The sequence below is a fragment of the Mesorhizobium sp. B2-2-3 genome (genome assembly GCF_006442405.1).
GTDB lineage: Bacteria > Pseudomonadota > Alphaproteobacteria > Rhizobiales > Rhizobiaceae > Mesorhizobium.
On the sequence record NZ_VFWC01000018.1, the window covers coordinates 1 to 56,063 of the forward strand.

A 56,063-nucleotide genomic window follows, 5' to 3' on the forward strand; every position below is an offset into this window, starting at 1 on the left:
ACCAAAAGCCACGTAAGCCTTTGATTTGGCTGGTCGGAGTGGCAGGATTTGAACCTGCGACCCCCTCGTCCCGAACGAGGTGCGCTACCAGGCTGCGCTACACTCCGTGACCAGACGCGGGCTTATAGCCGCCGCATCTGGTTCCTGCAAGCGTCAATGGCAGCACTTCTGTCGCATTTCGCCAGCTTTCTTCGCGAGCCTGTTTCAGCGCCTCGAATAAACGCCGCTTAAAGGCTTCCGTGGTAGGGCACTCCTCGGCAAACGTTTGCGCGATTTGTGTTTCCAGCCGCCCGGAGATTTCCAGTCTTGACCCTCAGGATCGTTGGCGAAGCACGGCCCAACAGTTTCGGATTGCCGGAGCTTGTCGTGGTGGTGGAGAGCCCGGTATCGTCGCAGCGGCGCCGGCAGACGTTCGACGCGGTGCTGCGCCGTAGTCCGGAAGTCGGCGCCTACAACCAGATCTTTTGACAAGGGCATCATGAGCCAGCGCATCGTCAGTTTCGTCATGAGCGGCGGCGTCGGCTCGCGGCTCTGGCCGCTGTCGCGCGAGGACAATCCCAAGCAGTTCCACGACCTTTCGGGCGACGGCTCGATGCTGGCAAAGACCTTGCGCCGGCTGGCGTCACGGCCCAGCGGCGATACGCCCATCTTCATGATCGCTTCCGAACGCCATGCCGAGCGCGTCCATGCCGATCTCGCCGGCATAAACCTTGCCGGCGGTGGGCCGCTGTTCGAACCTACCGGCCGCAACACCGCCGCGGCGGTGGCGCTGGCAAGCCTGCGCACGCTCGCCGAATTCGGTGACGAACTGGTGCTGGTGGTGCCGTCCGATCACGAGATTTCGACCGCGCGGCAATTCTGGCAGAGCGTCGAGGCGGGCACCGCCGCTGCCAGCGCCGGGCGGCTGGTGGTGTTCGGCCTCAAGCCGACACAGCCGGAGACCGGCTATGGCTACATCGAAGTCGCCGCCGAAAGAGCGGGCGTGTTCGATGTCTCGCGCTTCGTCGAAAAGCCGGACCTTGCCACCGCCCAGGCCTATCTCGAAGCCGGCAATTTCCACTGGAACACCGGCATCTTCCTGTTTCGCGCCGGCGCCATGCGCGATGCTTTCGCAGCTTTCGAGCCGAAGATCTGGCAGGCGACCGAAGCTGCCTACAAGGCTGCGACATCGGACCTTTCCGGCTTCTACATGCCGCTGGACCTCTACGGCGCCATTCCTTCGGTCTCGATCGACTATGCCATCATGGAGCGGGCAAAGGACATCGCCATGGTGCCGGCCAGCTTTCGCTGGAACGATCTCGGCTCCTGGCAGTCGCTGCTCGATGTCGGGCCTGCCGATAGCCAAGGCAATGTCATCGCCGGCGACGTCGTCGCCATCGATTGCGAGAATTCCTACATTCGCAGCGATGGCCGGCTGCTGTCGGCCATCGGCATGAGAGATGTCGCCATCGTCTCGACATCGGACGCGACCTTCGTCGCCCCGGTCAGCCACAGCCAGCACGTCAAGAAGATCGTCGGGCAGCTCGAAAAATCCGGCCGGCTGGAAACCCGTTTCACGCCTGCCCGCGACCGGGTCATCGAAAGCGGCGCCTGGCGCCGTCGCGTCCACCACTGGCTGTTTCAGGAGACGCTTCCGCTGTGGTCGACATCAGGCGTCGACGAACGCTATGGCGGATTCCACGAGGCTCTTGGCTTCGACGCCACGCCGCTGATGAAGCCCAAGCGCATGCGCACGCAGGCCCGCCAGGTCTACGCCTTTGCGGTCGCCAAGCAACGCGGCTGGGACGGCCCGGCCGACCGGCTCATCGCCCACGGCATCGACTTCATGGCCGGAAGCGGCCGAACGGCAAGGGGCGGCTGGGTGCGTACTCTCGACATCGACGGTTCGGTCGCCGACCCGGTCGAGGACGCCTACGATCATTCCTGCGTGCTTCTGGCGCTGGCGCATGCCCACATGTCGGGCCATCCGGATGCGCTGCGGCTCGGCGAAGAGACCTTCGCCTTCCTCGATGCCCATCTCGAGGATAGCCGCATGACCGGCTTTCTCGAAACCTCGGACGGGCAGGGCGAGCGGCGCTCCAATCCGCACATGCATTTTTTGGAAGCCTTCCTCGCCTGGCACGAGGCGACAGGCGAGCGCGCTTATCTGCGCCGCGCGGCACGCATCATCGACCTGTTCCGCAACCACTTCTTCGATCCCGAAAGCTGGACGCTGGGTGAATATTTCGACGCCGGCTGGAGGCCCGTGGCGGGCGAGAAGGGTACCTGGACCGAGCCCGGCCATCATTTCGAATGGGCCGCGCTGCTTGTCGATTTCGCCGCTCTTAGCGGCCAGGCCGAACTGAGTGGCTTCGCCAGGAAACTCTATGCCTCGGCCATCGCCAATGGCCTCAACCGCGCCACAGGCCTTGCGTATGGCGCCGTCTCCCGGCAGGGTCTGCCGCTGGACCTGGTCTCGCGTAGTTGGCCACAGGCCGAAGCGGTCAAGGCGGCGATTGCGTTGGACGGTTCTGGCGGACCCGATCTCAAGCCGGAGATCGAGGAACGCGTAGGCCGGCTGTTCCGCTGGCACATCGACCCGGCGCCGCTGGGTCTGTGGATCGACCGCGTCGACGAGCGCGGCCGCTCGCGGGCATCAGATGTGCCGGCCAGCATTTTTTATCATCTCGTGTGCGCGCTCACGCAGTATCTGGATGGGACTGCCGAGAAGGGCGGCTGAGAAAGAGGCGCTGTCCCGACGACATTTTGCTCAATAAGGGCTGACCACATCCCCGGTCTCGACATAAACCGCCTTCATCTGCGAATAGAGCGCCAGCGCGGCCAGTGAATTTTCTCGCCCAATGCCGGATTGCTTGACACCGCCGAAGGGGATTTCGACCGGGGTCAGGTTGTAGGCGTTGATCCAGCACGTGCCGGCCCGCAGCTCGGCGATGACGCGGTGGGCGCGCGACAGGTCGCGCGTGAACACGCCGGCCGCGAGACCGAACTCAGTGTCGTTGGCGCGCTCGACCACCTCGTCCTCGCCGTCGAATTTCAGCACGCTCATGACAGGCCCAAAGATTTCTTCGCGCGCGATGCGCATGCTGTCGCTCACCCCGGTGAACACCGTCGGCTCGACGAAGAAGCCGCCTTCAAAACCTTGCAGCGAAGGCACGTTGCCGCCGCAGGCGAGCGTGGCGCCTTCTTGCTTGCCCGCCGCGATGTACGAGACGACCTTCTCCTGCTGTGCCTTGCTGACCAGCGGGCCCATCTGGGTTTCGGCATCGAGTGGGTCGCCGATGCGGATCTTCTTGGTTCGCTCGACGAGCCGGTCGACGAAGCGGTCATGGATGCCCTTCTGGACGAAGACGCGCGTGCCGTTGGAGCAGATCTGCCCCGTCGAATAGAAATTGCCGAGCATGGCGCCGCCGACGGCATTCTCGAGATCGGCGTCGTCGAAGACGATCAGCGGCGACTTGCCGCCGAGTTCCATCGTCGCGTGCTTCATGTTCGAGCCGGCGAGCGACAGCACCTTGCGGCCGGTCGGCACCGAGCCGGTCACCGACACCTTGGCCACGACATCGTGGCTGACTAGGCTGGCGCCGACATCGCCATAGCCTTGCACGACGTTGAACAGCCCGTCGGGCAGGCCTGCCTCGCTGTAGATCTCGGCCAGGGCCAATGCCGACAATGGCGTGTTTTCCGATGGTTTGAACACCATGGCGTTGCCCATGGCGAGCGCGGGCGCGGATTTCCAGCCGGCGATCTGGATTGGATAGTTCCAGGCGCCTATGCCGACGCAAACGCCGAGCGCCTCGCGCCGCGTGTAGGCGAAGGCCCCGCCCAAATCGACAGCCTCGCCATTGTAAGCTGCAACCGCGCCGCCGAAATATTCCAGGCAATCCGCGGCCGATGGCGCATCCGCCACCAGCGTTTCCTGAATCGCCTTACCGGTGTCGAGCGTCTCGAGGCGGGCAAGATCGGCGTTGCGGGCGCGCAAGATGTCGGCGGCGCGGCGCAGGATGCGGCCGCGCTCCACCGGCTTCAGCCGCGCCCAAGCCGGTTGCGCGGCACGCGCAGCCTCGATGGCGAGTTCCAGCACGTTCGGCGTCGCCGAGCGCAGCAGGGCGATGGTCTCGCCGGTTGCCGGATAGATGACCGGCAGTGGCGCGCCTTGCTCGTCGTCTATGTAGCGTCCGTTGACATAGTGCGATGCCGTTGGCTGGGCGCGCATGGGCTTCTCCAAATCGTCTTAGCGGCATGCCGATCGTGCGGTTGCACGATCATGCTCTATCTGTCGGACGCCTGCCAGCGGGGATTGATCCATGGTTCCTGGTTGGAAGGCGCCAGCGGCGTGCGGCCGAGAATGTGGTCGGAAGCCTTCTCGCCAGTCATGATCGACGGCGCGTTGAGGTTGCCGTTGGTGACGCGCGGGAAGATAGAGGAATCGGCTACCCGCAGGCCCTCGACGCCGATCACGCGGCATTCCGGATCGACGACGCTCGTGACCTCGTCGGCGCGGCCCATCCGGCAGGTGCCGCAGGGATGATAGGCGCTTTCGGCGTGATCCCTGATGAAGATGTCGAGGTCGTCGTCCGATTGCACGTGGCTGCCGGGCGAAATTTCCTGGCCGCGGAAGCCGTCGAAGGCCTTCTGGCCGAAAATCTCGCGCGTCAGCCTGATGCAGTGGCGGAACTCGCTCCAGTCGTCGGGATGCGACATGTAGTTGAAGTGGATCACCGGTTTCGAATTCGGATCCGGCGAGCGCAGCGTCACCGAGCCGCGCGACTTCGAGCGCATTGGCCCGACATGCGCCTGAAAACCATGCGACTTCGCCGCCGCCTTGCCGTCATAGCGCACCGCCGCCGGGATGAAGTGGTACTGGATATCAGGATAGTCGACGCCGGCGCGCGAGCGCACGAAGGCAGCCGCCTCGAAATGATTGGTGGCGCCAAGGCCGGTCTTGAAGAACAGCCACTGCGCCCCGATCATCGCCTTGGAGAACGGATTGAGCACCGAATTCAGCGTGATCGGCTTTGTCGATTCCTGCTGGATATAGAGTTCCAGATGGTCCTGCAGGTTGCGGCCGACGCCGGGTCTATCGGCTACCACCGCGATGCCGTTTTCCCTGAGATGCTCTGCAGGCCCGATTCCCGACAGCATCAGGATTTTCGGCGAGTTGATCGACGATGCCGCGACGATCACCTCACGTCGCGCCTTAACGACCTGAATCTGTTTGCGAGCTTCGATCTCGACGCCGATGGCGCGTTGATTCTCGATGATCACCCGTCGCGCAAAGCCCTTGACCAGGCTTACGTTTTTGCGCCCGAGCGCCGGCTTCAGATAGGCTGATGCCGCCGACCAGCGGCGGCCGCCGAAAATGGTCTGCTCCATCGGGCCGAACCCCTCTTGCCTGGAGCCGTTATAGTCGTCGGTCAGTTCGAAGCCGGCTTGGCGGCCCGCCTCGACGAAGGCGCCATAGAGCGGGTTTTTCCGCGTGCCGCGCCGCACGTGCAGCGGCCCGCCACGGCCCCGCCAGCCGTCCTCGCCGCCCTCCGCATCTTCCATGCGCTTGAAATAGGGAAGCACGTCTGCAAAACCCCAGCCGGCGGCTCCCTGTTCGGCCCAGTGGTCGAAGTCGCGGGCGTGGCCGCGCACATAGACCATGCCGTTGATCGAGGACGAGCCTCCGATCACCTTGCCGCGCGGCGTTGCCAGCACGCGGCCGCCGAGATGCGGCTCGGGCTCGCTGGCGAAGCCCCAGTCGTAGAGGCTCATGTTGAGCGGGATCGACAGCGCCGATGGCATCTGGATCAGCGGCCCGACATCGGAGCCGCCGAATTCGATAACGATGACCGAGTGCTTGCCATCCTCCGACAAGCGATAGGCCATGGCCGAGCCGGCGGAGCCGGAGCCGATGATGACGAAATCCGCTTCAAGCATTGTTCATATGCGCCCATCGTTCACATGTGTGATGAAATCGGCGAGCGAGACATTGCCGCCGGTAGCCACCACAAGGACGGTCTTGCCGGCCACATCCACCTTGCCGCCGAGCAGTGCCGCCAGCGAGGCAGCTCCGGACGGCTCAAGCACCAGCTTCATCCGCTCGAAGGCGATTTTCATTGCCCGCCGCACCAAGGCGTCGTCGACAGTGATGCCGCGAACGCCGGCGGTTCTGACCGCCGCGAACGGCGCGTCGCCGGGCCGCCGCGACATCAGCCCGTCACAGATCGAATTCGGGGCGAGCGGCATGGTCTCGATGCTGCCATGCGCCAACGAGGCGCCCATGCCGTTGAAACCTTCGGGTTCGACGCCGATGATTTCCGTGGCCGGCGACAGATAGTGGAAAGCGAGCGAAACGCCGCCGATCAGGCCGCCGCCGCCGACCGAGCAGAACAGCACGTCCGCCTTCGCGCCCTTGGCAGAAAGCTGCTCCAGTGCCTCCAGCCCGGCACCTGCCTGGCCGGCCACGATTTCCGGATCGTCGAAGGGATGCAGCAATGTCAGCCCTTCGGTCTCGGCGATCTCGCGCGCCTTGGCGGCAGCGACTTCCTCACGCGCGCGCTCGCCGTGATCGGTAAGTACCACGCGCGCGCCGTAGCCTGCTGTGGCGTCGCGCTTGGCGGCCGGCGCGTCGATCGGCATGACGATGGTGACGGGAATGCCGAGCGCCTGGCCCGCAGCCGCCAGTCCTTGCGCGAAATTGCCGGAAGAATAAGCGACGACGCCCTTCTTGGCTTCGTCGGGCGACAGCCGCTTCAGCCGCCAATAGGCGCCCCGAACCTTGAACGATCCCGCCCATTGCAGCGATTCCGCCTTGACGAAGACGCGAGCGGCGCCGGTTTCCCTGGCGAGCGCCGCCGATTCCAGCAGCGGCGTGATCTGCGTCGCCTTGGCGGTGACCGCATAGGCTTGCTTCAGGTGGTCGAGTGAGGGGACAAGCGTAGTCATCATTCGCCTCGCGGATACCGCTTGCTCTCTTCGAGATTGTCGAGGTTCATGTGGTTGCGCATGTAGCGCTCGGACGCTTTCTGCAGCGGCTGGAAATCCCAAGGGTAGTAGGCGCCGTTGCGCAGCGCCCGATAGACGACCCAGCGGCGCGCCTGGCTTTCGCGCACCGCAGCGTCGAAGGCGGCCATGTTCCAGCGCGCCCGCACCTTGTCCATGAACGCCGCGACCAGCGGTTCGTTGGCCGGATCTGCCGCGAGGTTTTCCCGCTCCAGCGGATCGGATTGGAGATCGAACAGTTGCGGCGCATCGAGCTCGCAATGGACGAACTTGTATCGGCCCTCGCGGATAGCCACCAGAGGCGCGTATGAACCCTCAGCCGCATATTCCATCAGCACAGGCGCGCTGCGCCGCTCACCGTCGATCAGAGGCAGCAGCGATTGGCCATCGGTCCATGGCGCGACGGCATCGATGTCGATGCCGGCGAGGTCGCAAAGCGTCGGCGTCACGTCGAGATTGGAAACCGGCGCTTCGATCAGCCCGGCCGCAACGCCCCTGCCGGCAATCATCAGCGGCACCCGCGCCGAGCCCTCGAAGAAGCTCATCTTGAACCATAGGCCGCGCTCGCCGAGCATGTCGCCATGGTCGGAGCAGAACAGGATGGTGGTGTCGTCAAGCATGCGCGTTCGCTTGAGGACGTCCAGGAGCTCGCCGAGCTTGTCGTCGACATAGGAAATATTGGCGAAATAGCCACGCCGCGAACGGCGCACCTGCTCAGGGGTGATCTGGAACGACGGATAATCGCTGGCGACATACAGCCGCTGCGAATGCGTATCCTGTTCGTCATACGCAATGAAATTGGTTTCCGGGTCGAGCGCCTGGCAATTTTCGTAGAGATCCCAGTACTGCTTGCGCGCGACATAGGGGTCGTGCGGATGTGACAGCGAAACGGTCAGGCACCAGGGCCGGCGCTCCTCATCATCCTGCTCCCGCGAAAGCTGGTAGAGCTTCTGCGTGGCGAGGAACACGACCTCGTCGTCATATTCCATCTGGTTGGTGGTTTCCGCAATGCCGGCCCCGGTCACCGAACCCAGATTGTGATACCACCAGTCGATGCGCTCGCCGGGCTTACGATAATCCGGCGTCCAACCGAAATCGGCGGGGTAGATGTCCGTGGTCAGCCGTTCCTCGAAGCCGTGCAACTGGTCCGGCCCGACGAAGTGCATCTTGCCCGACAGGCAAGTATGGTAGCCGGCGGCGCGCAGATGATGAGCGAAGGTCGGGATCGACGAGGCGAACTCGGCGGCGTTGTCATAGACTCCGGTGCGCGACGGCAACTGGCCGCTCATGAACGAGGCACGGCCCGGCGCACAGAGCGGCGAGCCGGTGTAATTGTTGCGGAAGCGCGCCGAGCGGGCGGCCAACGTCTTCAGATGCGGCGCGTGCAGGAAGTCAGCCGGCCCGTCCGGAAAGAAAGTTCCGTTGAGCTGATCGACCATGACGATAAGGAAGTTAGGGTGCTTGCGTGTCACTGCGTCTGCCGTCCGCTGAGTTTCGTTTCGAGATAGTCCTCGACCAATGCGATCGCGGTCGCGGCATCGGGCACGCCGTCCTTGAGCGCGCGCCTGATATAGAGCCCGTCGATCATCGCCGCCGTCGCTTCGGCGACGCGGTCGGCCTCGGCTCGGGACAGGATGCCGGCCAGCCCGCTCATCAGGTTCGAATGCAGCCGCCGCGCATAAATCCTGAGCAGCCGGCGCAGCGCAGCCGATTTCTGCGCCTCGACATAGAAGGCGAGCCAGGCGGCGATCGTTTCGGCACGGAACTGGATCTCGGAGAAGTTGACGGCCACGACCGCCGAGACGCGTTCGCGTGGGGAACCGGTGGATTGAAGCGCGCGCCGCATGTCTGTGGTCAGTTCGGCCAGGATATGCCGCATCGTCGCGAACAGCAGCTCATCCTTGACGCCGAAATAGTGATGGGCCAGCGCCGACGACACGCCGGCGCGCCCGGCGATCTCCGACATCGTCACGTCAAGCGAGCCGCGCTCGCCGATCGCCGAGATCGTCGCGTCGATGAGCGCTTTGCGGCGCAGTGGTTCCATTCCGACTTTCGGCATGCTGTTCCATTGTTTCGGTGAAGATTATTTTTTATTGACGGGTCAATCAACAAAAATTCAGCCCAAACAACAACCGATTGTCGGCTCTGGCTCATCCCGCGGACTGGAAAACGGTTCATTATTGAACAATATTGAGTGCTCAGGCCGCGATATGACGTGTTAGGATCCGCGGCAAATGGAGGTTGCCATGACCGCATGCATCGTTGGCTGGGCGCATTCGCGCTTCGGCAAGCTTGAAGGCGAAACATTGGAGAGCCTGATCGTCAAAGTGGCAACCGAGGCGCTCGACCATGCCGGCATTGGCCCGGACGACGTCGACGAGATTGTGCTCGGACATTTCAACGCCGGCTTTTCCGCGCAGGATTTCACCGCCAGCCTTGTCCTCCAGGCCGACGACCGGCTGCGCTTCAAGCCGGCGACGCGCGTCGAGAACGCCTGCGCCACCGGTTCGGCCGCTGTCCGGCAAGGCGTCCGCGCCATCGATGCCAATGCCGCCCGCATCGTGCTGGTGATCGGCGCCGAGCAGATGACGACGACGCCCGGCCCCGAGATCGGCAGGAACCTGCTGAAAGCCTCCTATTTGCCCGAGGATGGCGACACACCGGCCGGCTTTGCCGGCGTCTTCGGCAAGATCGCACAAGCCTATTTCCAGCGCTATGGCGACCAGTCGGATGCGCTTGCCATGATCGCCGCCAAGAACCACAAGAACGGCGTCGACAATCCCTATGCGCAAATGCGTAAGGATTTCGGCTACGAGTTCTGCCGCCAGGAGAGCGAGAAGAACCCCTTCGTCGCTGGCCCGCTGAAGCGCACCGACTGCTCGCTGGTCTCCGACGGTGCCGCCGCTCTCGTCCTCACCGACACAGCGACGGCACTGAAGATGCGCCGCGCCGTCACCTTCCGCGCCAATGAGCACGTGCAGGATTTCCTGCCGATGTCGAAGCGCGACATCCTGACTTTCGAAGGCTGCGAGCAGGCCTGGAGCCGGGCGCTCAGGAATGCCGGCGTGACGCTTGATGATCTCTCCTTCGTCGAGACGCATGACTGCTTCACCATCGCCGAATTGATCGAATATGAAGCCATGGGCCTGGCGAAGCCTGGGGAGGGCGCGAGGCTGGCGCTGGACGGCACGACCGCAAAGGACGGGCGGCTGCCGGTCAACCCGTCCGGCGGCCTGAAGGCGAAGGGTCATCCGATCGGCGCCACCGGCGTGTCGATGCATGTGCTGAGCGCCATGCAGCTCGTCGGTGAGGCCGGCGGCATCCAGGTGCCCAACGCCAAGCTTGGCGGCATCTTCAACATGGGCGGCGCGGCGGTCGCCAACTACGTTTCCATTCTCGATCGGATTCGGTAAAAGCGACCCGCATCCGCGGGGGCAACATGACAAATCCGGTTCTGATCGAAGTTCTGCGTGGCGCCATCGTCGAGAGCGCGCACCGAGGCGCGGTCGCGGTTTTCGACGCCGATGGCAAGCCGGTTCTCGAGATCGGCGACACATCGAGGCCGGTGTTTCCGCGCTCCGCGGTCAAGGCGATCCAGGCGCTGCCGCTGGTCGAAAGCGGTGCTGCCGATGCCTACGGCTTCGGTAACCGCGAACTGGCGCTGGCCTGCGCCTCTCATTCGGGCGAACCGGCCCACGTCGAACTGGCGCGGTCGATGCTCGCGAGGGCCGGGCTGGACGGGTCGGCGCTTGAATGCGGCGCGCATTGGCCGTCGAGCCATGACGCGACGATCGCACTCGCCCGCGCCGGCGGTTCCCCGAACGCCCTGCACAACAATTGCTCCGGCAAGCATTCCGGCTTTCTTTGCACCTGCGTCCATTCAGGCATCGAGCCTCACGGCTATGTCAGGGCGGATCACGCCTTGCAGGAGATGGTGCGCGATGCCATGCAGGCGGTGACGGGAGCTCGCCACGGCGCCGACGAGCGCGCGACCGACGGCTGTTCGATCCCGACCTACGCGGTGCCGCTCAGGAGTTTTGCGCTTGGCTTTGCCCGCATGGTGACCGGCAGGGGCTTCGCGCCCGAGCGCGCCAGGGCGGCAAAGCGATTGTTGTCGGCTTGCATGGCCGAGCCGTTCTTCGTCGCCGGCACAGGCCGCGCCGATCTCGCGCTGATGCAGGCGGCGCCTGGCCGAATATTTGCGAAGGGCGGCGCCGAAGGGGTCCATTGCGCGGCGCTTCCCGAGCTTGGCCTCGGCATCGCACTCAAATGCGATGATGGTGCCGGCCGGGCCGCCGAATCCATGGTGGCCGCAATCATCGCCCGACTGCTGCGCGCGGACGAGGTTTTGGCGGCGAAGCTGCTCGAAATGGCGAATGCACCCATCGAAAGCCGGATAGGCGCCAAGGTCGGTGCGCTCAGGCCGACGGCGGCACTGGCCTGAGCCGGACGCTCTCAACTGACATGATTGCGCTCGACGGTCAGATGCGGAAAGCCGGTGTCGGCTGACGCGGCGAGATCGCCCGTGGCCGGGTCGGCCCAGCGCTGCCCGACAATGGCGCCATTGCGTGCGCCGTCGATGACATTGTCGGAGATGATGGCGGTTCCGGCACCGTCGACCACGCTGACGACGATGCCGGTGCCCGCTTTGCGGATGATGTTGCCGGTGGCCACGACGTTGCGCAGATACGGTCCCCAGCCGATCGACATGCCGTAGAGCGGCGCATTCTCGATGACGTTGTTGGACACGGTGGTGTCGGCCTCGACGCCGATGCCGACGCCGAATCCCGGCGGGTCGGCGGGGTAGGGGCCTGATGTCGACAGGTTGCGCACGATGTTGCCCGAGCAAACACCCATGCGTCCGCCTTCGTTGAAATTGACGATCGAGATGCCGTTGGCGGCACCATCGACGATGTTGTTGCTGATAACGGCGCCCTCGAACGAGAATTCGGAATAGACCGCCGTTTCGCCGGAACGCATGCAAGTGTTGCCCGATACTTGCAGATTGCTGGCGCTGTTGGCGCGGATGGCGGAGAATGCGCAGTCCGAAACAATATTGCCGGAGACGATCACGTTGGCGGCGCGGAAGGCATTGATGCCATTGCCGTTCTGGCCAGTGCCGCCGCCGCGCGCCGCGATGCGTTCGACCCGGTTGCCGGTGACGATGGTGCCGTCCTCCGCCGCTTGCCAGCGGTGCACGAGGATGCCGCCATTGGCGCAGTCGGAGACGGTGTTGCCTGTGATCGCCAGCCCTGCGGCCTCGACCGAATAGATGCCGGCGTCCGCCGCTCCGGATATTTCCGTGCGCTCGACCCGGCCCGCCGCGTGCTCGAGCGCCAGCCCGTTCTTGCCGCTGCCGGTTATCTGGCAATTATCGACGATGAGATGCGCCACGCGGCGCAGATCGAGCAGTCCTTGCGCGTAGTCGCCCATCGAGCGGTTTGAGCCGTCGAGGACCAGGCCGCTGAGCTCGATGTGATCGGCTTGTTCGGCCATGAACAGGTGGCCGTCGCCACCATAGACGATGCGCGTTGCGCCAGGCACGCCGGTAAGGCGCACCCGGCCGGGCAGCGTCAGGTTGGACACGACATAGGTGCCGGGCTGCAGGAAAACCGGCATGTCGCGATCGCTGGCCTCGCGCAGCAGCTTGGCGAAAGCCTTGCTCTGATCGTCAAAGGTGCCGGGTTGCACGCCAAGCTCGGTGGCGTTGATCGATCCGCGCATCGAGGCTTTCTCGACGCCGGGCAAGCTCGCGGCGGCTGCCTTGCCCAGCGAAAGCCCGAACACGGCAAAACCGGCTGTCCGGACAAGCAGCTTGCGTCTGTTCAACATCGGCACAGGTCCTGGCTTTTGCCCATCTAGTGGCAGGATTCGTGCCAGTCAGGCACCTGCGTCCCCGGCGAGGGCAATGACTTGTGAAGTCGTGAGGGCGGGCATAAGTTCAAGGAATGAGCAGAGCCTTTACCCGCGAGGAAGACAGCGAAAACGCCATCGCAGGCGTCGGCGAACGGCCGATCAGTCAACACCGCAACCTGGTGACGGAGCGTGGCCTGGCAATGATCGACGAGAATCTGGCCGATCTGCGCGACATATTGGCCAAAGCCGAGCGGCGGGGAGACCGCGAGCGCATCGCACTGGTATCTCGCGACCTGCGCTATTGGACCGCGCGGCGCGAAAGTGCCGAGCTTTCGGTGCCCGAGCCCGGGAGCGACGTCATCCGCTTCGGCATGGGCGCCACGCTCGAAGCCGACGACGGCAAGAAGGTGCACTGGAAGATCGTCGGCGAGGACGAGGCTGATCCATCGAAAGGCAGCATTTCCCATGTATCGCCAATGGCGATTGCTTTGTTTGGCAAGAAGGTCGGCGATGTCGCCACCGTCAATGGCAAGGAATGGGAAATCGTCAAGCTGAGCGCGGGCGGCTGAACCCCAACATCAGTCCTCGGTCTTCACGATGTGGTCGCGAAAGAACGCGACTGCACCCGCTTCATCGATCTCGCCGGCGGCGATAGCCATCACGAATTCATAAAGCGTGCCGTTGTCCGCCGTCAGGACCTGACCGTTGACGATCAGGAAGGCGCCGGCGGCGACAATAGCCGTGCGTTTGTTGCCGTCGACAAAGGCATGATTTCTGGCAATGCCGAAGACATAGGCTGCTGCAAGATCTGCAATCGACGGAGTGCCGTAATTAGCCTTGTTCTCGGCCCGGGCCAGTGCCGATTCAAGTGCATTTTCATCCCGCAAACCTTGTGCGCCGCCATGCCGGCGCAATTGTTCGGCATGCATCGCCTCCACCGCGCGGCGCGACAGGAACTCCCAGTTCATTCGGCGAGCTTCTGAAGCGCGACCTTGTACTTGTCCATGACCTTGCGAGCAGCTTCCATCTGCCGCTCGAAACTATCGTCGACCGGTTTGAGGACGATGTCCTTGTCTGTTTCGAGAACCTGAAGCTGATCACCGGCTTTGAGATTCAGGCGGTCGAGTAGCTCCTTGGGCAGGATCACACCTTCGGAATTGCCGATCTTGCGAATGGTGGTGTTCATGCTGGATTGCTCCTGTTGCAACGTCAATTATAACTCGACCGCCGCACCGTTGCAACAGATATTATAACTTACGAATGGGAGGAAGGCCCGGACACACTCGTTGCCGATAACTCAGGACGCCAGCAGCCGGTCGATCAGCCGCTCCGCTGCTTGCGGGATCACGGTACCGGGCGGGAAGATTTCCGCCGCACCCGCTTGCAGCACGGCATCATAGTCCTGCGGAGGGATCACGCCGCCGGCAACGATCAGCATGTCGCTGTGGCCGAGCCTCTTCAGCGCATCCCTGAGTTCCGGGATCAGCGTCAGATGTCCCGCCGCCAGCGACGACGCGCCGACAATGTGCACATCCTGCTCGTGGGCGAGCTTCGCGATCTCCTCCGGCGTCTGGAACATGGCGCCGACGGTGACGTCGAAGCCGAGGTCGGCAAAGGCTGTGGCGATCACCTTCTGGCCGCGGTCATGTCCGTCCTGTCCCATTTTGGCGACCAGGATGCGCGGCTTGCCGCCGGTCTTCTTTTCGAACGCGCCGATCTTCTCCTGCAGCCGGTCGACGGCCGGATTGTCGCCGAGCGCCTGGCGGTAGACGCCGGAAATCGTCTGCACCGACGCGATGTGGCGGCCAAAGACCTTTTCCAGCGCCAGCGAAATCTCCCCGACCGTCGCATTGGCGCGCGCGGCGTGGATGGCGAATTCGAGCAGGTTCTCGCCGCTCTCGGCCGCGCGGGAGAGCGCTGCGAGCGCATTCTCGAGCACCGCGACGTCGCGCGTGCCCTTCAGCCGCTGCAGCTTCGATAGCTGCCGGGCTCTTACCTCGGCATTGTCGATCTTCAAGACGTCGACTTCGATATCCGCACCGGGCCGGTGCGCGTTGACGCCGACCAGCACCTGCTCGCCTGAATCGATGCGCGCCTGGGTGCGGGCGGCCGCCTCTTCGATGCGCAGCTTGGGAATGCCCTTCTCGGTGGCCGCGGCCATGCCGCCGAGCGCCTCGACCTCCTCGATATGGGCAAGCGCACGCGCTGCCAGATCATGCGTCAGCCTCTCGAGATAAGCCGAACCGCCCCACGGATCGATGATGCGCGTGGTGCCGGATTCCTTTTGCAGGATCAGCTGCGTGTTGCGGGCGATACGGGCCGAATGATCCGTCGGCAGCGCCATGGCCTCGTCGAAGGAATTGGTGTGCAGCGATTGTGTATGGCCCTGTGTGGCGGCCATCGCCTCGATCATCGTGCGGATGATGTTGTTGTAGGGATCCTGCGCCGTCAGCGACCAGCCAGAAGTCTGGCAGTGGGTGCGCAAGGACAGCGAACGCTCGTCCTTCGGCGAAAAATTCTTCATCATCAGGCTTGACCACAGCAGCCGCGCCGCCCTGAGCTTGGCGACTTCCATGAAGAAGTTCATGCCAACAGCCCAGAAGAAGGACAGGCGCGGGGCGAAGCGGTCGATGTCGAGCCCGGCCGCGACGCCGGCGCGGGCATATTCGATTCCGTCGGCAATCGTATAGGCGAGCTCCAGGTCCGCCGTCGCGCCGGCCTCCTGCATATGGTAGCCGGAGATCGAGATCGAGTTGAATTTCGGCATGTGCCTGGATGTGTAGGAGAAGATGTCCGACACGATCCGCATCGAGGGCTTCGGCGGATAGATATAGGTGTTGCGGACCATGAACTCCTTCAGAATGTCGTTCTGAATGGTCCCTGCGAGATCCTTCTGCGCAACCCCTTGTTCCTCGGCCGCCACGATGTAGAGCGCCATGATCGGCAGCACCGCGCCGTTCATGGTCATCGACACCGTCATCTCGCCGAGCGGAATGCCGTCGAAGAGCTGGCGCATGTCGAGGATGGAATCGATGGCCACGCCCGCCATTCCGACATCGCCGGCCACCCGCGGATGATCGCTGTCATAGCCGCGGTGCGTGGCGAGATCGAAGGCGACCGACAGACCTTTCTGGCCGGCGGCAAGATTGCGCCTGTAGAAGGCGTTTGACTCTTCCGCCGTCGAGAAACCGGCATATTGCCGGATCGTCCACGGCTGCTGGACATACATGGTCGGATAGGGTCCGCGCACGAAGGGCGGCATGCCCGGATAGGTGTCGAGATGCGGCAGCCCCTTGAGATCGCCCTGATTGTACAGATGTTTGACGGCAAGGCCTTCCGGCGTCATCCGCTGGCCCTTGATCTCGACCGGCGCCCGCCGAGGCGGCGCCCAGCCGACCTGGCTGAAATCCGGAATCAAGAAGCGGCTCCGATCGCTTGATCGATGCGGACCGGAAACAGCGGCTCGCACATGACGATGCCTTCCGTGAAGGCAGATCGCCGCTCCGCGGCCAGCGTCTCGACCGCGCGCTCGGTTTTCTGCGGATAGAGCGTGGCGCCGACGATGGCGCGCTCGCGGGATCGGAAGGCGGCAGCACGCTGGGCGGCGGCGGTGCGAACACGTTCCTGTATGCGTCCGTCCTGAAGGCTGGACAGCACGCCGCCCTCGGCCTCGATCGCCTGCAACTCGGACCAGGCCGCTTCGCAGAGGCCAGCGGTGAGCGCTTCGACGCCACCGGAGCCGCAGGCGGGATCGGCGACCTGATCGATGTGGCTTTCATTGGCCATGATCAACTGCGCGTTACGGGCCACGCGGCGTGCGAAAGGCGCCGGCAGGCCATGCGCGACGGTGTGCGGCAGGATAGCGATCGAATCGGCTCCGCCCGCCGCCGCGGCGAAGCAGGCGATCGTCGTGCGCAGGATGTTGGTCTCCGGGTCCAATGCCGTCATCATCCGAAACGACGTCTCGGCGTGAATATTGGCCGTCGAAGTCGGGATCGAGCAGGCTTCTTGGACGCGAGCCCACAGCCTGCGCAAGGCCCTGACCTTGGCCATTGACAGGAACTGATCCTGGTCGGCGCTCAGCGCAAACCCGATATGGGGCGCTGCGTAGACGAGCGGTTGCCGCGCTTTCTCGAACATCCTGAGATAGGAGACGGCCGAAGCGAGCATGATGCCAAGCTCCTGCGCCTCCGTGGCGCCGGCATTGTGGAACACCCGCCCATCCGCCTCGAGCAGCACGCCGGGCACGCCCATTGAAAAGAAATGTGCCAGCGATTGCGGCATGGATTCCTGCAACGCCTCGATCGACATGCGCAACCGGCCGGTTCCGGCCAGGATCGCCGCCGGATCGATGCCGAAGGAGAGGTTGAGCTTTGCCGGATCGGAGCGGCGCTTGCCAAGGAACGCCACCAGCCAGTCGGCCATGGGGCGGCTCCATGGGTGGGCGTCGATCCGGATCTGGACGCGGTTTAACGGGATGCCGTCCAGAACCGTCTCCAGCGCCTGCGCCGTTCTCGGCAGGCCGTAGCCGAAGGCGTTCGGGGCACCTTCGAAGACGAGCGACAATCCCGTCGCGCCCTGCGCGACGTCCTCCAGCGCCTGGGCTTTGGCGCGACCAATGTCGGGATCGTCGATGCGCTGGCTGACGATCCACGGCGATCCGGGGTTGGCGCGCACGATCGGCTCGGCCGCCGCCGCGCGCTCATAAAGCGGTTCCACGCGGATGCCGTCATCGGTGTGCGAGACCAGTTTTTCCTCGAAAGATGCGCCGGCGAGCGCCTTTTCAGCCAGGGCCAGCCATCGCTGCCGGTCGGCATTCGGAACTTCGTTATCCCTGGTCAAGGCTCCGGCGCTCATCCACTGTCCTCGTCACTATGCGGCCGCATCAGCCTGGAGCACTTCAGTCTACGGGTCCCGGTGCGATACCGCAATGCAATGCGCTTCCAAGACTCGAATTCGATCCCTCGAGCGTACACCAGCCTTCGAGCACGAAGCATGAACGATTGCCAAACATGGGCAAAATCCGCAAGCTCCAAAAAAGGCCATTTTCGCCGATCGCCATTGTCGCTGTGCAAGGCCCCCACTATACCTTCGGGCGAAGGGCTGGTTTTATACACAGCAGTTGCGGAGACCGGACATATGGCTGACGACACCATTTTCATCGGCGCCAGCCGCAAGCCCGACGACAGCTATCAGCGTCCCGAAAACCTGCTTTTGCAATATGGCAACCGTCACGGCTTGGTGACCGGTGCCACCGGCACCGGCAAGACGGTCACCTTGCAAATATTGGCCGAGGGATTCTCCAATGCCGGCGTGCCGGTGTTCTGCGCCGACATCAAGGGCGATCTCTCCGGTATAGCCATGATCGGCACGGCGCAGGATTTCCTGGTCAAGCGCGCCGAGCAGGTCAAGCTCGACCCCTATGACTTCCAGGAATTCCCCGTCATCTTCTGGGATCTGTTCGGCGAACAGGGCCACCCCATCCGCGCCACCATCTCCGAGATGGGCCCGCTGCTCTTGTCGCGGTTGATGAATTTGTCCGAAGCCCAGGAAGGCATCATGAACATCGCCTTCCGCATCGCCGATGAGGAAGGCCTGCTGCTGCTCGACCTCAAGGACCTGCAGGCGCTGCTCGCCAATATCGCCGGGCGCGCCGAAGAGATCAGCGCCCGCTACGGCAATGTGACGAAACCCTCGGTCGGCGCCATCCAGCGCACGCTGCTGGTGCTGGAACAGCAGGGGGCGGCGAATTTCTTCGGCGAGCCGGCATTGCGCATCGCCGACATCATGCGCACCACCCGCGATGGCCGCGGCGCTATCAGCGTGCTGGCCGCCGACAAGCTGATGATGAATCCGCGGCTCTACGCGACGTTCCTGCTTTGGCTGATGTCGGAACTGTTCGAGGAACTGCCCGAAGTGGGCGATCCCGACAAGCCGAAGCTGGTCTTCTTCTTCGACGAGGCACATCTGCTTTTCGACGACGCGCCGAAGGTGCTGATCGACCGCGTCGAGCAGGTGGTGCGCCTGATCCGCTCGAAGGGCGTCGGCGTCTATTTCGTCACGCAGAACCCTTTGGATATTCCTGAGAAGGTCCTGGCCCAGCTCGGCAACCGCGTCCAGCACGCGCTGCGCGCCTACACGCCGCGCGAGCAGCAGGCGGTAAGGACCGCGGCCGAGACGTTCCGGCCAAATCCGGATTTCGATTGCGCGACCGTGATCACGCAACTGGGCACCGGCGAAGCGCTGGTTTCGATGCTGGAAGCCAAGGGCATCCCGTCCATGGTCCAACGCACGCTGATCCGTCCGCCATCGTCACGACTCGGGCCCATAACCCCGGCCGAGCGGCGGAAGCTGATCCAGGAAAGCCCGGTGATCGGTCAGTACGATGAGCGTGTCGATCGCGAATCGGCTTTCGAGATGCTGCAGAAGAAGGCCAAGGACGCGGCGGATGCCGAGGCACAGCAGGCCGACGCAGGCCGTTCACGCTGGACCATTCCGGGCTTCGGCAATGATGCTCCGCCGCCGCAGTCCGGCGGCAGACGCTCGCCTCAACCGCGCCCATCCAACCGCCAGACGGTGACGGAAGCCGCGATCAAGTCGGTGGTGCGCTCTGTCGGCTCGTCGGTCGGCCGCGCCATCGTGCGCGGGATACTCGGAAGTCTGTCGAGGGGCAGATAGGGAGCGCGATCGCGCAACGGTCACGCGGGGACAGGTTGATGTGGAGGGTGAAGGCGGCGAGTCGCCGCATTCACCCTCGCTCGATCAGAAAATCGCGTCGCTCACCGCTTTCACCGGGCCAAGCAGCACCGATCCGTCCGGCACGCCGGCATCGATCGGGATGGCTTTCTGATTCGCGGTCGCCACCATGGGCTGGCTGGCGTCGCTGGTCACGATGACCGGGGTCTTCGAAGGCACGCGATCATATAGGTCTATAATGTCCTGGTTCATCAGGCGCACGCAGCCCGACGACACCGACTTGCCGATCGAACGCCATTCCGGCGAGCCGTGCAGCCGGTAGAGCGTGTCGACGTTGCCCTGGAAGAGATAGAGCGCACGTGCACCGAGCGGGTTTTTCAGCCCGCCCGGCATACCGCCATTGTCAGCGCTGTATTGCCTCAGTTCCGGCTGCCGGGCGATCATCTCGTCCGGCGGCGTCCATTTCGGCCACTTCTGTTTCCACTGGACGACGGCATCGCCCGACCATTCGAAGCCGGCGCGGCCGAGGCCGACGCCGTAGCGGATCGCCTGGCCGCCCGGACGAACCAGATAGAGGAAGTGGCCGGTCGTATCGACGACGATGGTTCCCGGCTTCTGGCCGGTCGGGTCGGGCACGATCTGGCGCAGGAATTGCGGATCGATCCTGTCGACGGGAATGGCCGGCACTTCGAAACCGCCATCGCTGACGGCGGCGTACATCGTCACGTAGTCGGCGAGCGGCGGCTCGACATAGGCCGGTGGCGGTGGCTCGACTGGCCCGGACCCGGTGGTGGCGCATGCGGAAACCGCGATCGAGGCGGCGCCCAGGGCTGCGGCATTGAGAAAGCCGCGACGGCTCAGGCGATAGGATTCGATTTCGGCTGGGAACATGGTTGCCTTCTTTAAGTCTGAAATCGCAACAAAGCATGAATATGCCGACCGTTGCGAGGGTGCCTGATCAACACTTGGGCGCGATAGGCGGTTCCGAATCTGGCCTCAAGGTGGACAAACAAAGGCGAAGCTGTGACCGCGTCGCCACTGTGGCGCTACGGTCACAGGAGCGAAAACCAGGATTACTTTTGGGCCGCATGCGTTAGCCACCTGTGACAAGGGCATCGAGCGACGGCAGGATCAGGGCCGGTGGAAAATCCCGATACTCCTCCGGCTGGTTGGAGCGGTTGATCCACACGGTGCGGAAGCCGAACTTGGTCGCGCCGGCAATGTCCCAGCGGTTGGACGACTGGAAGGAGACCGCACCCGGATAGAGGCGCCAGCCTGTCGTGACCATGTCGTAGACCGACGGATCGGTCTTGAAGCGCCGTACCGCATCGACGGAATAGATATCGTCCAGCACCTGATCGAGCGCCGCGGATTTAACGGCTGCCTCCAGCATTTCCGGTGAACCGTTGGACAGGATTGCCAGCTTGGCGCCGGACGCCTTCAGCGCCTTCAGCACGGCGGGCACTTCCGCATAGCAGTCCAGCCGCCAATAGGCATCCAGCAATACCGCCTTGAGGCCGGGATCGGCAGAGGGCACCTTGTGCAACGCGAAATCAAGTGCCTGCTCGGTGAGTTGCCAAAAATCGGCATAGGCGCCCATCAACGTACGCACCCAGGAATATTCGAGTTGCTTGGCGCGCCAGATCTCGGACAGCAACTGGCCGTCCGGTCCGATGGCGTCGGCGTGGCGGCGCACGGCGGCATGAACATCGAACAGCGTGCCGTAGGCGTCGAAAACATAAGCGGCGTATTGCATGGCAACAGTTTTGAGGCGAGGCGGGGCAAGGTGCAAGTCTTGATTGCAGCGCGCCGTCCGTGGCCTCAACAAAACTCCCCGATGCTGGTTGACGACGCCGGCCAAAGCGTCATCCAATGCTGCAACACGAGATTGATCGGAACGGGACAAAGCAATGACACTGGCGGCTGCCGCACTTTCCGCGACATGGACTTTCGTCGACGGCGACTGGTACGAGGGCAATGTCGCCGTTTTGGGCCCGCGCAGCCACGCAATGTGGCTCGGCACCAGCGTGTTCGACGGCGCCCGCTGGTTCGAGGGCGTCGCTCCCGATCTTGAGCTTCATGCCGCGCGCGTGAATGCCTCGGCGATCGCGCTCGGTCTCAAGCCTTCGATGACGGCCGAGAAGATCGTCGGACTGACCTGGGACGGATTGAAGAAATTCGATGGCAAGACGGCTGTCTATATCAGGCCGATGTATTGGGCCGAGCACGGCGGCTATATGGGCGTGCCGGCCGATCCCGCCTCGACCCGTTTCTGCCTGTGCCTCTACGAATCGCCGATGATCTCGCCGACCGGCTTTTCCGTGACGGTTTCGCCGTTCCGGCGCCCGACTATCGAAACCATGCCGACCAACGCCAAGGCCGGCTGCCTCTATCCCAACAATGGCCGTGCCATCCTCGAAGCCAAGATGCGCGGCTTCGACAACGCCCTGGTGCTCGACATGCTGGGCAACGTCGCCGAGACCGGAACCTCGAACATCTTCCTGGTCAAGGACGGCCACGTCCTGACGCCGGCGCCGAACGGCACCTTCCTGTCCGGCATCACCCGCTCGCGCACGATGACGTTGCTTGGCGAGTACGGGTTCAAGACCACCGAAAAGGCGCTGTCGGTGCGTGAATTCCTCGAGGCGGATGAGATTTTTTCGACCGGCAACCATTCCAAGGTCATTCCGATCACGCGCATCGAGGACCGCAGCCTGCAGCCCGGGCCGGTGGCCAAGAAGGCGCGGGAGCTCTATTGGGATTGGGCGCATTCGACGTCGGCGGGCTGATCCGTCCAGACTTTTCGTCGCAATGCGCCCGGTTTCCGGAAACTGTGTGACAGTTCTCCGGAACCCGCTTAGAAAGAGCACTCGGCGCTTCACTTTTCGGAGTTGTCCGAACCCAATCCAGACCTATCTTAGTCCGGTATCGACACCGGATTTTCCTTGAGGGAGTACCTTCCATGGCTTTTGAATTGCCCGCTCTGCCTTACGACTATGAGGCCTTGCAGCCCTACATGTCGAAAGAGACGCTGGAATATCACCACGACAAGCACCACAAGGCCTATGTCGACAACGGCAACAAGCTTGCCGCCGAAGCCGGCCTTGGCGATCTGTCGGTAGAAGAGGTGGTCAAGCAGTCGTTCGGCAAGAATGCCGGCCTCTTCAACAATGCCGCCCAGCACTACAATCACATCCATTTCTGGAAGTGGATGAAAAAGGGCGGCGGCGGCAACAAGCTGCCGGGCGCGTTGCAGACGGCTTTCGACAGCGATCTGGGCGGCTACGACAAATTCAAGGCCGACTTCATCGCCGCCGGCACGACCCAGTTCGGTTCCGGCTGGGCCTGGGTTTCGGTCAAGGATGGCAAGCTGGCGATCTCGAAGACGCCGAACGGCGAGAATCCCCTCGTCCATGGCGCGGCGCCGATTCTCGGCGTCGATGTCTGGGAGCACTCCTATTACATCGACTATCGCAACGCCCGGCCGAAATATCTCGAGGCCTTCGTCGACAGCCTGATCAACTGGGATCATGTTCTCGAACTCTACGAAAAAGCGAAAGCCTGATCGAGATTCAGAAAGCCCCGGCACTCCCGGGGCTTTTCTTTTTGTGTGCCGAGATCCCACAGCAGTAAAGGTCTGGCAAAATCGTTGGGGGAAGGGAATATTCCTCCCTTCACGTCCGTTAACGTCCTGTCCCGAAATGCCTTCATCATGGAGCCAATTGAATGAGAAAGCTTGTCGTCGCCATCTCTATGCTCGCGTTCGCCGGTTCGGCGGCCTTTGCCGACCCGATCCTCGACCGCCAGGCCCTGATGAAGGAGCGCGGGAAGATCGTCGGCGGCCTGTCGAAAGTGGTCAAGGGTGAGGAGCCCTTTGATGCCGCCGCCGTACTGACTGCGCTGCAGGCGCTCCAGGCGAACGCGGAAAAATTCGACGCCGACGTCCTGTTCCCAGCGGGCAGCGACACGGGCGACACCACGGCGGCGCCGAAGATCTGGCAAGACATGGCCGGCTTCAAGGCGACGGAAGACAAGTATCTTGCCGACGTCAAGGCCGCGGTCGCCGCGGCCCCAGCCGACGTGGAGTCCCTGAAGACGCAAATCGGCGTCATCGGCTCCGACTGCGGCACCTGCCACAAGGGCTACAGGGTCAAGAAAGGCTGATCGCCGGCCATGGCATGGCTGAGGAAGTTTGTCGGCGCCGCACTCGTGCTCGGCGGCGTCGGCGCGGTTGCCGCGTGGACGCTTTCGGCGCCGGTGAAGCTCGATGCGGAAACTATGGCCAAGCTCGCGCCTGGTGACGCGGCCAGAGGCAAGCGCATTTTTGATGCCGGCGGCTGCACCTCCTGCCATGCAAAACCCGGTTCGAAAGGCGATGAGCGGCTCGAACTTGTCGGCGGCCTTGAACTCAAGACCCCGTTTGGCACGTTTGTGCCGCCCAACATTTCGCAAGACCCGAAGGACGGCATCGGCGCGTGGTCGGCCGAGGATCTCGCCAATGCCATGCTGAAGGGTGTCTCGCCGTCGGGCGAGCATTTCTATCCGGCATTTCCCTATACGTCCTACGCGCGCATGAAGCCCGCCGACATTGCCGATCTCAATGCCTTCCTGAAGACGCTGCCGGCGGTTGCCGGCCGAGCGCCGGCCAATTCATTGAGTTTCCCGTTCAACATCCGTCGCGGCATTGGCTTGTGGAAACGGCTCTATCTCAGCGAGCAGCCTGTTGTGTCCCTGCCCGAAGGCGCGCCTGGTCCTGTGATTGCCGGTCGCTACCTGGTCGAGGGACCGGGTCATTGCGGCGAATGTCACACACCGCGTGACCTTGCGAGGGGGACAAAGAAGAGCGAGTGGCTGGCTGGAGCCACAGCCGCCGAAGGCAGCGGCATCGTCCCCAATATCACCTCCGGGGAGGGCGGCATCGGCGACTGGTCGCAGGCCGATATCGCCAACTATCTCGAAACCGGCTTCACGCCCGATTTCGATTCCGTTGGCGGGGCCATGGTCGACGTGCAGAGGAACATGGCCGAACTGGCGCCCGAGGACCGCGCGGCGATCGCGGCCTATCTCAAGGCGGTTCCGCCGCATCCGAACGGCTATCCGGCGCGCAAAAAACCGGCGAGCTGACTACGGGTGGCGATCGCCCAGGAAGTCGAAGCCCGCCGCGAAGAAATGATTGTAGTTGCAGGTCAGTTCCTCGCCGGCCGCGATGTCGCGCAACGCAAAGCTTTCCTCCGGCGAGGATACGTCGCAATTCGGCTCGTCGGCGTGGTTCATGTAGCGTGCATCGTCGGCCTCGAAGACGATGTAGTTCGGATCTCGCCTGTCCGGATAGGCATAGCGATCGAGATAGCTCTTCACCGGTCCTGTCTGGCTCTCATAGGTCTCGACCTCGATGAGCCGGTCGAATCTCGGATCCAGCTTCCAGATCATCGTGCCGCGGGAAATGGGATTCTTGGCAAAGACACCAATGCCCTGGATGGGGGATTTGTCGAGATAGACGTCGACGAGCAGCATGGCAGGCCCTTGTGCGATTGTGGGCTGTCATGGCCCGGGACAAAACGCGCCTTGGGTAGCGCGCGGGCATCGCAATTGCGAGCGAAAACCAGCAACACGGAATTCAAAAACCAATGATTGCCCGGCTCGCCGAGAAGGCCGCGCCGGTCACCGTTTCGCGTCAGCGCTGCTGAAGCGCCAGCCGCACGCCCAGGCCGCAATAGATGCCGCCGACAATCTTGCCCTGCCATTTTAACACCGTGGGATTTCGACGCAGGAAAGTGCCAAGCCCGCCTGCGCTCACCGCGAAAACCACTGTGCTGAAGAGGCCCAGCAGAACAAAGATGATCCCCAATACCGCCAGCTGGAGCATTACCGATCCGTTTTCGGGCCGGACGAACTGTGGCAGGAACGCGAGGAAGAAAAGCGCCGTCTTGGGGTTGAGCATCTCAGTCAGTATGGCTTGCCGAAACGCTTTGCCCGCTGAGATTGGGAACCTGCCGGCGGCGAGATCGGCCGGCGTCTTTTCCATGATCGCGCGAATGCCGAGATAAACGAGATATGCCGCACCGAGATACTTCACGGCGCTGAACAACACCGCCGATGCGGCGACGATCGCCGAGATGCCGACCATGGCCGTGAAGGTGTGAAACACGTCGCCGGCCGCGATCCCTGCGCCGGTTGCGATGCCGGCTTTGGTTCCCGAACTCGTTGCCCGCGCGACCGTCAGCAGCGTGGCGGGGCCGGGAATAAACACAAAACCGAGCACCACGGCGACATAGGTGGTCAATGTGGCCAGGTCGATCATTGCTCGCATCCTCCTCGGCGTTCGTCGCCGATCAAGTCACGCCAGGGGCCGAAGGGCAATGACCGCTTCAGCCCTGCGGCCCTGTTGCCTTGCCTGTCACTTTCAAGGCGAATGAATATGTGTAGGCGATCTCCTCCAGCCGGGAAAACCGGCCGGACGCGCCGGCATGGCCCGATTCCATGTTGATCTTGAACAGGACCGGATTGTCGCCCGTCTTGCGCTCGCGCAGCCGCGCCACCCATTTGGCCGGTTCCCAATAGGTGACGCGCGGGTCGGTGAGACCGGCTAGCGCCAGGATCGGTGGATAGCAGAGCGCGGCGACATTGTCATAGGGCGAGTAGGCGGCGATCGTCCGGTAGTCGTCCGCCGACGCGATCGGATTGCCCCATTCAGGCCACTCCGGCGGGGTCAGCGGCAGGCTGGCGTCGAGCATGGTGGTGAGCACGTCGACGAAAGGCACCTCGGCAACGATGCCGCCGAAACAGTCCGGCGCCATGTTGGCGACCGCGCCCATCAGCATGCCGCCGGCGGATCCACCTTGCGCGACGATGCGGTCATGCACAGTGTAGCGTTCGGCGACCAGATGGCGTGCACAGGCGATGAAATCGGTGAAAGTGTTCATCTTGTGCGCCCGCTTGCCGTCATCGTACCAGCCATAGCCCTTGTCCTTGCCGCCGCGGACGTGGGCGATTGCAAAGACAAAGCCGCGGTCGACCAGCGAGAACCAGTTGGTGTTGAAGGCCGCCGGCACCGTGATGCCATAGGAACCGTAGCCGTAAAGCAGGCAAGGCGCGGAGCCGTCCAGCGGGGTATCGCGGCGGTACAAGAGCGAGACCGGCACCAATTCGCCATCAGCCGCGGGCGCCATCAGCCGACGCGTGACATAGCGCTCCGGGTCGTGGCCGGACGGCACCTCCTGGGTCTTGAGCAACACGCGCTCGCGGGTGCGCATGTTGTAGTCGAAGACCTGCGCCGGCGTCGTCATCGATGAATAGGTGAAGCGCATGATCTCGGTGTCGTATTCCAGGGATCCCGACAGGCCGAGCGAAAACGCCTCCTCGTCGAAGGAGATCAGGTGTTCCTCGCCGGTTGCACGGTCGCGCACGACGATGCGCGGCAGGCCCTCCTTGCGCTCCAGCCTGACCATATGGTTCTTGAAGCCGATCACCGACAGGATCAGCCGGCCGGCCTCGTGCGGAACCAGTTCCTGCCAGTTGGCGCGGATCGGATCGCTCGCCGGCGCCGTCATGATCTTGAAGTCCTTGGCCCCATCGGCGTTGGTCAGGATGAAGAAAATGTCGCCGCCTTCCTCCACCTCGTATTGAAGACCGGTCTCGCGCGCCGCCACCAGCTTCGGCTCGCCAAACGGCTCGCCCGCGCTCAGCAGCCGGTATTCCGATGTCTCGTGGTCGTTGATGGCAACCATGATCCATTCATTGGAGCGCGTGCCGCCGACATTCATGAAGAAGCCGGGATCATTTTCCTCATAGATCAGCCGGTCGCTTGCCGGATCCTGCCCAAGCGCATGGAACAGCACCTTGGAGGGACGGTGGTTGGGGTCGAGCCGGGTGTAGAAAAACCCGTCATTGGCGGCGTTCCACACCCCCGAACCGCCGGTGTCTGGAACCGTGTCCGCGAGTTCCTTGCCGTCGGAGAGGTCGCGCACCCGAAGCGTATAGAATTCGGAGCCCTTGTCGTCGAACGCCCATAAAAGCTTGCCATGGTCGGCCGAATGATCGACGCCGCCAAGCCGGAAATAGGCCTTGCCTTCGGCCTCGGCATCGCCGTCGAGCAGGATATGCTGCGCCCCGCCGTCCCGCGGCATGCGGAAATAGCGCGGCTGCTCGCCGCCGAGTTTGAAGGAGGAGCCATACGCGTAGGGTCCGTCCTTCATCGGCACGGAAGAATCGTCCTCCTTGATGCGACCCTTCATCTCCTTGAACAGCCGCTTCCGCAAATCGGCCGTGTCGGCCATCAGTTTCGACTGGTAGGCGTTCTCGGCTTCGAGATGGGCGCGGATGCCCGCATCGAGCAATGCGGGGTCCCTGAACATCTCCTGCCAATTGTCGGCCCGCAGCCAGGAATAGTCGTCCGTTCGCGTGATACCGTGATGCGTGTCGAAAACCGGCCGCTTCTCGGGCGTTGGCGGGGTGACATCCGGGAATGCAGAAGTTTTGGTCATTGCGTCTCGCTTTGGAAATGTCCTGAATGGCCAATGAACACGCCGATCAGCGCGGGTTCAAGAGCCGGGTCTTATTGCTGCGCCGGGCTCCAGAAAGCGGGCCGGGAGGAGAAATAATGTATATCTATGCTCGCACCGTCGCGGCTCTCGCCGTCGTTTCCGCAACTATGGCCATCGCCGGCCAATCTCATGCGACCGTATTCGCCGCTTGGCAAGTGGCCAACGTGCCGTTCGGCGACACGCTCAACGTGCGCAAATATCCCTCGGGCACGTCCAAGAAACAGGCCGCATATCCGAACGGCACCGTTTTGCAGATGACCGGACGATGCACTGGCGGGACGAACCTGCTCGACATCGCCAATCAGCCGGCATGGAAGCAGCAGCAGGCGGTTCGCTATCGCTGGTGCGAAGTCTGGCATGATCCGGCGAAGAACGGCGGTTTTGTCACCGGGTGGGCCTATGGCAAATACATCGCCCCGTATTGAGTGATCCGAGCTGGTCGGCTGCACGACGCGTGAGGGCCGGCAATGGCCGAGGTGGGGCAACCTATGGTTTTGTGAAAGGGGGTGAGCAACCAAGATTGCCGGCGCGATCGCCAAGCAAAGCGAAGCACTCGGAGATGCTTTGTGAGTTAGCGCGAATGTAACGGTTAGCTAACGCTGCGTCACCGGTCGCTGGTTTCGCCTGCGAAATATCGAAAAATTACATCGTGCACGAAAGATTGAAGCTGATCCGAAAATATTTGATCAACATCGTTCAATATAGTGCAAGGATCGAATTGACTTACTTGCTAGGTAGGTTCATTGATGCCCCCGCGACACGAATCGCAGAAGCTCTGTCTGCACAAAATTCGTGCAATGCCTTGCCTGTAAAAAAGGGCGCACTAAACTAACTCTCGTTGGGGCCTGAAGACCATGGATATTGTCGAAACACCTTCCAGAAACAGCGACGCGCTGATCGAGCTGACCGCCGACGTGGTGGCCGCCTATGTCAGCAACAATCCCGTGCCGGTCGGCGAACTGCCGAACCTCATCTCCGATGTCCATGCTGCTCTCGGGCGTGTGGGCGGAACCGCCGAACAGCCGCCCGCCGACAAGCAGAAGCCGGCAGTGAACCCGAAGCGCTCGGTTCATGACGACTACATCGTTTGCCTTGAAGACGGCAAAAAGTTCAAGTCGCTCAAGCGTCACCTGATGACCCACTATGATCTGACGCCGGATCAGTATCGCGAAAAGTGGAACCTCGACCCGAGCTACCCGATGGTTGCTCCGAACTACGCGGCCGCCCGCTCCCAGCTCGCCAAGAAGATGGGCCTCGGCCGCAAGCGCAAGGCCCGCTAAGCATTTGCTGCCAGGGGAGTACACTTGGTATCGCAGAATGCGGCTCAAACGATAGATAGAGCCGGACGGACAGTTCAACCGGATCGATATCGGCGCCTTCGGGCGCCGTTTTACTTTGCCGGCCGGGCCGGGACAGAGCTGGTAACAGTGCGCGGTACGATGCGATCGGCTGATCGCGGAGGCGGTATCAGGCCGTCTGCTCGAGCGCGGCCTCTGCGTCGCGCCTGATGCGCTTGACCATCGAGCGAAGGCCGTTGGCGCGCTGCGGCGACAGGTGCTCGTCCAGGCCGAGCGCCTTCAGCGTCGCTTCCGCATCGATTTTCTGGATTTCGCTGGCGGTCTTGCCGGAGAACAGCGCCAGCATGATCGCCACCAGCCCGCGTACGATATGGGCGTCCGAATCGCCCCTGAAGGTGATGACCGGATCGCCGCCCGGTCCCCGTTCGGTGGTCAGCCAGACCTGGCTGACGCAGCCCGGCACCTTGTTGGCGGCGGTGCGTTCCTCATCCGGGAATGGCGGCAGCGCCTCGCCGAGTTCGATGACATAACGATAGCGGTCCTCCCATTCGTCAAGGAATGAGAAGTCGTCGCGGATCGTCTGGATCGTGGTCGTCATGACAGGGATATAGTCATCCACCGTCGCCGCGTCACGGAAAAACAAGGACACCGCGGGCGTCGAGAGGCAGACTGCCCGCGGTGCGCCGTCGAAACGGCTTAATTCTTTACCGGCAGGTTGACCGTCTCGGGCAAGACGACTTCTTCGGGAACGCTGCCGGTCATTGTGGAGATGTCGGGGCCGGCGGACTTGTCGTCCAGCATGGCGGCCGCGATCTTGGCGGTCTCCTTGGCCCTTGCGGTGATGGTGTGCATTGCCGACTTGCCGGTCTCACAGACATCGGGCTTGCGTTCGCAAATACCGGCGATGTCGCCGACCGCGTCGCGGGCTGCGAACAGGGCCTGGATCGGTCCTACGCTTTCCTGGCCCGGCTCGCCGGGACCGACGCCCAGCGGCAGTGCCAGCAGCACCAGCGAAAACCAGAAAGCCATTCTCATCAGGAAGAACATGCTCGCCTCTTGTCGTGACCGGATCATGCAGCCATGAGCATGACCTCTTTTGTGGGCGGGATATTGGCACACAGGCGCAAAGGACGGCTTGCGGGTTAGCCGAGAATTTTCTTCAAATTTGAGGCAAATTCGAAACGAAGCGTTTTGCTGTCGATTTGTCTCAGATTGGAACCATTTTTCTTATCATCCATCAGCCATATATTCCTTTGTTTCTATTGCGTTTTCCACAAAATCAGGCGGTCGGTGCGCTGCGGCTGGCCACGCTGCGGGCGGCCCCTGCGGATAACCCTCCGTTTACTATGGTGGCATTTGCCCGCCTTTTCGGGCGCTCCCATCCCGATATTCGCCGTGGGCCGGGCCTTGGGTCGGCCCTGCCTTATCCATTCTTTAAAGGCTGGGTGCGAGTTTCAGAGTCAATCAAAACGATCTGCAAAAGCAGAGCTGTTCACGACGAGTGCGGGTGCGTTGAGTTGATGCCGATCAAGGCCAGATACGTTGAATTGCCTGGGGCAATGGCCGCCGGTTGTGAACGTATGGTCCATCCCTCCATTCTTGGGCTGGACGACCGCGAGCGTCAGCGTCGCTTTATCGGCGCCATGCTGGCCGCTCCGTTCTTTGCCGCCGGTGCCGCCGTCACGCTCGTCACGTCAGGCATGGGCGCAGCCGTCACCGTGGCCGCCATCTTCGCGGCCTTTGGTCTTTGCTGGTTCATCGCCTTGCTGGTGGCCGCGACCGGCAGGATGGATCTGGCCGGCCGGGCCGCGCTGGCGATCGCGGGACTTGCGCTCGCCGGTCTTGTTGCCGCTGCCGGCGGGCTGAGCTCTCCGGTCGCGATGCTTTTCGTGGCGCTGCCGTTCGAAGCCTGGTGGATCGGCGCCTCGCGCCGCGCGGCGCTGTGGGGAGCCGTCTGCGCCGTCGTCGCCATTCTGTTGCAGCCTGTGACGGCAACCGTCCTCCCGCACGCCGCGGTGCCGATCGCCGCGTGGCACTGGCTGCTGCCATTGGCCTGGGCGCTGACGCTGGTGCCGCGTATATCGGCGGTTCGCAACACGGCGGCTGCGGCCGACGTAGGGGACACCGGCGATCGTCTGGAAGACATGATCGACGCGGTGGTCCTGCGCGTCGCCCGCCATGGCGAGGTTATCGATGCCTCGGCAAAGGCGCGTACGCTGTTGAAGCTGCCCCCGCAACTGCTTTGCGGAACCGGGCTTTTCGATCGCGTGCATCTCTCGGATCGCGTCTCCTATCTCAGTGCCTTGGCCGACATGCGAGACGGGGCGCTGTCGCGCAGGCTGGAGTTGCGCGTCAGGCTGCCGCAGGACGGCAATGGACAGAATGGCAATGGCCCGGCAGACAACTATCGGCCGTTTTCGCTCGAACTGATGCGCGCTCAGGAGCAGGGCGACGTTTTCACGCTTGTGCTGCGCGAGAACGAAGAGGTCGCCCGCTTGCGCGAAGACCTCTGCGCCGCCACTGACGCCGCGGCCGCCGCCGAAGTGGCGAAAGGGCGCTTCCTGGCGGTGGTGAGCCACGAACTGCGCACGCCGCTCAATGCCATCATCGGATTCTCCGACATGCTGCTGCACGAGATGTTCGGCGCCTTCAAGGATCCACGGCAGAAGGAATATGTCGGCCTGGTGCGCGATTCCGGCCAGCATCTGCTTGCCGTCGTAACCTCCATTCTCGACGTGTCGCGGATCGAATCGGGCGTCTATGCGACCGAACCGGAGCCATTCCGCTTCATGGAAGCTGTCGACATGTGTCAGCAGATGATGCGGCTCCAGGCGCAGGCCAAGAACATCGATCTCAAGGCGCAGATCGCGCCGGACGCCGGCGAAATCAACGCCGACCGGCGCGCCGTGCAGCAGATCCTCATCAATCTCGTCTCGAATGCGATCAAGTTCACGCCCGATGGCGGCGATGTCGTCGTCGGCGCCAAGCGGATCGGTTCGCGCCTGCATTTCTGGGTGCGGGACACCGGCATCGGCATCGCCGAGGAAGATTTCGCCAATCTCGGCAAGCCGTTCATGCAGATCCAGAACGACTATACCCGTCGTTTCGAGGGGACCGGCCTTGGCCTGTCGCTGGTCAAGGGACTGGTGGCGCTGCACGAAGGCACCATGTCGATCGAAAGCATGCCGGGCGAGGGCACCACGGTCACCATCAGCCTGCCGGTGAACGGGCCGAAAGGGCGGCCGGCGGACAAGGCCGGGGTGCTGACGATGCCGCTGGCCAGGGCGAAAGGGGACGGAAATGGCGCGCTCCGCAAAACAGCCTAAGGCGGCCAAGCGCCGCAGCAACGCCTTCCAGGACGGAGCCGTCGCCATCGGCGGCATGATTTCGCGCAATCCCGTCCTGGTGGGAGGGTCGACGGCATTCCTGGTGACGCTGTTCTACGTTTCGGCGAATGCGCTGTGGTACCAGCCTTTTCCGCATGCCGGCGCCTTCTTCGCGACCCGCAGCATGCAGGGCGTTCCGCACGCGGCCGCTGACGAGCCGGAGACCACCTTCAACATCGTGCGGCCAGGTACCGCGCCGGCGCCGGTCAAGGGCGATCCGGTGGTGGAGCAGGTGCAGGGCATATTGAAGGATCTCGATTTCTACGCCGGCACGGTCGACGGCATTTCCGGACCCAACACGCGCAAGGCGATCCAGGCCTATCAGCAGAAGGTTGGGCTCAACACGTCCGGCGAGATCGACGCGCTGCTGCTCGATCAGCTGGGCGCGACCCCGAAAACCGCCGCCGTGCCGAAACCGCAACCGCGTCCCGAAGTGTCGCAGGCGGTTCCAGTGTCGCTGCAGACCGATACGGCTTCCCAAGCGCCGGATCCTCGCATTGTCAAGATACAGGCCGGGCTCAAGGCCTTCGGCAATGACGACATGCAGCTCGACGGCGTCGTCGGCGCCCGTACCAAGGCGGCCATCAAGGAATTCCAGTCGCTGTTCGGCCTGCCGCAGACCGGCGAGCCCGACGAACTGGTCTATGTCAAGATGCGCGAGATCGGCCTGACCAACTGACGGCGCAAACAACGGCTCGCCCAGCGGTGTAAATACCGATAGATAGCCCGCATGCTGTCCGGACTTTTCTCATGCGCGTGACCACGGATCTGTGGGTATCGGCCCTGTTGCGTCGGGTTTTCGGCGCGGGCGGATTTGCCGCCGTGGTCAAGCGCGGCGCGACCGAAGCCGGCGCCGTGTTCGTCCTGACGCGGAGCCGGCTTGGTGAAATCGCTCTCTATGGGCCGGCGCCACAGACGAGCTACGATTCGGCCAAGCCCGACGACCGTTTCTTTAGCCTTCTCGCCACCGCCGCCGATGCTTCGGTGCTGGACGCCAGGCTGGAACGCGAGAAGAAATTCGATCCCGACATCTGGGTGGTTGAGATCGAGGCCGGCGCTGTTCCTGTCGAGGAGCTTATTTCCGTGAAGATGTCCTGAGGCCAGGGAAGGCCGCTGCATCGTCACTGTTCGACGCCTCGCGGCTGGCGCTGTTGGTGGGGGCGGCGTCGCGAACCACATCGGACAGGGTCACGGCCTTCCATTCCCGCACCTTGTCCAGCGCCGCGTCGCGGTGCAGGAGCCGGTAGCGATCGAGGAAGGTGCGGATCGCCTGCGGATGCGGAAACTCGCGGGAGTAGACGGCAACCGTGATCAGGAATGCCCGGTCCTCGCTGAGGTCGAGCGAGCGCAGCGCCGTCAGCAGCGGCATGTAATTCTGGTTCGCCGTCAGCAACCTGGCCGTCGAGAAATCGATATCGAGCGCATCGGCGAGCGCGGTCTGGAAGAAGGCGGCGTTTCCGGTCAGCGCCGTCTCGCGCAATTTGGCATAGGTGTCGGCTCCGGTGAACGGATCGACCTGCGCCGCCTGCGCCTCCTCGCCGGCCCGCATCATGGAGCGCAGCCTGTGCCGCGCATTTTCGGCACCAACGCCCGGCGTCTGCTGCCTTGTCGCGCTGTCGGCGGCCGGCGCCTTCAAGGGAGCGGTTTGTGCCGGGGAGGCTTCCGCTTCCGGATCGCGTACCCGCACCAGCGTCGGCCTTTCCAGCGCCCTGATCAGATCGGCGATGGTCGGATTAAGGTTCTTGCGGCGCGCGATCGCGCGCGCATGCGGCAGCCCGTGCCGGCCGATCAGCGCAATGAGGTCGATGTCACTGACTGCGCGCGAGCGGATGAGCAAGGGGGCGGCGATGTCTACCGGCTCCTCGCACAGGCGCCGCACCAGCCCGGCCGGAGCATATTCGCATTCAGAGAGGGCCGCCGCCACGTAGCGGCGCGATTCGACGGACACGTTGTCGAACAGCGGCAGCGTCAGATCTTCGAGCTGGCCGATCTCCCGGCGGGACGGCCGCGTAAGCGAGCAGAACGCAGACACCGCTGCGCGGAACAGCCTTTCGGCCTTTCCCGATTCCGTCCCTACCGCGATTTGCCTGAAGTCCGAAGATGACACGAGGGATACGCCCGATACTCTATACACGCCTGACCATGCTCGACCGGAACCATGTCGGTTTCGCGATTGCCAAGAACAAAGATCAATTTAGCTGGGATCCGTTAGCGCTCCGTTAACCCTCTGCCGGCCTTAATGATATTTGGAGGCGTTGCGTTGTGCTCCGGGGCAACCGAGAGGAATACGCGAACCATGGGCATGGTACTGTCTTTCGTGCCGAGAACGGCACCAACCAATCGAGCAAAGCAAACCACCGAAATACCGGCGGCGGTGATCATCTTTCCCGGTATCCGCTATGAGCGGTCCACCGCGGGGGAAGCGCGGCCTGCCGGCCCTGACAAGCCGGGAACGCCACGCACGCCAGTGCCGCACCACTGAACGTTCTTGAGGCCGAGGCGGGAATCATCCCTGCGGCACCGCCCTTGATTGTTCTGATGCGGATTGTCCGGGCCGCGGTCTAAAAGTCCTGCAGCTCGCACGAACTCTGCTCCAGAAAGCGCGACACGATCGACTTCCAGCTGTCGTCCGGCACGAAGCTGCGGATGACGAATATGCCCTCGTCGATCGGCGCTTCGACGAAGATCGCTCCCTGAAGCTCCTCGGGAAGGTCCCTGCGCATGTCGATCATCTGCGCCGGCGTCAGCACCACGGCATCCAGCTTGCCCCCGGTCGCCGTGTGGTCGTTGAATGAATAGATGTTGTGGCCGTTGCGGTCATAGACAGACACCGACCAGAAGGGCACATTGCCCGGCGCCCTGATCCTCACCATTCCCTCATCGAGGTCGAACCGGCAAGCCGTCGCATAAAACAGCGGGTCGACCGATTTCACCACCGGCGCGCCGCCCGCCTCGGCATCGAGCCGGGTCATCCGGTAGAGATCCGACGCCATCGACAGCCGTGACCAGGCATCGCGTTCCGAGAATTCAGGCACCAGAAGCAGCACGACGATATGCACGATGCCGGCGCCGACGAGGCCGAGCAGGACGGCATGTAGAAGTCTGCGCGTCGCGGCATAGACACTACGCATCGCAGCTGACCTTGGTGATCTTGGGCAGCGACACATCCGACAGGCCGGTGCTGCTGGCGATCGGCGTGTCGTAGAATGTCAAAACGAAATACATCCTGCCGGAACCGTCGGTCAGCAGCCAATTGCCGGGCATCGGGTGATGGCCGACGGAAATGAGCACCGAATTGTCGGATTGGCGCAGCACGCCATAGGATTGAAGCGCCGCAACCCGCGATTTGCCGGTCTCGACCACGCTGAGCGATTGGTCGGCGGCATAGAGGGTCCAGAATCGGGCGGTCGGAAATCCGCCTTCGATCGTGTAGGTACATTCGCGCCTGAGTTCTCCGCCAGCTGCGTCGTCCTCGGCGACAAAGGACAGCCCTTCGGCGCGGCCGAGCGCGAGCACGCCCTCGCGCGCCACGCGGGCCTTGGAATAGGGGTCGGCTGCGGGTGTGCCGATATCGGGAAAGGCGGTCCACTGGCCGATCCTGATCGCCCCGACGCCGTCCTGCATTTTCAGCGCATACCAGACGCTGGCGCCGCCGCCGCCGATGGCTATGGCAAGCGAAAGCAGCGTCAGGAAGGCGTTCTTGAGCATGAAAGGCCGGGCGCATGAAGAATTGCCGCTCGGGGATATCGCGGCGCGGGGTCGTGTGGCAAGCCGCAGGACGCGGATTCGCAAGGTGTGGCTTTTCCATCTTCCCGAAGACAGAAGGGAAGAGGCGCCGCGATCACAGCGCCGACAGCGTTTCGGGCGGAGCAGATGCACCGAGCCTGCGCGCCGTTTCGAACAGGTGGGTCATGTCCCTGAGCGTCTGTGTCGTCCGGCTGGACAGCACCGGCGGCCGTTCGGCGGCGGCATCGGCCGCTGCCTGTTCCTCGCTCTTCTTCTGCGCTTCCGCGGCCTTGGCCGCGATCTCCTCGTCGACGAAGGGCTTGTCGATGCCGGGGATAGGCTTGAGGTCGATGTTCTGATGCGCATAGACCATGAGCCGCTGCCACACCATCGCCGGCAGCGAGCCGCCTGTCATGTTCTTGGTCGGCGTGAAATCGTCGTTGCCCAGCCAGACGGCCGCCGTGTAGTTGCCGGTGAAGCCGACGAACCAGGCATCGCGGTAGGATTGCGTCGTGCCGGTCTTGCCGGCGACGACGATGTTGGGGATCTGCGCGCGCCTGGCGGTACCCATCGCCGGTACCGCGACAAGCATGGTGTTCATCGATTTCAGCGCCTGCTCGGACAGCACGCGATGCGGCGGCGGCGCATCCTTGGCGAAATCGTAGACCACCTCGCCGGTGCGGGTGACGAGCTGCGTGATGCCATGCCTGGAGCCGACGAAGCCGTTCTGCGCGAACACGCTGTAGCCCGTCGCCTGGTCCATCACGGTCATGCCCGAGGTGCCGAGCACCATGGTCTTGTGCGCTTCGAGCGGCGATTCCACGCCGAATGATTCCGCCATCGCCTTGATCGGCCCGATGCCGAGATAGTCCTTGGCAAGCCGCACGGGCACCGTGTTGATCGACTTGGCCATGGCCACGATCAGCGGGACCTTGCCCGCCGACTCGCCACCGTAATTGTGCGGCGACCAGTTGCCCCAGCTGATCGGCCCGCCTGATACGATCGAATTCGGCGTAAAGCCGTGCTCCATCGCCGTTGCATAGACGTAGGGCTTAAAGGAGGAGCCGGTCTGGCGCAGTGCCTTGGTGGCGCGGTTGAATTGGCTGGCGCCATAGTCGCGGCCGCCGACGATCGCGCGCACCGCACCGTTGGTCTCGATGACCACCACGGCACCTTCGGTGACGTTGTACTCCTTGCCGAACTGGCGCAGGTGGAACTCCACCGACTCTTCCGCAGCCTTCTGGATGTTGGCGTCGAAGGTGGTGTGCGCCACCAGCGAGTGCTGCCCGGGCTTGGCGATCTTCTTCACCTCGTCGAAGGCCCAGTCGAGGAAATAATCGGGGCTCTTCTGTTCGCCGCGGTCGACGACATCGGCCGGATGCAGTCTTGCCTGCAGCACCTGGCCCTCGGTCATGAAGCCGGAATCGACGAGATTGGACAGCACCACATTGGCGCGCGCGCGCGCCGCCGGCAGGTTGATGTGCGGCGCGTATTTGGTCGGCGCCTTGAACAGGCCTGCAAGCATCGCCGCCTCGGCGAGATTGAGGTCCTTGACGCTCTTGCCGAAATAGAAGTCCGCCGCCGCCTCGATGCCGAATGTGCCGCCGCCCATATAGGCGCGGTCGAGATAGAGCTGCAAGATTTCCTTCTTCGACAGATTGGCTTCGAGCCACAGCGACAGGAAGGCTTCCTTGATCTTGCGCTCGAAGGTGCGCTCATTGGTCAGGAACAGGTTCTTGGCGAGCTGCTGCGTGATGCTGGAGCCGCCCTGGACGACGGAGTTTGCCCGCACATTTTCGAAGATTGCGCGCGACAGGCCAAGAACGTCGATGCCGTAATGGTCGAAGAAACGCCGGTCCTCGGTGGCAAGCACCGCCTTGATGACATGATCGGGCATTTCGTCGACCGGCACGGAATCGCGCTGGATGATGCCGCGTTGGCCGATCTCGTTGCCATAACGGTCGAGGAAGGTAACGGCGAAGTCGCCCTGGGCGCGCCAGTCGCCGGCCGTGTCCTGGAAGGCGGGAATAGCCAGCGCCAGCATGACGACGATGCCGCCGGCGCCAAGCGTGAAACCTTCGCTCAACAGCTCGACGATGCCACGGCGCCAGCCGTTGACGCGAAAGCGCCGCGAGAAAATCGTCGCGCCCTCCCAGAACTGGCGCGCCTTGAACCCGATCTCGTAGAGAGAGGAATCGATCCATGCGTCGAGCGCCAGCAGCCGAGCGGCGATCGCACCTCTTCTCTTGCGTGGTTCAGGACTGACCATTCAAAAACCCGGACGGCTATGGCACGGCCTGAAAACCAAGCGGGCAGTTTCAGGGCGACGCCGCCCTGACTATTCATCCATTTGCGGACGCCCACAAGGGTGGCGAGGACACACCTGCGGGGTTTGTTGATGGGGGCGGTTACAAACTGCCATTCACCCGCCTGACGCTGATCAGGCCGGCGAAGATGGGGGTTGCCGTTCCGGGCTCAGGCCGCCTCGCGCTTCAGCGCCTGCGCCATGCAGTGGATGCCGCCGCCGGTCTTGGAGATCTCGCTCATGTCGACGGCCGCCACCTCGAAGCCGCGCGCCTTGAGTTGACCGATCAGCGACTGGCTGGATGTCGGCGCGATCACCCTGTCCTTGCCCAGCGACATGAAGTTGCAACCGAGCGCCATCGTGTCCTGGAACGGCACGTCGATGATCTCGTGCCCTTTGCCCTTCAGCCAGTCGACGATCCCCGGCTCGGTGCAGGCGAGGCAGACGGCGGTGAGTTTTTCGGCGATCGGCACCACCATCAGGTCGATATGGACATAGTACTCGTCGATGAAGGCGATACGTGTTTCCCAGCCCTCCTTCTCGAACCACGCCTGTACCTGGCGGGCGCCTTCTTCCTGCGTGCGGGCCCCGCCGCAGCCGATCAGCACCACGCCGTCCTCGATGACGTTGAAATCGCCGCCCTCGAAGGTGCCTGCGGTGACCATGTCGTAGATCGGGATGCCGAGTTTTTCATAGGTGCGGATGGCGGCGTAATTCTCGCCGCGCCGCCACCAATTGGCCATGGCGGTGATGATGGCGCCGTACGGCGTCATTACGCTGGAATCGCGGGAGTAGACCTGCATCGGCAGCTCCGGCGTCGGCTCGTGCCAGTGGATGTTGACGCCGAAATGCTCGTAGGCCGCGACCAGATCCTTGTGTTGTGCCTGCGCGATCTGGATGTTGCAGGGCGCCTCGCGCAGGTGCTTGCGCGACAGGGAGCTGGTCGAGAGATGGCGCAGGAAATTGGGCGAGCCGAGCAGCACGTCGGTCAAGACGTCGGTCTCGTTGGCGAAACCCCATGATGTCAGCGGCTTGGTGCCGCCGGCCGGGTTGCGGCGCTGCAGCGAAAACGGCTCGGCGATGATGCGGTCATGAACGGTCATGCGGTTCTCCTCGTATGGGCGTTTGCGGTCATTGCTTGCTTGGTATCCACCAGTCGCGGCCGCGCGGCGTGGTGACATATTCCGGCCAGCGGAAGTTGATGGGCGGATCGTAGTCGCAGAGCGGGGCGATCCAGGTCGAACCGCCAATGCCGCCGCCGGTTCGGGTGACGAACTCGTCCATCGCCATGTCGCGCGCGGCCTTGTCTTCCAGCAGGCGAAGGGCGGATAGCGCGACGGTCTTCGCCGCGCAGATGACCATCGGGTCGATGGTCGCCGGGATGCCACCCAGCGCGTTCATCGCCCAAGCTGGAAAAACATGACCGTTTGCCGAACGCAGGGCAGGGCGGGCGACATAGAAACGCGCCGTCGGCGCGTGCCAGCTCATATCGGTGTAGTCGTCCGAGGTCGAGTTCACCTGCGACGGCGGCAGGTCGCGGCGCAGGATCGCCTCTGCCTCCTGTGGTGCAATCAGCCGCTCCAGCTCGTCGATGAAGGGGTTTTCGCTCGCCACCCCACCGGCATTGACCTGGATCTCGCGGGCGATCTTCTTCGCCGCCTCGTCCCAGCGGGGCGGGCCGACGCTCGCCAACGCCTCATAGGCGATCCCGGCCATGGCATGATTGGCCAGCCCCGGCCGCGACTTCGAAACCCAGTACCGTTCGTAGCGGCAGCCGCTGATCGCGGCGGCGGCCGAGGCGTTTCGGTCGAGCACGGCGGTGACCTGCTCGGCCATGGCGATGGTCGGAACACGGATCATGTACTGGATCTCGGCAAGGCCTGCCGGCAGATTGTCGGCGGTGGCCTGGCCCGCCGTCAGGATCGCCTCGCTGATCGACCAGCCGCCCTGGTGCGGCAGCATGGAATCGCGCAGCGCCTTGGAGGCTATGTACATCGTCATCAGCGCGTCGTTGGCGCCGGGCGCGCGAACCGCCGAATGTGCCTGCGGGATCGGGGCGCCGTCGCCGGCGGCGCGTGCCCAATTCTCGGGCTCATCGCAGATGAAGCGATAGATCATCGCGTAGGCAGCGCCGCAATGGGTGTCCCAGCGCGCAGTGTTGCAGAGCGGCAGCATGTAGAAGGGATGGAAGGAGATCATGCCGGCAAGGCCGTCATAATAGCCTTTGGCTGCATGGATCGGTTTCGAGCCGCGCACCTTCTCCGCCGGCTCGCCGGTGAAGCGCAGCGTGCCTGCAATGCCGTGGCGCTGCATGGCGGCCTTTGTGGCGAGCAGACCGCCCAGGCTGGCCATGCCCAGGCCCGAGTGCGGATCGGTATGGCCGCCGGCTTCGGAGCCGAGCCCTGGGCGGGGCCGCTTCACCGTGGCAGCGTCCTGGCAGTTGCCGGTCACGGCGTCATATTCGGCATACATGCCGATGGTCGGACCGTCTCCATTGGTCCAGTGGGCGCAGAAGGCCGTCGGCATGCCCGCGGAGCCTTCCTCGACCGCAAACCCCTCGCGCTTCAGCCGATCGACATACCAATCTGCCGACTGGTACTCGCGCCAGGCGGTCTCGCCGAAGTCGAAGATGGTGCGCGTCCAGGCCGACAGCAGCGGCTGGATGCCGTCGAGGCAGGCAAGAGCGGTTTCTTGCGCCGATGTCGTTACCGGTTTCTCCATACGCTAAAGAAAGCAGTGAAGCGGCTTGCCAAAAAGTGATATGTTTTCCCGGTTCGTGCAAATTCGGTTCACCTCTTGAGAATTCCATCGACGCAGGCGCTGCGCGCCCTCGACAGTTTCGCCCGTCATGGCAGCGTCTGGCGCGCCGCCGACGAATTGCACCTCACCCGCAGTGCGGTCAGCCATCAATTGCGCTTGCTCGAACGCGACCTCGGCTTCGATCTGCTGGAGCGCATCGGCAAGGGCGTGGCGCTGACGCCGCGCGGCCAGCGCTATGCCGCGGACGTGCGCAAGGCGCTGACCGTGCTCGGCGACGCGGTGGCGCAAAACGCCGGCACCGGGGTCGGCGGCTCCTTCGCAGTCTCATGCACACCAGGCTTCGCCTCGCTGTTCTTGTGCACCCATATCGGCGAGTTCCGGCAGATGTATCCTGATGTGGCGCTGAGCATACTGACGCCCCGACGGCTCGACGACGTCAGCAATCCGGACGCCGACGCCTTCATTGCCTTTGGCGTCGGCAACTGGCCGAACCGCGTGGTGGAACTGCTGTGCGATATCTCGTTCACGCCGCTCTGCAGCCCGACGCTACTCAACAAAGTGGGCGGCTTTTCCAAGCCCGCCGACGTCCTGCGCGCCAACCTGCTGCATCTTGGCGATACGGAGGACTGGGCGCGCTGGCTGGCGCTGGCCAAGGTCGAGAACCCCGACACCGAGAGCGGCATCTTCTTTTCCGACATGAACCTCGTTTTCTCGGCGGCGATTGCCGGCCAGGGCATCGCCATGGGGGACGAGCTGACCAGCCGCCGGGCGCTGAGTGAGGGCCGGCTGGTCAAGCCGTTCGAGACCTCGATCCCGTCGCCGCGTTCCTATTTCCTGGTTTCCGAGCACGCCAAGGCGGGTCACCCTGTGCTGGAGGCGTTTGGGGGATGGTTGAGGTCGAAGCTATCGGAGAACAGGTTGCGGACATATTGAGATCAACTGATCTCCCCCAGGAGAGGTGAATTTCGCGGCTCCAGCGTCGCCGGCATTCGCCATAGATGAATCAAATTTGCCGATCAGGCGAAAACTATTCGGTTGCGGTGAGCCTTCGCGCTGCCTACGATTTCCCCAGCCACCAAGGAAGAGGCAGGATGCAGCAACCCGGCCGGGCCGCAGAGATCAAGGCGAACGGGATCGGCAAGAGCTTCGGCTCGTTCCGTGCGCTGGACAATCTGACGCTCAATATCGGCCGCGGCGAGTTTTTGACGCTGCTCGGCCCCTCCGGCTCCGGCAAGACCACCTTCCTGATGATCCTGGCCGGCTTCCTGCAGCCCAGCGAGGGCCGCCTGTTCAGCGACGGCGTCGATATTACCGACCGGCCGGCCGAGCAGCGCGCCGCCGGCATGGTGTTCCAGGGCTATGCGCTCTTCCCGCATATGAGCGTCGAGCAAAACATCGCCTTTCCCCTCAAGGTTCGCAAGAAATCTGCCGCCGAGATCAAGCGTAGCGTCGGCGAGATGATAGAGCGCGTCGGTCTGCTCGGCCACGAGAAGAAGCTGCCGGCGCAGCTTTCCGGCGGCCAGCAACAACGCGTGGCGCTGGCCCGCGCGCTGGTGTTCGAGCCGGGCGTGCTTTTGCTCGACGAGCCGTTCTCGGCGCTGGACAAGAGCCTGCGCGGTCAGATGCAGGCCGAGATGAAGCGCCTGCACCAGGAGACCGGCACCACCTTCGTCTTCGTCACCCACGACCAGAGCGAGGCGCTGGCGCTGTCCTCGCGTGTCGCCATCTTCAACCATGGCAAATTGTTGCAGGTCGGAGCGCCTGATGAGGTCTATGACCGGCCCGCCAACCGCTTCGTCGCCGAGTTCCTGGGCGAGATCAATATGCTGCCGCTGAAGGGCGTGCGCGTCGCCGACCATGGCGCGACCGCGCTCTGCGAAGACCGGGCAATCAAGCTGCGCGGCAACGCCGAAGCAGTGGGTGGCAATGCCATCCTGGCGATCCGGCCAGAACATATGTCGATAGCGCGCGAGGCGGCGGCAGGCGAGAACGGCATTGCTGCCACCGCGATCGGATCGACCTATCTGGGCGCGGCGACCAAACTCGACCTTACGACACGCCAAGGTGCGAAAGTGACCGTTTCGGTGCCGAACGAGGTCGCGGCCGCGGCACTCAGCAAAGGCAATTCCGTCTGGCTGACCTGGCCGGCGGAAAAGGGTTTCCTCCTTCCGGACGGAGGGCAATGAGCGCCGGCGCGGCCTGAATTCGCCGCACCGGATTCCGGATTCGATCAACGAAAACAAAGGGGAACTAACATGAACGATACCAAGAAACAGGCCATCGAAACGCTCTCCGGAAGGACAAGGCGCGGTGAGATCTCGCGCCGGCAATTCACGCAACTTGCAGGCCTCGTGCTTGCCGGCACGCCGCTGCTGCTGCGCTCGACCAAGTCCTTCGCCGCCGCGAAGGAACTGGTGCTGGTCAACTGGGGCGGCGACGCCATCACGGCTTACGACGCCGCCTATGGCCAGGCTTTCACCAAGGACACCGGCATCACCGTCAAGATGGATGGCTCCGGCCCGACCGAAGGGGCCATCGCGGCACAATTTAAAAGCGGTGCGCCGACCTGGGATCTTGTCGACGTCGACCCGTTCTCGGCCATCACGCTTGGCGCGCAAGGCATGCTCGAGCCGATCGACTACACAATAGTCGACAAGAAGAAGATGCGGCCGGGCTTCGGCTGGGATTACGCCGCCTCGACCTATTTCTTCTCCTATGTGATCGCCTACGATTCGCAGAAATACGGCAGCAATGCCCCGACCGGCATGGCCGATTTCTTCGACGTGAAGAAATTCCCCGGCAAGCGCTCCCTCTACAAATGGGGCGTGTCGAGCTGGGAGGCGGCTCTTCTCGCCGACGGCATCGCGCCGGCGTCGCTCTATCCGCTCGACCTCAAGCGCGCGCATGACAAGATCGCCGCGTTCAAGGAGAACGTCGTCGCCTATTGGGGCGGCGGCGCGGAAAGCCAGAGCGTGTTGCTCAACGGCGAAGCCTCGATGGCGATCGTCTGGTCGACGCGAGCCTCGCTGATCGAGCAGGATTCGGGCGGTCAGATCAAGTTCATCTGGGACCAGGGCCTGATTTCGCCCGGCGCACTGGCCGTGTTGAAGAACAACCCCGGCGGCAAGGACGCGGCGATGAAGTTCATCGCCAGCGCGCAGGACCCTGCAAAGCAGCTTGTCATGTTCGACAAGCTCGGTCAGGGCCCGGCCAACCCGGCTGCCGACGCTCTGGTTCCCGCCGACAAGAAGCGCATCAACCCGGTCGATCCCGAGAACATGAAGAAGCAGATCCCGCTCGACATGGACTGGTACGCCAAGAATTACGGGGCGGCGCTGGACGAATATACCAAGATCATCTCCGCCTGACCGGCGCTGGGCTGACATGAGAGGCGTTCTCTCGGATAGGATGGGCGCGGCGCTGCTGATGGCGCCGCTGCTCCTGTTCCTTGGCCTCGCCTATGCCTGGCCGTTCCTCGGCGTGGTGAAGTGGAGCTTCACGCTGCCGACGCCGGGGCTTGGCCAGTACGGCGCGCTGATAACCGACCCGCTGGTACAGTCGGTGTTCGTCCGCACGCTGCGCATCGCGGCGATCGTCACCGTTGTATCGGTTGCCGCTGCCTACGCCATCACCGTGGTCTGGGTGCGCGGCAGCCCGGCGCAGCGGGTGCTGGCCGAATTCTGCATCCTGGTGCCGTTCTGGATATCGGTGCTGACGCGCGCCTTCGGCTGGGTGGCGCTTCTCTCCAACCGCGGCCTGATCAACACCTGGCTGCAGTCGATCGGCTTCATTGGCGAACCGCTGACGCTGGTGCGCAACGAATTCGGCGTCATCGTCGGCATGACGCACTTCCTCATTCCTTTCGCCGTCTTTCCGCTGGCGTCTTCCATGCGCAGCCTCGACGAGCGTGTGCTGCTCGCCGCGCGCGGGCTGGGTTCCAGCCGCATGCGCACCTTCTGGACGGTGTTCGTGCCGATGACGCGCTCCGGCATCATCGGCTCCGCGCTGATCGTCTTCGTCTTCTCGCTCGGCTTCTTCGTCACGCCGGCGATCCTTGGCGGTGGCCGCAGCGTCATGATCGCCGAACTGATCTATCTCCGCATCTTCCAGAGCCCGGACTGGGGGCTGGGTGCTGCCATCAGCGTGGTGCTGGTGTTGTTCGTCGGCATCCTGATGGCGCTGCTTTTCCGCTACGTCAGACCGAAGCAATTGGTGTAGCCTATGCCGACCTATCGCCCCGGTCCCGTCTCGCTTGCCCTCGCCGTCCTGGTGGCGCTGTTCCTGCTCCTGCCGCTGCTGGCCGTGATCCCGGTGTCGCTGACGCCGAGCCGCATGCTGGCGATGCCGACCGGCGAATTGTCGCTGCGCCACTACCGCTCGCTAATCGAGGATCCGCGCTGGCTCCAGTCCATCCTGCTCTCGATCAGGATCGGCATCGTCAGCAGTGTCATCTCGACGGTGCTGGCACTGTGCTTCAGCCTTGGCGTGTGGATGTTCCAGCCGCGCTTCACCGCGGCTCTGGTCGGCTTCGTGCTGTTGCCAATGGTGGTGCCGCCGGTGGTCTCGGCGGTGACGCTCTATTTCCTGCTCACCTCGATCTCCGGCGTCAGTTCCTTTTTCGGCTACGACACGTGGCTGGGTGTGGCCATGGCGCATTCGGTGATGACGGTGCCCTTCGCCACGGTGCTGATCCTGGTCTCCCTCAGCCAGCTTGACCGCCGTATCGACCTCGCAGCGCGTGGCCTTGGCGCCAGCGTTTGGGAGCGCGCCACGCGCATCATCATGCCCAACATCAAATTCGGCATCGTCACCGCGGCACTGCTGTCCTTCGTGCTCTCCTGGGAGGAAATCGGCGTCACGCTGTTCATCACCTCGGTCAACGCCATCACGCTGCCCAGGTTGATGTGGATGGGTCTGCGCGACAATATCGACCCGGCGATCGCGGCACTTTCAGTGATCCTGATCGTCATCACCGTGCTGGTGCTTGCAGTGCGCAGCGTTGTGGTGCGGCTGCGTGGAGGACAATGACCGGGGGCCTGTCTGCCTCAGGGGATTGTCACAGGGGTAAAACTGCTAGCAGAAGCGCACCGAGACCCGGCCGAACCTGCCCAAATCGCCGATGACTTCGTCGCCGGCCTCGACATTTATCGGCGTCACGCAGGTGCCGGTTATCACCACTTGCCCCGGCTGGAGCGTTATGCCCAGCCCCGACAGTTCGTTGACGATCCAGGTCAGCGCAACACGCGGATCGCCCAACACGGCTGCTCCTGATCCGATATGCTGCGACTTTCCAGAGACAGAAGCGGCCACCGGGTGCTTCGCGAAATCTACGTCACGCCAATCGTCTTCCGCCGCCTCGCCGATGACGAACAGATTGGCACAAGCATTGTCGGCGATGAGCTGCGGCGCGCCGACAGCGCAGAAATCGTCATAGCGGGAGTCCGGTATTTCGATCGCCGGATGCAAACTCGCCACGGCGTCCACTACATCACCGATTTCATAAGGCGCCGGGCGAGGCGGCAACTGACGGCCGAACCGGAAGGCGAATTCGATCTCGGCGACACGCATCTTGCTTGTCGCCAGGGAAACGGAGCCACCGACCTCGACCGCCTTCTCGGCGAGGAGGCGCCCGGCCATCGGGCCGTCGACGTTGATATGCCGCTGGCCGGCCAGGCTGGTTGCCGCGATCTTCCAGCCGAAGAGCGGAGCCACTGAGCGATCCATGACGTGCGACTGGATGGCGTAGCCTTCGGCCCGCGTCTTCGGCCGCAATTCCTCGGGTATGGCGTCGAGGCGGGTGCCCTTGTCCCAATGGCCTACCAGGAGGCGCGACGCGGCCCTGGCCTTTTCTGGATCGAGCATGATCAGCTCCTGAAATTAGGAAATGCGGCGCTGCCGGGCGTTGCTGATGCTTGCGGTTCGCAAAGGGTACCCGCTATTCATCGTCGCTGACGAGATTGGCGGGAAGTCGTATTTTCGAGATCATCGACATTCATCATCGTGACAACGAATCGGCAATCGTGTTCGTTCGGTAAATGGCTATATATGGCAAAGCGTCTGGAGTGCGGAAGAGCTTCTGGCGAGCAGGGTCGATGGCGCACCGGGTGAGGGAGAAACGATGACGGCGCCCGGCGATTTGCAACAGGCACTGTTTCTGAGGCTAAAAAGCGATCCGTCCCTGTCGGCTCTGCTGGGCGGCGCCGGACTGCGCGAACAACCAACCGACAACGTCGCCTTTCCCTACGTGACATGCGGCCAGACCTGCGCCTTTGACTGGGATACCGGCGCCGAGAACCGCGACGATCAACTTATTACGCTGCATGTCTGGTCGAAGGCCCATGGGGAAGCCGAAACGCGGGCTATCATGGATGCCATCGAGGCGCGCCTTGCCGACGCGGTGCTGGAGGTCGGTGCTCGCGGCCAGACACGCCTGTCGCTCGAATTCAGCGAGGCGCGGTATGACGAGGAACTGCTTGTCCATCACGGCCTGCTGCGTTTTCGGGCACTGACCCAGGAAAACGCCTGACGCGCGCTTTCAATATGAACGAAACGGAGTCTAGACTGGAACTTCATGGGTTTCATCGGGTTGGGCGGTGAAATCTCAATTTGTTTGTCTCGCATTGCAGGGGTGGCGAGCATGGTTTCAGCGGCGATCACCGTTCATTTCACGTTCAGCGCCGATGCGTTACAACGCTGGCCATGAGAACGCTTCGCTCCCATTTCCGAACCGCGACCCTGGCGCTCTGCGCCGGGCTGCTTGCGGTGCCGGCAAGCGTTGCGCCGGCAGCCGCGCAGGATGAATCGATTGTCGTGGCGGCGGCCGACTGCTACGCGATCGGCCAGCAGGTGGCCGAGCAGAATGGCGGGACGCTTGCCAAGGCCTCGCAGTCGACGCGAGGCGGGCAGCCGGTCTGCGTCATCGTCGTGCTCGTTCCGGGCAAGAACGGGCAGCGTCCGCGCCGCTCCGAGATCGTCGTCCCGCAGAACTGACCCCCGTCGTTTCCCAGGCCGGCGGAATCGGCCTATAGCTGAAGCAATCGGTCAACAGGCAGTGGTCTTCGCATGCGCGTACTGGTCGTCGAGGATGACAAGGATCTCAACCGGCAGATATCGGATGCGCTGGTCGACGCCGGCTATGTCGTCGACCGGGCATATGACGGCGAGGAGGGCCATTTTCTCGGTGACACCGAGCCCTACGACGCGGTCGTGCTCGACATCGGCCTGCCGCAGATGGACGGCATCAGCGTGGTCGAGCGCTGGCGGCGCGGCGGCCGCAAGATGCCGGTGCTGATCCTGACCGCCCGCGACCGCTGGAGCGACAAGGTCTCCGGCATCGACGCCGGCGCGGACGACTATGTCACCAAGCCGTTCCACATCGAGGAGGTCCTGGCGCGGGTCAGGGCGCTGATCCGCCGCGCCGCCGGCCACGCCTCATCCGAACTGACCTGCGGGCCGCTACGCCTCGACACCAAGGCCTCGAAGGCCGATGTCGCCGGCGTGCCGTTGAAGCTGACATCGCATGAGTTCCGCCTGCTTGCCTACCTGATGCATCACATGGGCGAGGTCGTCTCGCGGACCGAACTGGTAGAGCATCTCTACGACCAGGATTTCGACCGCGATTCCAACACGATCGAGGTGTTTGTCGGACGGCTCCGCAAGAAAATGGGCATCGACATGATCGAAACCGTGCGCGGCATGGGTTATCGCATGCGTGAGCCGGAGGCGTAAGGCGGAACCGCTCCCTACCAACCCAACCGTGAGCAAGCGGCTCTCGCTGCGCTTGTGGCCGCGCTCGCTGACGTTCCGCGTCATCGCCTTTTCCACGGTCTGGGCGATCCTGACCCTCATCGTCATTTTCACCCTCATTACCACGCTGTACCGCCAGGCCAGCGAGCGCGGTTTCGACAGCCTGCTTTCTGCGCATCTGTTCAACCTGATCGGCTCCATCGGCATTTCCGATACCGGCGCGCTCACCGGCGCTCCGGATCTCGGCGACCTCCGCTTCTCGGAACCGAATTCGGGCTGGTACTGGTCCGTCGAACCCGCTTCGGAAGGCGTGCACGGCAATCTCCACTCATCGTCGATGACCAGGACGATCCCGTCGCCCGATGTGGCGGACGTTCCCTTCAACGCCAATTTCCAGCGCAGCTACGCGGCGCAAGGCATCGATGGCGAGGAGTTGGTCGTGTTCGAGAGCGAATTCGTTCTCGATGCCAAGAACCGCGCCGCCCGCTTTCGCGTCATGGGCAACAAGACCGAACTGGAACAGGAGATCGCCACCTTCCAGCGCCGCCTCCTGACCTACCTTTCCCTGTTCGGCGTCGGCATGATCGCCATCAACGCTATCGCCATCCTGCTCGGCCTGCAACCGCTGCGAAGGGTCAGGGACGCGCTCGCCATGGTGCGCGAAGGCACCGCGCAAAGACTTGACGGCCAGTTTCCAGCCGAGATTGAACCGCTTGCCAACGAAACCAATGCCTTGATCGAGAACAACCGGCGTATCGTCGAGCGCTCGCGGACTCAGGTCGGCAATCTCGCCCATTCCCTGAAGACGCCGCTGGCGGTGCTGCTCAACGAGGGGCGGGCGCTTGGTGGCGCCAAGGGGCAACTGATCGCCGAACAGGCCGCTTCCATGCAGAAGCAGGTCGATCACTATCTCCAGCGCGCCCGCGTCGCGGCGCAGCGCGACAGCGTCGTCTACCGCACGCCGATAGCGCCGTTGGTGCAGCGCATGGTCAGGGTCTTGCAGAAGCTCAATCCGCGGACCAACCTGTCGTTGTCGCTGCCGCCGATCGAGATCGTCTTTGCCGGCGAGCGCGAGGACCTCGAGGAGTTGCTCGGCAATCTGCTCGAAAACGCGATGAAATGGGCGAAGAGCGCGGTTTCGGTTTCCGTCGTTCCCGTGGGCGACAAGGACGACAACATGTTCGAGATCGCCATCGAAGACGACGGACCGGGCATACCCGAGGAAAAAGCGCGCGAAGCGTTGAAACGCGGACGACGCCTGGACGAGACCAAGCCGGGCACGGGTCTCGGCTTGGCCATTGTCGCCGACCTCGTCAACGAGTATGGAGGCATACTGCTGCTCGAACGGTCCGGCATGGGCGGATTGAAGGCGGTAGTGCGATTGCGGAGCCTTCAGTGATGCCTTTCCCCGGCCGATCGACATTGACGGGCTGGGCATGTTATGGCGGCGCACCGATTGGCTCCGTAGCGGGCCCAACGGCCAAATTTCCGACAAATATCAACATTATAGGCTCGCCGACTTCTCCGATGACGCGGCCCCCGGCTCATCCATGACAGGCTCTAGCTCAAGAAAACCGGTTGTTGGCATGAAGATTCGCGTCGCGCTTGTTTCCGCATTGATGGCCGTTTCTGGCTGCACCACCTTGGGCGGCAAGGCTCCCACCATCGCTGCGACGCCGGCCTCGACGCCATCCGGCGGCGGCAAAGTCGCCACGACGATTATCTCTGCGATGGGCGGCGGCCTCATCGGCGGGTCGATCGGCAGCGGGCTTAGCGACGCCGAAAAGCGCAGCGCGCTCGAGGCTGAATACAAGGCGCTCGAATACACCACGAGCGGCCAGAAGGTGACGTGGAAGGGCACCCAGGCGTCTCGTTATGGCGAAGTGGTTCCGGCTCAGCCCTACCGCGTCGGCTCACAGGACTGCCGCCAGTACACGCAGACCGTCTTTACCGGCGGGGCAGGGGTCACGGCGCGTGGAACGGCTTGCCGCAACGCCGATGGCAGTTGGACGCCGCTCACCTGACAGGCTAGCCGGTCCATTTCGGACCCGGCCGGTTGATGTCGATGAAGGATATGCGGCGCGCCCGCCGTCAAAGCGTCGCAGTATGCTTGTGTTGGCAGGGCAAGGCTCTGACGTTATTGGAAGAACCATGCTGTTCTGGGTCATAGCCGCAATCCTAACGCTGGGCGCCAGCCTGGCGGTGCTGCTGCCGCTGGCCGGTGGCGCCAGAAGCGCGTCTTCGAGCGGCGAGCACGATCTGGAAGTTTATCGCGATCAACTGTCCGAACTCGACCGCGACGCCGCCCGTGGCCTGATCAAGCCTGCCGAAGCCGATGAGGCGCGCGCCGAGATCGCCCGGCGCATCCTTCGCCTCGACAATGCGGACCAGGCCGGCAGCGCATCCGTCGGACGCACATCCGTCGCGACGCGGCTTGTCGCCACCGCGGCCGTGCTGGCGGTGCCGCTGGTCAGTTGGGGCCTCTACATCAACATAGGCTCGCCCGATCTGCCCTCGCAGCCGCTCAGCGAGCGCCTGGCCAAGAATCCGGCCGACAGCTCGGTCGACGAACTTGTGGCTCGCGCCGAAGCCCATCTTGCCGCCAATCCGTCCGACGGCAGGGGATGGGACGTGCTGGCGCCGGTCTATCTGCGCATGCAGCGCTTTTCCGACGCGGTCGCCGCCTATCGCAACGCCATTCGCCTCGACGGCGACAGCGCCGTTCGCCGGGCCGGTCTCGGCGAGGCGATTGCCAGCGCCGCCGGCGGCATCGTTTCGGCGGATGCCCAGGAGGCTTTCGAAGCGGCCCTGAAGCTTGACCCGGCCAATGCCAAGGCCAGCTTCTACCTTGCCATGGCCTTGGCCCAGGAGGGTCGCAGCAAGGAGGCGGCCGCGGCCTGGCAGGCGATGCTGGGCACACTGCCGAAGGATTCGCCATGGCGCGGCGCGATCGAGCAGGCGCTGGCTAAGTCCGGTAGTTCCGGCGCCGACAATGCAGGCGTCGCTTCGAGCGAGCCGGCAAACGGACCGACCGCGGGCGATATCGATGCCGCTTCATCGATGTCGCCGCAGGACAGGGAAGCCATGATCAACACCATGGTCGCCGGGCTCGACGAGAAGCTGCGGCAGAATCCGCGCGACCCGGAAGGATGGATGCGGCTCGTTCGTTCATACATCGTGCTGGGCAAGGCCGACCAGGCGCGCGAGGCGTTGAGCCGAGCTATTGCCGTCTTTGGAGCCGACAGTGACGAAGCCAGGAAATTCACCGCTTTTGCCGCTTCGCTCGGCCTGACGGCGACGCAATAGGGCTGGACCGGACAATGACGCGCAAACAGAAACGATTGTCGGTGATCGCGGGCGGCCTGGCCTTCCTCGGCGCCGCCACCGGCCTGACATTCTACGCGCTCGGCCAGAAGGCGTCCTATTTCTACATGCCCGCCGATCTGGCCACGGCGACGGTGCAGCCGGGCCAGCGCATCAGGCTGGGCGGCCTGGTGGAAAAAGGCACGATCCAGCGCGGGCAGGGGGCGACAGTGGCGTTTTCGGTGACCGACACCCATAAATCGGTCAAGGTCACCTATACAGGCATCCTGCCTGACCTATTTCGCGAGGAGCAGGGGGTCATCACCGAGGGCACGTTCGGCCCGGATGGCGTTTTTGTGGCCGACAGCGTTCTGGCCAAGCACGACGAGCGCTACATGCCCAAGGAAGTGGCCGATGGGCTGAAGGCCAAGGGCGTTTGGCAGGAGAGCAAGAGTGAATAGGCAGGCTCGATATAGCCGGGTTGGCGATCATGGTTGAGACCGGACATTTCGCGCTGGTCCTGGCCTTCGCGCTGGCGCTGGTGCAGACGGTGGTGCCGCTGTTTGGCGCCCGCACCAACAATCAGCGCCTGATGGCGGTCGGCGCTCCCGTCGCGATCACCGGCTTTGCCCTGACGGCGCTGTCCTTCGCCGCACTGGTCAGCGCCTATGCGAGCTCCGATTTCTCGGTCGCCAGCGTCTGGGAAAATTCCCATTCGCTGCAGCCGATGATCTATAAGATCACTGGAACCTGGGGCAATCACGAAGGCTCGATGCTGCTCTGGGTGTTGATCCTGACCTTCTTCGGTGCGCTGGTCGCCGCCTTCGGCTCCAACCTGCCGGCGACGCTACGCGCCAACGTGCTTGCCGTGCAGGGTGCGATCGGCGCGACATTCTTCCTGTTTATCCTGGCAACGTCCAATCCCTTCGCCAGGCTTTCGCCGGCGCCCATCGAAGGGCGCGATCTCAATCCCATCCTGCAGGATCTCGGCCTCGCAGTGCACCCGCCACTGCTCTATCTCGGCTATGTCGGCTTTTCGATCTGTTTCTCGTTCTCGGTAGCCGCGCTCATCGACGGACGCATCGATGCGTCCTGGGCGCGATGGGTACGGCCGTGGACCCTGGTGGCCTGGATGTTCCTGACCGGCGGCATCGCCATGGGCTCGTACTGGGCTTATTACGAGCTCGGCTGGGGCGGCTTCTGGTTCTGGGATCCGGTCGAGAACGCCTCCTTCATGCCGTGGCTGGCGGGCACCGCGCTGCTCCATTCGGCCATCGTCATGGAAAAGCGTTCGGCACTGAAGATCTGGACGCTGCTGCTCGCCATCCTGACCTTTTCACTGTCGTTGCTCGGCACCTTCCTGGTGCGTTCGGGCGTCCTGACCTCGGTGCATGCCTTCGCCACCGATCCGACGCGCGGCATCTTCATCCTGTGCATACTGACGTTGTTCATCGGTGGATCATTGACGCTGTTTGCACTGCGTGCCTCGAGGCTGACGGCCGGCGGCCTCTTTCATCCGGTTTCGCGCGAAGGCGCGCTGGTGCTGAATAATTTGTTCCTGACCACGGCCACCGCCACCGTACTCGTCGGTACGCTCTATCCGTTGGCCGTCGAGGCCCTTTCGGCCGACAAGATTTCGGTCGGCGCGCCGTTCTTCGACCTCACCTTCGGACCGCTCATGGTGCCGTTGCTGGCCATGGTTCCGTTCGGGCCGCTGCTGGCCTGGAAGCGCGGCGACGTCTTCGCCGTCGCGCAGCGCCTGATGGCAGCTTTCGCGGCGGCGCTTCTGGCAACGCTGGTCACCGCCCTGTTCATCAACGGCGCTTCGGTATTCGCAGCCCTTGGCGTGGGTCTTGCCGTCTGGCTGATCCTCGGCGCTCTCACCGACCTCGCTGTCAAGGCGGGGTTCGGCAATGTGGCTGCGAGGGTCATGGTCAGGCGCCTGCTCGGCCTGCCGCGCTCGGTCTTCGGCACAGCGCTTGCCCACCTCGGTCTTGGCCTGACCACGCTTGGCATCGTCGGCACGCTTTGCTTCGGCACCGAGAAGATCCTGTCGATGCATGCCGGGCAAACCGTCGAATTGTCCGGCCACACTCTGCGTTTCGTCGGGCTCCATCCGGCGCAGGGACCGAATTACAGCGAGGATCGCGGTCGCTTCCAACTGATCGGCGTCGGCGGCAGTCCGGTTGGCGAAATCAGCTCGGCCAAGCGCTTCTATCCGGTACGCCAGACGACGACGACGGAATCAGGCATCAGGACGATGGGCCTTTCGCAGCTTTACATTTCGCTCGGCGACGAGGGCAATGACGGATCGGTCGTGGTGCGCCTGTGGTGGAAACCGCTGGTGACGCTGATCTGGGGCGGCGGCCTGGTCATGATGGTTGGTGCGGCCATGTCGCTGATGGACAGGCGCCTGCGCGTCGGCGCACCCTCGCGCCGCCGCAAGCAGGCCGGCGCCATGAGCCCCGCGGGCCTGCCATGAAGGCGAAGTTGTCCATCGCGTCGCTCGTGATGGTGCTGGCGCTGTCCTTTGCCGGCACGGCGCTGGCGGTGAAGCCCGACGAGATGCTTGCCGATCCGACGCTGGAAGCGAGGGCGCGAGCGCTGTCGGAAGGGCTGCGCTGCATGGTCTGCCAGAACCAGTCGATCGACGAATCCGATGCCGACCTTGCCCGTGACCTGCGCGTTCTGGTGCGCCAGCGCCTGGTCGCTGGCGATACCGACAAGCAGGTGATGGACTATGTGGTTTCGCGCTACGGCGAGTTCGTGCTGCTGAAGCCGCGCTTCGACCTGCGCAACGCTTTGCTTTGGGGCACGCCGGTGATCCTGCTTTTGGCCGGCGGCCTGTTCGTCGTGATCAGCGCGAGATCGCGTCGGACACTGGCGACAAAATCCCTCTCCGCCGACGAGCGGGCGGCACTGGAGGCGATCCTGCGCCGCGATTGAGCGCAGGCGGCGATCGTTCGCCAACATTACCAAAGTTTCATGCGTCGGAAATGGCGTCGTAATGTACGCCGCTCTAATTCTCTTCCTCAGGATGCCGACAAGGCGCGTCCCTTCGAAAAGAGGATACGAGACCCCATGAATATTGCTCCCAATTCATATTCCCGCACCCGCAAGCGTCTCCTGGCTGCCGTCGCTTCCGTCGCCGTTGCCGGCGCGATCGGCGTTGGTGCGTTGACCAGCGGAACCAGCCCCGTTCTGGCCGATGCCGTGCGCGTCGAGGCGCCGCAGGTCCCCAGCTTCGCCGATGTCGTCGAGCGCGTTTCGCCCGCCGTGGTCAGCGTCAAGGTCAAGGCCAAGGTCCAGCCCACCGCCGATGACGGCTCCGACGGCCAGGACGGTTTCGACAATTTGCCCAACAATCCGCAGCTGCGCCGCTTCTTCAAGGAATTCCGCGGCTTTGGCGATCAGGGCGGCCAGAACGACGATGGCCACCGCCGGTTCGGGCATCGTG

General features: G+C 63.5%; 54 protein-coding genes and 1 tRNA gene (1 of these 55 running past the window's edge). 30 read left to right on the top strand and 25 right to left on the bottom strand.

Annotated features, from left to right (window positions below; all coding sequences use genetic code 11):
- Positions 1 to 30 precede the first annotated feature (30 nt).
- A tRNA-Pro gene (locus FJ951_RS25715) sits at positions 31 to 107 on the bottom strand.
- Between the two features lie 199 nt (positions 108 to 306).
- On the opposite strand from FJ951_RS25715, the gene FJ951_RS28560 reads away from it, so the two are divergent.
- A complete protein-coding gene (locus FJ951_RS28560; protein WP_181167211.1) occupies positions 307 to 468 on the top strand; it encodes a hypothetical protein in 162 nt (53 codons plus the stop codon).
- Positions 469 to 478: 10 nt separating this feature from the next.
- Positions 479 to 2,719 (top strand): AGE family epimerase/isomerase, encoded by a 2,241-nt coding sequence (locus FJ951_RS25720; RefSeq protein ID WP_140517941.1) that lies wholly within the window; start codon positions 479 to 481, stop codon positions 2,717 to 2,719.
- Between the two features lie 30 nt (positions 2,720 to 2,749).
- On the opposite strand, the gene betB is transcribed toward FJ951_RS25720, so the two are convergent.
- Genes betB through betI form a run of 5 tightly spaced genes read right to left on the bottom strand, consistent with a single transcriptional unit; the run spans position 2,750 to position 9,046 of the window.
- A complete protein-coding gene (betB, locus tag FJ951_RS25725; RefSeq protein WP_140517942.1) occupies positions 2,750 to 4,213 on the bottom strand; it encodes a betaine-aldehyde dehydrogenase in 1,464 nt (487 codons plus the stop codon).
- 56 nt (positions 4,214 to 4,269) lie between these two features.
- The gene (gene betA, locus FJ951_RS25730) at positions 4,270 to 5,922 is read right to left on the bottom strand and encodes a choline dehydrogenase (protein WP_140517943.1); all 1,653 of its coding nucleotides are present in this window, start codon (positions 5,920 to 5,922) and stop codon (positions 4,270 to 4,272) included.
- Positions 5,923 to 5,925: 3 nt separating this feature from the next.
- Positions 5,926 to 6,933: a threonine/serine dehydratase gene (locus FJ951_RS25735; protein ID WP_140517944.1), complete on the bottom strand. Its 1,008-nt coding sequence runs from the start codon at positions 6,931 to 6,933 to the stop codon at positions 5,926 to 5,928.
- Positions 6,930 to 8,459, bottom strand: a complete 1,530-nt coding sequence (gene betC / locus FJ951_RS25740; protein ID WP_140517945.1) for a choline-sulfatase — start codon at positions 8,457 to 8,459, stop codon at positions 6,930 to 6,932. The genes FJ951_RS25735 and betC overlap by 4 nt, the downstream gene beginning before the upstream one ends.
- Positions 8,456 to 9,046 carry a transcriptional regulator BetI gene (gene betI, locus FJ951_RS25745; RefSeq protein ID WP_140494780.1) on the bottom strand — a complete coding sequence of 197 codons (591 nt, stop codon included), beginning with the start codon at positions 9,044 to 9,046 and terminating at the stop codon, positions 8,456 to 8,458. Before betI ends, betC begins: the two co-directional genes overlap by 4 nt.
- Before the next feature lie 187 nt (positions 9,047 to 9,233).
- Here betI and FJ951_RS25750 point away from each other — a divergent pair, with 187 nt between their 5' ends.
- Both FJ951_RS25750 and FJ951_RS25755 read left to right on the top strand, forming a co-directional pair.
- On the top strand, positions 9,234 to 10,400 hold the full coding sequence (locus tag FJ951_RS25750; protein WP_140517946.1) for an acetyl-CoA acetyltransferase: 1,167 nt from the start codon (positions 9,234 to 9,236) through the stop codon (positions 10,398 to 10,400).
- A 26-nt stretch (positions 10,401 to 10,426) separates the two neighbouring features.
- The gene (locus FJ951_RS25755; protein WP_140517947.1) at positions 10,427 to 11,431 is read left to right on the top strand and encodes an asparaginase; all 1,005 of its coding nucleotides are present in this window, start codon (positions 10,427 to 10,429) and stop codon (positions 11,429 to 11,431) included.
- 11 nt (positions 11,432 to 11,442) lie between these two features.
- Here FJ951_RS25755 and FJ951_RS25760 read toward each other — a convergent pair whose 3' ends face one another.
- Positions 11,443 to 12,819: a TIGR03808 family TAT-translocated repetitive protein gene (locus FJ951_RS25760; protein WP_140517948.1), complete on the bottom strand. Its 1,377-nt coding sequence runs from the start codon at positions 12,817 to 12,819 to the stop codon at positions 11,443 to 11,445.
- A gap of 116 nt (positions 12,820 to 12,935) precedes the next feature.
- On the opposite strand from FJ951_RS25760, the gene greA reads away from it, so the two are divergent.
- On the top strand, positions 12,936 to 13,412 hold the full coding sequence (gene greA / locus FJ951_RS25765; protein ID WP_140494772.1) for a transcription elongation factor GreA: 477 nt from the start codon (positions 12,936 to 12,938) through the stop codon (positions 13,410 to 13,412).
- Between the two features lie 9 nt (positions 13,413 to 13,421).
- On the opposite strand, the gene FJ951_RS25770 is transcribed toward greA, so the two are convergent.
- The 4 genes from FJ951_RS25770 to FJ951_RS25785 form a co-directional block, all read right to left on the bottom strand.
- On the bottom strand, positions 13,422 to 13,811 hold the full coding sequence (locus FJ951_RS25770) for a type II toxin-antitoxin system death-on-curing family toxin (protein ID WP_140517949.1): 390 nt from the start codon (positions 13,809 to 13,811) through the stop codon (positions 13,422 to 13,424).
- Positions 13,808 to 14,029 carry an AbrB/MazE/SpoVT family DNA-binding domain-containing protein gene (locus FJ951_RS25775; RefSeq protein ID WP_140494768.1) on the bottom strand — a complete coding sequence of 74 codons (222 nt, stop codon included), beginning with the start codon at positions 14,027 to 14,029 and terminating at the stop codon, positions 13,808 to 13,810. The genes FJ951_RS25770 and FJ951_RS25775 overlap by 4 nt, the downstream gene beginning before the upstream one ends.
- 111 nt (positions 14,030 to 14,140) lie before the next feature.
- Complete coding sequence (scpA, locus tag FJ951_RS25780) at positions 14,141 to 16,261, bottom strand: methylmalonyl-CoA mutase (protein WP_140517950.1); 2,121 nt, start codon at positions 16,259 to 16,261, stop codon at positions 14,141 to 14,143.
- A complete protein-coding gene (locus FJ951_RS25785) occupies positions 16,258 to 17,700 on the bottom strand; it encodes a methylmalonyl-CoA mutase subunit beta (protein WP_140517951.1) in 1,443 nt (480 codons plus the stop codon). Before FJ951_RS25785 ends, scpA begins: the two co-directional genes overlap by 4 nt.
- A gap of 282 nt (positions 17,701 to 17,982) precedes the next feature.
- Here FJ951_RS25785 and FJ951_RS25790 point away from each other — a divergent pair, with 282 nt between their 5' ends.
- The gene (locus FJ951_RS25790) at positions 17,983 to 19,521 is read left to right on the top strand and encodes a helicase HerA-like C-terminal domain-containing protein (protein WP_140517952.1); all 1,539 of its coding nucleotides are present in this window, start codon (positions 17,983 to 17,985) and stop codon (positions 19,519 to 19,521) included.
- A gap of 84 nt (positions 19,522 to 19,605) precedes the next feature.
- Here the strand turns inward: FJ951_RS25790 and FJ951_RS25795 are convergent, their stop codons facing one another.
- Together FJ951_RS25795 and FJ951_RS25800 are read right to left on the bottom strand one after the other, a co-directional pair.
- Positions 19,606 to 20,430, bottom strand: coding sequence for a L,D-transpeptidase (locus tag FJ951_RS25795; RefSeq protein ID WP_140517953.1), 825 nt, complete (start codon positions 20,428 to 20,430; stop codon positions 19,606 to 19,608).
- Between the two features lie 202 nt (positions 20,431 to 20,632).
- Positions 20,633 to 21,295 (bottom strand): haloacid dehalogenase type II, encoded by a 663-nt coding sequence (locus tag FJ951_RS25800; RefSeq protein ID WP_140517954.1) that lies wholly within the window; start codon positions 21,293 to 21,295, stop codon positions 20,633 to 20,635.
- Positions 21,296 to 21,449: 154 nt separating this feature from the next.
- On the opposite strand from FJ951_RS25800, the gene FJ951_RS25805 reads away from it, so the two are divergent.
- The 4 genes from FJ951_RS25805 to FJ951_RS25820 all read left to right on the top strand — a co-directional run bounded on the left by FJ951_RS25805 (position 21,450) and on the right by FJ951_RS25820 (position 24,663).
- Positions 21,450 to 22,328 (top strand): branched-chain amino acid aminotransferase, encoded by an 879-nt coding sequence (locus tag FJ951_RS25805; RefSeq protein ID WP_140517955.1) that lies wholly within the window; start codon positions 21,450 to 21,452, stop codon positions 22,326 to 22,328.
- Between the two features lie 173 nt (positions 22,329 to 22,501).
- Positions 22,502 to 23,104, top strand: a complete 603-nt coding sequence (locus FJ951_RS25810; protein WP_140494754.1) for a superoxide dismutase — start codon at positions 22,502 to 22,504, stop codon at positions 23,102 to 23,104.
- Between the two features lie 161 nt (positions 23,105 to 23,265).
- Complete coding sequence (locus FJ951_RS25815; RefSeq protein WP_140494752.1) at positions 23,266 to 23,703, top strand: cytochrome c; 438 nt, start codon at positions 23,266 to 23,268, stop codon at positions 23,701 to 23,703.
- Positions 23,704 to 23,712: 9 nt separating this feature from the next.
- The gene (locus FJ951_RS25820; RefSeq protein ID WP_140517956.1) at positions 23,713 to 24,663 is read left to right on the top strand and encodes a cytochrome c; all 951 of its coding nucleotides are present in this window, start codon (positions 23,713 to 23,715) and stop codon (positions 24,661 to 24,663) included.
- Here FJ951_RS25820 and FJ951_RS25825 read toward each other — a convergent pair whose 3' ends face one another.
- The 3 genes from FJ951_RS25825 to FJ951_RS25835 all read right to left on the bottom strand — a co-directional run bounded on the left by FJ951_RS25825 (position 24,664) and on the right by FJ951_RS25835 (position 28,022).
- On the bottom strand, positions 24,664 to 25,053 hold the full coding sequence (locus FJ951_RS25825; protein WP_140494748.1) for an SET domain-containing protein-lysine N-methyltransferase: 390 nt from the start codon (positions 25,051 to 25,053) through the stop codon (positions 24,664 to 24,666).
- A gap of 160 nt (positions 25,054 to 25,213) precedes the next feature.
- Positions 25,214 to 25,840 (bottom strand): LysE family translocator, encoded by a 627-nt coding sequence (locus FJ951_RS25830; protein ID WP_140517957.1) that lies wholly within the window; start codon positions 25,838 to 25,840, stop codon positions 25,214 to 25,216.
- Between the two features lie 67 nt (positions 25,841 to 25,907).
- A complete protein-coding gene (locus FJ951_RS25835) occupies positions 25,908 to 28,022 on the bottom strand; it encodes a S9 family peptidase (protein WP_140517958.1) in 2,115 nt (704 codons plus the stop codon).
- Positions 28,023 to 28,138: 116 nt separating this feature from the next.
- Between FJ951_RS25835 and FJ951_RS25840 the strand changes: the two genes are divergently transcribed.
- On the top strand, positions 28,139 to 28,507 hold the full coding sequence (locus FJ951_RS25840) for an SH3 domain-containing protein (protein ID WP_140517998.1): 369 nt from the start codon (positions 28,139 to 28,141) through the stop codon (positions 28,505 to 28,507).
- A gap of 429 nt (positions 28,508 to 28,936) precedes the next feature.
- Positions 28,937 to 29,362 carry a MucR family transcriptional regulator gene (locus FJ951_RS25845; RefSeq protein WP_095089970.1) on the top strand — a complete coding sequence of 142 codons (426 nt, stop codon included), beginning with the start codon at positions 28,937 to 28,939 and terminating at the stop codon, positions 29,360 to 29,362.
- A 187-nt stretch (positions 29,363 to 29,549) separates the two neighbouring features.
- Here FJ951_RS25845 and FJ951_RS25850 read toward each other — a convergent pair whose 3' ends face one another.
- Positions 29,550 to 29,978, bottom strand: coding sequence for a SufE family protein (locus FJ951_RS25850; protein WP_140495047.1), 429 nt, complete (start codon positions 29,976 to 29,978; stop codon positions 29,550 to 29,552).
- A 98-nt stretch (positions 29,979 to 30,076) separates the two neighbouring features.
- Positions 30,077 to 30,427, bottom strand: a complete 351-nt coding sequence (locus FJ951_RS25855; protein ID WP_140517959.1) for a DUF5330 domain-containing protein — start codon at positions 30,425 to 30,427, stop codon at positions 30,077 to 30,079.
- A gap of 533 nt (positions 30,428 to 30,960) precedes the next feature.
- Between FJ951_RS25855 and FJ951_RS25860 the strand changes: the two genes are divergently transcribed.
- From FJ951_RS25860 to FJ951_RS25870, 3 genes are all read left to right on the top strand, one after another.
- Complete coding sequence (locus FJ951_RS25860) at positions 30,961 to 32,706, top strand: PAS domain-containing sensor histidine kinase (RefSeq protein ID WP_140517960.1); 1,746 nt, start codon at positions 30,961 to 30,963, stop codon at positions 32,704 to 32,706.
- Positions 32,681 to 33,445: a peptidoglycan-binding protein gene (locus FJ951_RS25865; protein ID WP_140494739.1), complete on the top strand. Its 765-nt coding sequence runs from the start codon at positions 32,681 to 32,683 to the stop codon at positions 33,443 to 33,445. The genes FJ951_RS25860 and FJ951_RS25865 overlap by 26 nt, the downstream gene beginning before the upstream one ends.
- A gap of 71 nt (positions 33,446 to 33,516) precedes the next feature.
- On the top strand, positions 33,517 to 33,864 hold the full coding sequence (locus FJ951_RS25870; RefSeq protein ID WP_140494737.1) for a DUF1491 family protein: 348 nt from the start codon (positions 33,517 to 33,519) through the stop codon (positions 33,862 to 33,864).
- Here FJ951_RS25870 and FJ951_RS25875 read toward each other — a convergent pair.
- The 6 genes from FJ951_RS25875 to FJ951_RS25905 form a co-directional block, all read right to left on the bottom strand.
- On the bottom strand, positions 33,842 to 34,873 hold the full coding sequence (locus FJ951_RS25875; RefSeq protein ID WP_140494734.1) for a DUF2336 domain-containing protein: 1,032 nt from the start codon (positions 34,871 to 34,873) through the stop codon (positions 33,842 to 33,844). The two genes, FJ951_RS25870 and FJ951_RS25875, sit on opposite strands and share 23 nt — an antisense overlap.
- A gap of 454 nt (positions 34,874 to 35,327) precedes the next feature.
- Positions 35,328 to 35,897 (bottom strand): DUF1254 domain-containing protein, encoded by a 570-nt coding sequence (locus tag FJ951_RS25885; protein ID WP_140494730.1) that lies wholly within the window; start codon positions 35,895 to 35,897, stop codon positions 35,328 to 35,330.
- Positions 35,890 to 36,474, bottom strand: coding sequence for a DUF1214 domain-containing protein (locus tag FJ951_RS25890; RefSeq protein ID WP_140517961.1), 585 nt, complete (start codon positions 36,472 to 36,474; stop codon positions 35,890 to 35,892). The genes FJ951_RS25885 and FJ951_RS25890 overlap by 8 nt, the downstream gene beginning before the upstream one ends.
- 133 nt (positions 36,475 to 36,607) lie before the next feature.
- Positions 36,608 to 38,761, bottom strand: coding sequence for a penicillin-binding protein 1A (locus FJ951_RS25895; protein ID WP_140517962.1), 2,154 nt, complete (start codon positions 38,759 to 38,761; stop codon positions 36,608 to 36,610).
- Positions 38,762 to 38,967: 206 nt separating this feature from the next.
- Complete coding sequence (locus FJ951_RS25900; protein ID WP_140517963.1) at positions 38,968 to 39,900, bottom strand: dimethylarginine dimethylaminohydrolase family protein; 933 nt, start codon at positions 39,898 to 39,900, stop codon at positions 38,968 to 38,970.
- Positions 39,901 to 39,928: 28 nt separating this feature from the next.
- A complete protein-coding gene (locus tag FJ951_RS25905; RefSeq protein WP_140517964.1) occupies positions 39,929 to 41,518 on the bottom strand; it encodes an amidohydrolase in 1,590 nt (529 codons plus the stop codon).
- A gap of 75 nt (positions 41,519 to 41,593) precedes the next feature.
- Between FJ951_RS25905 and FJ951_RS25910 the strand changes: the two genes are divergently transcribed.
- The 5 genes from FJ951_RS25910 (at position 41,594) to FJ951_RS25930 (ending at position 46,585) form a co-directional block, all read left to right on the top strand.
- Positions 41,594 to 42,490: a LysR substrate-binding domain-containing protein gene (locus FJ951_RS25910; RefSeq protein ID WP_140517965.1), complete on the top strand. Its 897-nt coding sequence runs from the start codon at positions 41,594 to 41,596 to the stop codon at positions 42,488 to 42,490.
- 158 nt (positions 42,491 to 42,648) lie between these two features.
- Complete coding sequence (locus FJ951_RS25915; RefSeq protein ID WP_140517966.1) at positions 42,649 to 43,743, top strand: ABC transporter ATP-binding protein; 1,095 nt, start codon at positions 42,649 to 42,651, stop codon at positions 43,741 to 43,743.
- A gap of 69 nt (positions 43,744 to 43,812) precedes the next feature.
- On the top strand, positions 43,813 to 44,925 hold the full coding sequence (locus FJ951_RS25920) for an ABC transporter substrate-binding protein (RefSeq protein WP_140517967.1): 1,113 nt from the start codon (positions 43,813 to 43,815) through the stop codon (positions 44,923 to 44,925).
- 16 nt (positions 44,926 to 44,941) lie between these two features.
- On the top strand, positions 44,942 to 45,775 hold the full coding sequence (locus tag FJ951_RS25925; RefSeq protein ID WP_140517968.1) for an ABC transporter permease: 834 nt from the start codon (positions 44,942 to 44,944) through the stop codon (positions 45,773 to 45,775).
- A 3-nt stretch (positions 45,776 to 45,778) separates the two neighbouring features.
- On the top strand, positions 45,779 to 46,585 hold the full coding sequence (locus FJ951_RS25930; RefSeq protein WP_140517969.1) for an ABC transporter permease: 807 nt from the start codon (positions 45,779 to 45,781) through the stop codon (positions 46,583 to 46,585).
- Between the two features lie 45 nt (positions 46,586 to 46,630).
- On the opposite strand, the gene FJ951_RS25935 is transcribed toward FJ951_RS25930, so the two are convergent.
- Positions 46,631 to 47,419, bottom strand: coding sequence for a fumarylacetoacetate hydrolase family protein (locus FJ951_RS25935; protein ID WP_140517970.1), 789 nt, complete (start codon positions 47,417 to 47,419; stop codon positions 46,631 to 46,633).
- A gap of 256 nt (positions 47,420 to 47,675) precedes the next feature.
- On the opposite strand from FJ951_RS25935, the gene FJ951_RS25940 reads away from it, so the two are divergent.
- From FJ951_RS25940 to FJ951_RS25985, 10 genes are all read left to right on the top strand, one after another.
- Positions 47,676 to 48,083 carry a DUF3168 domain-containing protein gene (locus tag FJ951_RS25940; protein WP_140494704.1) on the top strand — a complete coding sequence of 136 codons (408 nt, stop codon included), beginning with the start codon at positions 47,676 to 47,678 and terminating at the stop codon, positions 48,081 to 48,083.
- A gap of 173 nt (positions 48,084 to 48,256) precedes the next feature.
- Positions 48,257 to 48,547, top strand: coding sequence for a hypothetical protein (locus FJ951_RS25945; protein WP_140494702.1), 291 nt, complete (start codon positions 48,257 to 48,259; stop codon positions 48,545 to 48,547).
- Between the two features lie 72 nt (positions 48,548 to 48,619).
- Positions 48,620 to 49,285 (top strand): response regulator transcription factor, encoded by a 666-nt coding sequence (locus FJ951_RS25950; protein WP_140494700.1) that lies wholly within the window; start codon positions 48,620 to 48,622, stop codon positions 49,283 to 49,285.
- Between the two features lie 28 nt (positions 49,286 to 49,313).
- Positions 49,314 to 50,702: an ATP-binding protein gene (locus tag FJ951_RS25955; protein ID WP_281405113.1), complete on the top strand. Its 1,389-nt coding sequence runs from the start codon at positions 49,314 to 49,316 to the stop codon at positions 50,700 to 50,702.
- 187 nt (positions 50,703 to 50,889) lie between these two features.
- Positions 50,890 to 51,327: a hypothetical protein gene (locus tag FJ951_RS25960; RefSeq protein ID WP_140517972.1), complete on the top strand. Its 438-nt coding sequence runs from the start codon at positions 50,890 to 50,892 to the stop codon at positions 51,325 to 51,327.
- Between the two features lie 127 nt (positions 51,328 to 51,454).
- Positions 51,455 to 52,609 carry a c-type cytochrome biogenesis protein CcmI gene (gene ccmI, locus FJ951_RS25965; RefSeq protein ID WP_140494694.1) on the top strand — a complete coding sequence of 385 codons (1,155 nt, stop codon included), beginning with the start codon at positions 51,455 to 51,457 and terminating at the stop codon, positions 52,607 to 52,609.
- Between the two features lie 14 nt (positions 52,610 to 52,623).
- Positions 52,624 to 53,067 (top strand): cytochrome c maturation protein CcmE, encoded by a 444-nt coding sequence (gene ccmE, locus FJ951_RS25970; RefSeq protein WP_140494692.1) that lies wholly within the window; start codon positions 52,624 to 52,626, stop codon positions 53,065 to 53,067.
- Between the two features lie 29 nt (positions 53,068 to 53,096).
- Entirely contained in the window at positions 53,097 to 55,088 is a 1,992-nt protein-coding gene (locus FJ951_RS25975; protein ID WP_140494690.1) for a heme lyase CcmF/NrfE family subunit, read from the top strand.
- Positions 55,085 to 55,552 carry a cytochrome c-type biogenesis protein gene (locus tag FJ951_RS25980; RefSeq protein WP_140517973.1) on the top strand — a complete coding sequence of 156 codons (468 nt, stop codon included), beginning with the start codon at positions 55,085 to 55,087 and terminating at the stop codon, positions 55,550 to 55,552. Before FJ951_RS25975 ends, FJ951_RS25980 begins: the two co-directional genes overlap by 4 nt.
- 135 nt (positions 55,553 to 55,687) lie before the next feature.
- Positions 55,688 to 56,063, top strand: partial view of a Do family serine endopeptidase gene (locus FJ951_RS25985; protein WP_140517974.1) — the start only. 1,169 nt of this gene lie beyond the right edge of the window; only the first 376 of its 1,545 coding nucleotides appear in the window; the start codon lies at positions 55,688 to 55,690; its stop codon lies off the right edge, out of view.

Bases quoted from the DNA above. Each gene is read 5' to 3' on its own strand.
- FJ951_RS25720 (WP_140517941.1), top strand. From the start codon at position 479: ATGAGCCAGCGCATCGTCAGTTTCGTCATGAGCGGCGGCGTCGGCTCG.
- betB (WP_140517942.1), bottom strand. From the start codon at position 4,213: ATGCGCGCCCAGCCAACGGCATCGCACTATGTCAACGGACGCTACATA.
- betA (WP_140517943.1), bottom strand. From the start codon at position 5,922: ATGCTTGAAGCGGATTTCGTCATCATCGGCTCCGGCTCCGCCGGCTCG.
- FJ951_RS25735 (WP_140517944.1), bottom strand. From the start codon at position 6,933: ATGATGACTACGCTTGTCCCCTCACTCGACCACCTGAAGCAAGCCTAT.
- betI (WP_140494780.1), bottom strand. From the start codon at position 9,046: ATGCCGAAAGTCGGAATGGAACCACTGCGCCGCAAAGCGCTCATCGAC.
- FJ951_RS25750 (WP_140517946.1), top strand. From the start codon at position 9,234: ATGACCGCATGCATCGTTGGCTGGGCGCATTCGCGCTTCGGCAAGCTT.
- FJ951_RS25755 (WP_140517947.1), top strand. From the start codon at position 10,427: ATGACAAATCCGGTTCTGATCGAAGTTCTGCGTGGCGCCATCGTCGAG.
- FJ951_RS25760 (WP_140517948.1), bottom strand. From the start codon at position 12,819: ATGTTGAACAGACGCAAGCTGCTTGTCCGGACAGCCGGTTTTGCCGTG.
- greA (WP_140494772.1), top strand. From the start codon at position 12,936: ATGAGCAGAGCCTTTACCCGCGAGGAAGACAGCGAAAACGCCATCGCA.
- FJ951_RS25770 (WP_140517949.1), bottom strand. From the start codon at position 13,811: ATGAACTGGGAGTTCCTGTCGCGCCGCGCGGTGGAGGCGATGCATGCC.
- FJ951_RS25775 (WP_140494768.1), bottom strand. From the start codon at position 14,029: ATGAACACCACCATTCGCAAGATCGGCAATTCCGAAGGTGTGATCCTG.
- FJ951_RS25785 (WP_140517951.1), bottom strand. From the start codon at position 17,700: ATGAGCGCCGGAGCCTTGACCAGGGATAACGAAGTTCCGAATGCCGAC.
- FJ951_RS25790 (WP_140517952.1), top strand. From the start codon at position 17,983: ATGGCTGACGACACCATTTTCATCGGCGCCAGCCGCAAGCCCGACGAC.
- FJ951_RS25795 (WP_140517953.1), bottom strand. From the start codon at position 20,430: ATGTTCCCAGCCGAAATCGAATCCTATCGCCTGAGCCGTCGCGGCTTT.
- FJ951_RS25800 (WP_140517954.1), bottom strand. From the start codon at position 21,295: ATGCAATACGCCGCTTATGTTTTCGACGCCTACGGCACGCTGTTCGAT.
- FJ951_RS25805 (WP_140517955.1), top strand. From the start codon at position 21,450: ATGACACTGGCGGCTGCCGCACTTTCCGCGACATGGACTTTCGTCGAC.
- FJ951_RS25810 (WP_140494754.1), top strand. From the start codon at position 22,502: ATGGCTTTTGAATTGCCCGCTCTGCCTTACGACTATGAGGCCTTGCAG.
- FJ951_RS25815 (WP_140494752.1), top strand. From the start codon at position 23,266: ATGAGAAAGCTTGTCGTCGCCATCTCTATGCTCGCGTTCGCCGGTTCG.
- FJ951_RS25820 (WP_140517956.1), top strand. From the start codon at position 23,713: ATGGCATGGCTGAGGAAGTTTGTCGGCGCCGCACTCGTGCTCGGCGGC.
- FJ951_RS25825 (WP_140494748.1), bottom strand. From the start codon at position 25,053: ATGCTGCTCGTCGACGTCTATCTCGACAAATCCCCCATCCAGGGCATT.
- FJ951_RS25830 (WP_140517957.1), bottom strand. From the start codon at position 25,840: ATGATCGACCTGGCCACATTGACCACCTATGTCGCCGTGGTGCTCGGT.
- FJ951_RS25835 (WP_140517958.1), bottom strand. From the start codon at position 28,022: ATGACCAAAACTTCTGCATTCCCGGATGTCACCCCGCCAACGCCCGAG.
- FJ951_RS25840 (WP_140517998.1), top strand. From the start codon at position 28,139: ATGTATATCTATGCTCGCACCGTCGCGGCTCTCGCCGTCGTTTCCGCA.
- FJ951_RS25845 (WP_095089970.1), top strand. From the start codon at position 28,937: ATGGATATTGTCGAAACACCTTCCAGAAACAGCGACGCGCTGATCGAG.
- FJ951_RS25850 (WP_140495047.1), bottom strand. From the start codon at position 29,978: ATGACGACCACGATCCAGACGATCCGCGACGACTTCTCATTCCTTGAC.
- FJ951_RS25855 (WP_140517959.1), bottom strand. From the start codon at position 30,427: ATGTTCTTCCTGATGAGAATGGCTTTCTGGTTTTCGCTGGTGCTGCTG.
- FJ951_RS25860 (WP_140517960.1), top strand. From the start codon at position 30,961: ATGGTCCATCCCTCCATTCTTGGGCTGGACGACCGCGAGCGTCAGCGT.
- FJ951_RS25865 (WP_140494739.1), top strand. From the start codon at position 32,681: ATGGCGCGCTCCGCAAAACAGCCTAAGGCGGCCAAGCGCCGCAGCAAC.
- FJ951_RS25870 (WP_140494737.1), top strand. From the start codon at position 33,517: ATGCGCGTGACCACGGATCTGTGGGTATCGGCCCTGTTGCGTCGGGTT.
- FJ951_RS25885 (WP_140494730.1), bottom strand. From the start codon at position 35,897: ATGCGTAGTGTCTATGCCGCGACGCGCAGACTTCTACATGCCGTCCTG.
- FJ951_RS25890 (WP_140517961.1), bottom strand. From the start codon at position 36,474: ATGCTCAAGAACGCCTTCCTGACGCTGCTTTCGCTTGCCATAGCCATC.
- FJ951_RS25895 (WP_140517962.1), bottom strand. From the start codon at position 38,761: ATGGTCAGTCCTGAACCACGCAAGAGAAGAGGTGCGATCGCCGCTCGG.
- FJ951_RS25900 (WP_140517963.1), bottom strand. From the start codon at position 39,900: ATGACCGTTCATGACCGCATCATCGCCGAGCCGTTTTCGCTGCAGCGC.
- FJ951_RS25905 (WP_140517964.1), bottom strand. From the start codon at position 41,518: ATGGAGAAACCGGTAACGACATCGGCGCAAGAAACCGCTCTTGCCTGC.
- FJ951_RS25915 (WP_140517966.1), top strand. From the start codon at position 42,649: ATGCAGCAACCCGGCCGGGCCGCAGAGATCAAGGCGAACGGGATCGGC.
- FJ951_RS25920 (WP_140517967.1), top strand. From the start codon at position 43,813: ATGAACGATACCAAGAAACAGGCCATCGAAACGCTCTCCGGAAGGACA.
- FJ951_RS25925 (WP_140517968.1), top strand. From the start codon at position 44,942: ATGAGAGGCGTTCTCTCGGATAGGATGGGCGCGGCGCTGCTGATGGCG.
- FJ951_RS25930 (WP_140517969.1), top strand. From the start codon at position 45,779: ATGCCGACCTATCGCCCCGGTCCCGTCTCGCTTGCCCTCGCCGTCCTG.
- FJ951_RS25935 (WP_140517970.1), bottom strand. From the start codon at position 47,419: ATGCTCGATCCAGAAAAGGCCAGGGCCGCGTCGCGCCTCCTGGTAGGC.
- FJ951_RS25940 (WP_140494704.1), top strand. From the start codon at position 47,676: ATGACGGCGCCCGGCGATTTGCAACAGGCACTGTTTCTGAGGCTAAAA.
- FJ951_RS25945 (WP_140494702.1), top strand. From the start codon at position 48,257: ATGAGAACGCTTCGCTCCCATTTCCGAACCGCGACCCTGGCGCTCTGC.
- FJ951_RS25950 (WP_140494700.1), top strand. From the start codon at position 48,620: ATGCGCGTACTGGTCGTCGAGGATGACAAGGATCTCAACCGGCAGATA.
- FJ951_RS25960 (WP_140517972.1), top strand. From the start codon at position 50,890: ATGAAGATTCGCGTCGCGCTTGTTTCCGCATTGATGGCCGTTTCTGGC.
- ccmI (WP_140494694.1), top strand. From the start codon at position 51,455: ATGCTGTTCTGGGTCATAGCCGCAATCCTAACGCTGGGCGCCAGCCTG.
- ccmE (WP_140494692.1), top strand. From the start codon at position 52,624: ATGACGCGCAAACAGAAACGATTGTCGGTGATCGCGGGCGGCCTGGCC.
- FJ951_RS25975 (WP_140494690.1), top strand. From the start codon at position 53,097: ATGGTTGAGACCGGACATTTCGCGCTGGTCCTGGCCTTCGCGCTGGCG.
- FJ951_RS25980 (WP_140517973.1), top strand. From the start codon at position 55,085: ATGAAGGCGAAGTTGTCCATCGCGTCGCTCGTGATGGTGCTGGCGCTG.